This is a genomic window from Brachybacterium sp. AOP43-C2-M15 (assembly GCF_052446295.1).
Classification (GTDB): Bacteria; Actinomycetota; Actinomycetes; order Actinomycetales; family Dermabacteraceae; genus Brachybacterium.
In genome coordinates this window covers 1-57,399 of the sequence record NZ_JBQSWB010000017.1, presented here as the reverse complement: position 1 = coordinate 57,399, position 57,399 = coordinate 1, and the positions used below count along the sequence as shown (strand labels likewise).

Annotated in this window: 45 protein-coding genes, 1 tRNA gene and 2 pseudogenes (1 of these 48 only partly in view); 25 read left to right on the top strand and 23 right to left on the bottom strand. The window is 72.5% G+C overall.

Annotated features, from left to right (window positions below; genetic code table 11):
* Nucleotides 1-402, top strand: partial view of a YdcF family protein gene (locus ACT3SP_RS15985; protein ID WP_444588295.1) — the 3' portion only. 183 nt of this gene lie to the left of the window's left edge; only the last 402 of its 585 coding nucleotides appear in the window; the start codon falls outside the window, past its left edge; its stop codon occupies nt 400-402.
* Nucleotides 403-541: 139 nt separating this feature from the next.
* Here the strand turns inward: ACT3SP_RS15985 and ACT3SP_RS15980 are convergent, their stop codons facing one another.
* Nucleotides 542-1,066 carry an AAA family ATPase gene (locus tag ACT3SP_RS15980; RefSeq protein WP_444588294.1) on the bottom strand — a complete coding sequence of 175 codons (525 nt, stop codon included), beginning with the start codon at nt 1,064-1,066 and terminating at the stop codon, nt 542-544.
* A gap of 110 nt (nt 1,067-1,176) precedes the next feature.
* The gene (locus ACT3SP_RS15975; RefSeq protein WP_444588293.1) at nt 1,177-1,701 is read right to left on the bottom strand and encodes a hypothetical protein; all 525 of its coding nucleotides are present in this window, start codon (nt 1,699-1,701) and stop codon (nt 1,177-1,179) included.
* 156 nt (nt 1,702-1,857) lie between these two features.
* On the opposite strand from ACT3SP_RS15975, the pseudogene ACT3SP_RS15970 reads away from it, so the two are divergent.
* A pseudogene (locus tag ACT3SP_RS15970) lies at nt 1,858-2,574 on the top strand (IS5 family transposase); the annotation flags it as partial.
* 1,345 nt (nt 2,575-3,919) lie between these two features.
* Here the strand turns inward: ACT3SP_RS15970 and ACT3SP_RS15965 are convergent.
* Nucleotides 3,920-5,026: an epoxide hydrolase family protein gene (locus ACT3SP_RS15965; protein ID WP_444588292.1), complete on the bottom strand. Its 1,107-nt coding sequence runs from the start codon at nt 5,024-5,026 to the stop codon at nt 3,920-3,922.
* A gap of 519 nt (nt 5,027-5,545) precedes the next feature.
* Between ACT3SP_RS15965 and ACT3SP_RS15960 the strand changes: the two genes are divergently transcribed.
* The 8 genes from ACT3SP_RS15960 (at nt 5,546) to ACT3SP_RS15925 (ending at nt 13,039) form a co-directional block, all read left to right on the top strand.
* Nucleotides 5,546-7,372 carry a hypothetical protein gene (locus tag ACT3SP_RS15960; protein ID WP_444588291.1) on the top strand — a complete coding sequence of 609 codons (1,827 nt, stop codon included), beginning with the start codon at nt 5,546-5,548 and terminating at the stop codon, nt 7,370-7,372.
* A gap of 303 nt (nt 7,373-7,675) precedes the next feature.
* On the top strand, nt 7,676-8,629 hold the full coding sequence (locus ACT3SP_RS15955) for a phosphotransferase family protein (RefSeq protein ID WP_444588290.1): 954 nt from the start codon (nt 7,676-7,678) through the stop codon (nt 8,627-8,629).
* 57 nt (nt 8,630-8,686) lie between these two features.
* Nucleotides 8,687-9,004, top strand: a complete 318-nt coding sequence (locus ACT3SP_RS15950; RefSeq protein ID WP_444588289.1) for a TfoX/Sxy family protein — start codon at nt 8,687-8,689, stop codon at nt 9,002-9,004.
* Between the two features lie 164 nt (nt 9,005-9,168).
* Nucleotides 9,169-9,381, top strand: coding sequence for a hypothetical protein (locus ACT3SP_RS15945; RefSeq protein WP_444588288.1), 213 nt, complete (start codon nt 9,169-9,171; stop codon nt 9,379-9,381).
* Nucleotides 9,382-9,443: 62 nt separating this feature from the next.
* Nucleotides 9,444-9,641 (top strand): hypothetical protein, encoded by a 198-nt coding sequence (locus tag ACT3SP_RS15940; protein WP_444588287.1) that lies wholly within the window; start codon nt 9,444-9,446, stop codon nt 9,639-9,641.
* A 184-nt stretch (nt 9,642-9,825) separates the two neighbouring features.
* On the top strand, nt 9,826-10,608 hold the full coding sequence (locus tag ACT3SP_RS15935) for an SH3 domain-containing protein (RefSeq protein ID WP_444588286.1): 783 nt from the start codon (nt 9,826-9,828) through the stop codon (nt 10,606-10,608).
* A 126-nt stretch (nt 10,609-10,734) separates the two neighbouring features.
* Nucleotides 10,735-11,664 (top strand): aminoglycoside phosphotransferase family protein, encoded by a 930-nt coding sequence (locus ACT3SP_RS15930; protein WP_444588285.1) that lies wholly within the window; start codon nt 10,735-10,737, stop codon nt 11,662-11,664.
* A gap of 121 nt (nt 11,665-11,785) precedes the next feature.
* Complete coding sequence (locus tag ACT3SP_RS15925) at nt 11,786-13,039, top strand: Mur ligase family protein (protein ID WP_444588284.1); 1,254 nt, start codon at nt 11,786-11,788, stop codon at nt 13,037-13,039.
* Between the two features lie 53 nt (nt 13,040-13,092).
* Here ACT3SP_RS15925 and ACT3SP_RS15920 read toward each other — a convergent pair whose 3' ends face one another.
* Together ACT3SP_RS15920 and ACT3SP_RS15915 are read right to left on the bottom strand one after the other, a co-directional pair.
* Entirely contained in the window at nt 13,093-13,308 is a 216-nt protein-coding gene (locus ACT3SP_RS15920; RefSeq protein WP_444588283.1) for a hypothetical protein, read from the bottom strand.
* A gap of 161 nt (nt 13,309-13,469) precedes the next feature.
* Nucleotides 13,470-13,931 (bottom strand): VOC family protein, encoded by a 462-nt coding sequence (locus ACT3SP_RS15915; protein WP_444588282.1) that lies wholly within the window; start codon nt 13,929-13,931, stop codon nt 13,470-13,472.
* Nucleotides 13,932-14,124: 193 nt separating this feature from the next.
* On the opposite strand from ACT3SP_RS15915, the gene ACT3SP_RS15910 reads away from it, so the two are divergent.
* Nucleotides 14,125-15,711: an FGGY family carbohydrate kinase gene (locus tag ACT3SP_RS15910; RefSeq protein WP_444588281.1), complete on the top strand. Its 1,587-nt coding sequence runs from the start codon at nt 14,125-14,127 to the stop codon at nt 15,709-15,711.
* A 466-nt stretch (nt 15,712-16,177) separates the two neighbouring features.
* A pseudogene (locus tag ACT3SP_RS15905) lies at nt 16,178-17,476 on the top strand (HNH endonuclease); the annotation flags it as partial.
* Nucleotides 17,477-18,054: 578 nt separating this feature from the next.
* On the opposite strand, the gene ACT3SP_RS15900 reads toward ACT3SP_RS15905, so the two are convergent.
* From ACT3SP_RS15900 to ACT3SP_RS15885, 4 genes are all read right to left on the bottom strand, one after another.
* Nucleotides 18,055-19,758 carry a glycoside hydrolase family 13 protein gene (locus ACT3SP_RS15900; protein WP_444588280.1) on the bottom strand — a complete coding sequence of 568 codons (1,704 nt, stop codon included), beginning with the start codon at nt 19,756-19,758 and terminating at the stop codon, nt 18,055-18,057.
* Nucleotides 19,759-19,940: 182 nt separating this feature from the next.
* Complete coding sequence (locus ACT3SP_RS15895) at nt 19,941-20,873, bottom strand: carbohydrate ABC transporter permease (RefSeq protein WP_444588279.1); 933 nt, start codon at nt 20,871-20,873, stop codon at nt 19,941-19,943.
* Entirely contained in the window at nt 20,870-21,808 is a 939-nt protein-coding gene (locus tag ACT3SP_RS15890; protein WP_444588278.1) for a carbohydrate ABC transporter permease, read from the bottom strand. The genes ACT3SP_RS15895 and ACT3SP_RS15890 overlap by 4 nt, the downstream gene beginning before the upstream one ends.
* A 49-nt stretch (nt 21,809-21,857) precedes the next feature.
* The gene (locus ACT3SP_RS15885; protein ID WP_444588277.1) at nt 21,858-23,132 is read right to left on the bottom strand and encodes an ABC transporter substrate-binding protein; all 1,275 of its coding nucleotides are present in this window, start codon (nt 23,130-23,132) and stop codon (nt 21,858-21,860) included.
* 109 nt (nt 23,133-23,241) lie between these two features.
* On the opposite strand from ACT3SP_RS15885, the gene ACT3SP_RS15880 reads away from it, so the two are divergent.
* Together ACT3SP_RS15880 and ACT3SP_RS15875 are read left to right on the top strand one after the other, a co-directional pair.
* Nucleotides 23,242-24,642 carry an ROK family protein gene (locus ACT3SP_RS15880; protein WP_444588276.1) on the top strand — a complete coding sequence of 467 codons (1,401 nt, stop codon included), beginning with the start codon at nt 23,242-23,244 and terminating at the stop codon, nt 24,640-24,642.
* Nucleotides 24,639-25,739 (top strand): Gfo/Idh/MocA family protein, encoded by a 1,101-nt coding sequence (locus ACT3SP_RS15875; protein ID WP_444588275.1) that lies wholly within the window; start codon nt 24,639-24,641, stop codon nt 25,737-25,739. Before ACT3SP_RS15880 ends, ACT3SP_RS15875 begins: the two co-directional genes overlap by 4 nt.
* A 159-nt stretch (nt 25,740-25,898) precedes the next feature.
* Here the strand turns inward: ACT3SP_RS15875 and ACT3SP_RS15870 are convergent, their stop codons facing one another.
* The 7 genes from ACT3SP_RS15870 to ACT3SP_RS15840 form a co-directional block, all read right to left on the bottom strand.
* Nucleotides 25,899-26,867, bottom strand: coding sequence for a glycine betaine ABC transporter substrate-binding protein (locus ACT3SP_RS15870; protein ID WP_444588274.1), 969 nt, complete (start codon nt 26,865-26,867; stop codon nt 25,899-25,901).
* A 59-nt stretch (nt 26,868-26,926) separates the two neighbouring features.
* Nucleotides 26,927-27,838 (bottom strand): ABC transporter permease, encoded by a 912-nt coding sequence (locus ACT3SP_RS15865; RefSeq protein ID WP_444588273.1) that lies wholly within the window; start codon nt 27,836-27,838, stop codon nt 26,927-26,929.
* Complete coding sequence (locus ACT3SP_RS15860; RefSeq protein WP_444588272.1) at nt 27,835-29,133, bottom strand: quaternary amine ABC transporter ATP-binding protein; 1,299 nt, start codon at nt 29,131-29,133, stop codon at nt 27,835-27,837. Before ACT3SP_RS15860 ends, ACT3SP_RS15865 begins: the two co-directional genes overlap by 4 nt.
* A 372-nt stretch (nt 29,134-29,505) precedes the next feature.
* Nucleotides 29,506-30,255 (bottom strand): dienelactone hydrolase family protein, encoded by a 750-nt coding sequence (locus ACT3SP_RS15855; RefSeq protein WP_444588271.1) that lies wholly within the window; start codon nt 30,253-30,255, stop codon nt 29,506-29,508.
* Nucleotides 30,256-30,331: 76 nt separating this feature from the next.
* Nucleotides 30,332-31,525 carry a calcium:proton antiporter gene (locus ACT3SP_RS15850; RefSeq protein ID WP_444588270.1) on the bottom strand — a complete coding sequence of 398 codons (1,194 nt, stop codon included), beginning with the start codon at nt 31,523-31,525 and terminating at the stop codon, nt 30,332-30,334.
* A gap of 179 nt (nt 31,526-31,704) precedes the next feature.
* Nucleotides 31,705-32,658, bottom strand: a complete 954-nt coding sequence (locus ACT3SP_RS15845; RefSeq protein WP_444588269.1) for a hypothetical protein — start codon at nt 32,656-32,658, stop codon at nt 31,705-31,707.
* A 201-nt stretch (nt 32,659-32,859) separates the two neighbouring features.
* The gene (locus ACT3SP_RS15840; RefSeq protein ID WP_444588268.1) at nt 32,860-33,156 is read right to left on the bottom strand and encodes a hypothetical protein; all 297 of its coding nucleotides are present in this window, start codon (nt 33,154-33,156) and stop codon (nt 32,860-32,862) included.
* A gap of 194 nt (nt 33,157-33,350) precedes the next feature.
* On the opposite strand from ACT3SP_RS15840, the gene ACT3SP_RS15835 reads away from it, so the two are divergent.
* Nucleotides 33,351-34,850 carry a SulP family inorganic anion transporter gene (locus tag ACT3SP_RS15835; RefSeq protein ID WP_444588267.1) on the top strand — a complete coding sequence of 500 codons (1,500 nt, stop codon included), beginning with the start codon at nt 33,351-33,353 and terminating at the stop codon, nt 34,848-34,850.
* 4 nt (nt 34,851-34,854) lie between these two features.
* Here the strand turns inward: ACT3SP_RS15835 and ACT3SP_RS15830 are convergent, their stop codons facing one another.
* The 3 genes from ACT3SP_RS15830 to ACT3SP_RS15820 form a co-directional block, all read right to left on the bottom strand.
* The gene (locus ACT3SP_RS15830; RefSeq protein WP_444588266.1) at nt 34,855-36,891 is read right to left on the bottom strand and encodes a prolyl oligopeptidase family serine peptidase; all 2,037 of its coding nucleotides are present in this window, start codon (nt 36,889-36,891) and stop codon (nt 34,855-34,857) included.
* Nucleotides 36,892-36,911: 20 nt separating this feature from the next.
* Entirely contained in the window at nt 36,912-37,829 is a 918-nt protein-coding gene (locus ACT3SP_RS15825; RefSeq protein ID WP_444588265.1) for an NADP-dependent oxidoreductase, read from the bottom strand.
* Nucleotides 37,830-37,993: 164 nt separating this feature from the next.
* Nucleotides 37,994-38,066, bottom strand: a tRNA-Arg gene (locus ACT3SP_RS15820).
* A 74-nt stretch (nt 38,067-38,140) separates the two neighbouring features.
* Here ACT3SP_RS15820 and ACT3SP_RS15815 point away from each other — a divergent pair.
* Together ACT3SP_RS15815 and ACT3SP_RS15810 are read left to right on the top strand one after the other, a co-directional pair.
* Complete coding sequence (locus ACT3SP_RS15815; protein ID WP_444588264.1) at nt 38,141-39,574, top strand: nitrilase-related carbon-nitrogen hydrolase; 1,434 nt, start codon at nt 38,141-38,143, stop codon at nt 39,572-39,574.
* 78 nt (nt 39,575-39,652) lie between these two features.
* Nucleotides 39,653-40,282 carry a copper resistance CopC family protein gene (locus ACT3SP_RS15810; RefSeq protein ID WP_444588263.1) on the top strand — a complete coding sequence of 210 codons (630 nt, stop codon included), beginning with the start codon at nt 39,653-39,655 and terminating at the stop codon, nt 40,280-40,282.
* 78 nt (nt 40,283-40,360) lie between these two features.
* Here ACT3SP_RS15810 and ACT3SP_RS15805 read toward each other — a convergent pair whose 3' ends face one another.
* On the bottom strand, nt 40,361-40,855 hold the full coding sequence (locus ACT3SP_RS15805; protein WP_444588262.1) for an antitoxin: 495 nt from the start codon (nt 40,853-40,855) through the stop codon (nt 40,361-40,363).
* Nucleotides 40,856-41,017: 162 nt separating this feature from the next.
* Here ACT3SP_RS15805 and ACT3SP_RS15800 point away from each other — a divergent pair, with 162 nt between their 5' ends.
* The 5 genes from ACT3SP_RS15800 (at nt 41,018) to proC (ending at nt 49,001) form a co-directional block, all read left to right on the top strand.
* On the top strand, nt 41,018-41,887 hold the full coding sequence (locus tag ACT3SP_RS15800; protein ID WP_444588261.1) for a DeoR/GlpR family DNA-binding transcription regulator: 870 nt from the start codon (nt 41,018-41,020) through the stop codon (nt 41,885-41,887).
* A gap of 150 nt (nt 41,888-42,037) precedes the next feature.
* Nucleotides 42,038-46,732, top strand: coding sequence for a hypothetical protein (locus ACT3SP_RS15795; protein ID WP_444588260.1), 4,695 nt, complete (start codon nt 42,038-42,040; stop codon nt 46,730-46,732).
* A complete protein-coding gene (locus ACT3SP_RS15790; protein ID WP_444588259.1) occupies nt 46,729-46,980 on the top strand; it encodes a hypothetical protein in 252 nt (83 codons plus the stop codon). Before ACT3SP_RS15795 ends, ACT3SP_RS15790 begins: the two co-directional genes overlap by 4 nt.
* Nucleotides 46,981-47,087: 107 nt before the next feature.
* A complete protein-coding gene (locus ACT3SP_RS15785) occupies nt 47,088-48,074 on the top strand; it encodes a DUF368 domain-containing protein (RefSeq protein ID WP_444588258.1) in 987 nt (328 codons plus the stop codon).
* A gap of 42 nt (nt 48,075-48,116) precedes the next feature.
* On the top strand, nt 48,117-49,001 hold the full coding sequence (gene proC / locus ACT3SP_RS15780; RefSeq protein WP_444588257.1) for a pyrroline-5-carboxylate reductase: 885 nt from the start codon (nt 48,117-48,119) through the stop codon (nt 48,999-49,001).
* 105 nt (nt 49,002-49,106) lie between these two features.
* Here the strand turns inward: proC and ACT3SP_RS15775 are convergent, their stop codons facing one another.
* Nucleotides 49,107-49,772, bottom strand: coding sequence for a potassium channel family protein (locus ACT3SP_RS15775; protein ID WP_444588256.1), 666 nt, complete (start codon nt 49,770-49,772; stop codon nt 49,107-49,109).
* An 89-nt stretch (nt 49,773-49,861) separates the two neighbouring features.
* Nucleotides 49,862-51,277 carry a TrkH family potassium uptake protein gene (locus ACT3SP_RS15770; protein ID WP_444588255.1) on the bottom strand — a complete coding sequence of 472 codons (1,416 nt, stop codon included), beginning with the start codon at nt 51,275-51,277 and terminating at the stop codon, nt 49,862-49,864.
* A 180-nt stretch (nt 51,278-51,457) separates the two neighbouring features.
* Between ACT3SP_RS15770 and ACT3SP_RS15765 the strand changes: the two genes are divergently transcribed.
* Complete coding sequence (locus ACT3SP_RS15765; protein WP_444588254.1) at nt 51,458-52,735, top strand: acetoin utilization protein AcuC; 1,278 nt, start codon at nt 51,458-51,460, stop codon at nt 52,733-52,735.
* An 88-nt stretch (nt 52,736-52,823) separates the two neighbouring features.
* On the opposite strand, the gene ACT3SP_RS15760 is transcribed toward ACT3SP_RS15765, so the two are convergent.
* Entirely contained in the window at nt 52,824-53,738 is a 915-nt protein-coding gene (locus tag ACT3SP_RS15760; protein ID WP_444588253.1) for a hypothetical protein, read from the bottom strand.
* Nucleotides 53,739-53,910: 172 nt separating this feature from the next.
* Here ACT3SP_RS15760 and ACT3SP_RS15755 point away from each other — a divergent pair, with 172 nt between their 5' ends.
* Entirely contained in the window at nt 53,911-55,665 is a 1,755-nt protein-coding gene (locus ACT3SP_RS15755) for a dynamin family protein (RefSeq protein WP_444588252.1), read from the top strand.
* The gene (locus tag ACT3SP_RS15750; RefSeq protein WP_444588251.1) at nt 55,662-57,353 is read left to right on the top strand and encodes a GTPase family protein; all 1,692 of its coding nucleotides are present in this window, start codon (nt 55,662-55,664) and stop codon (nt 57,351-57,353) included. The genes ACT3SP_RS15755 and ACT3SP_RS15750 overlap by 4 nt, the downstream gene beginning before the upstream one ends.
* Nucleotides 57,354-57,399: the final 46 nt, after the last annotated feature.

Below are 57,399 nucleotides of genomic sequence, written 5' to 3'. Positions count from 1 at the left end.
CAAGTAGCTCTCCGCTCCATAGATCCCGCTGCAGAGACGCGACTGATCTTCAGCGGGGGGCTCACGACAGCGTCGCTCTCGGAAGCCCGAGTGATGGCCGACTACGCCGTGAACACCCTGGGGTACCAAGGCGCCTATCTGCTTGAGGAGGAGAGCCACACAACCTGGGAGAACATCACCAACATGATCCCGATGGTCGAGGGTGTTGACCGAATTGCAATCGCTTCGCTACCTGCCCACGCTCTCAAAGCGCGGGTATACGTGCGGCGACAGCGGCCCGACCTGGCCTCCAAGCTGCGTGGAGCTGCCGACTACAAGTTCGGCGAGTGGGTCGCGCTCAAGCCGGTTCTCGCCGCCTACGGGCTACGCACGTTGCGGTCGGTGCGAGAAGACCTGCGATGAGTCGGAGGGGAGGTGTCCCCCACGGTCGAGTAGCGCGGGAACAACCGGGAGCGTCGGAATGCGACGCCCCTCGCGCAACTAGCGCCTTAAAGGGTCGGACTAGCGCAGGCGAGCGGGGGCCTCGCTGGGATCCTGCTGTCTACAGCATGCGGTAGGAGCGGATTCGCTGCACGAGCGCGGCAATCTGGGTCGCGTCGGTCGTCTTCTGGGCATCGACCACTAGTGCCTTCTCGCCGATCGGGGGTTCGAAGCCTGTCCGGTGGTCGTGGAGAACAGCATCGGTCACGTCCGGGCGGCCGTGGGACTGCCTGTTGGCGCGCACACGGGCGTGCTGAAGTTCGGGGCTGATCTGGACCCACACGATCACGAACGGGGCGCCGGACTGGTCGGCGATTTCCCGCCAGCCGTCCCTGACGAACCGCGGTGACCCGGTGTCATCAACGACGACATGGCGACCTGCGCGCAGTAGTTCGCGACCACGCTCGTGCGCGACCCGGTTGGTCTCGGCCCATTCCTCCAACGGGATGCCCTGGCCACCGTGCAGGCCGCGTTCCTCGTTGATGAGGTCGAGGCTGACGAGGCTCGCTGGCAGCGCCTCTGCCAGACTGGCCGCAAGGGTGCTCTTGCCAGCGAAGGAGAGTCCGCACATCAGCGCCATGGTCATCCTTGCAACCTACCGCCGCGGTCCTTGGATGTCGCCCGAGTAGTGCAGGTGCCCAGACGCATCGACTGAGCGGTGGCCGTGCCGTAGGCGGTCGGTTGTAGGGTGGCGGATCACGGCTGTCGCAGGTGCATGCGCACGGTTTCCCAGAGGGTATCCGCGCAGCTCTCCGGCGCTTCGTCGGCTCTCGTGCGGACGATGCTCGTTGATGGCAATAGGCCGCGGAGGTTCGTCGCGTCGGAGAGTGCACTGGCCACGAGGGTTTCCGGCTCTCCTCGACTCCGGAGTCGGTTAGCCCTGACGGTGTCGTCGACTTCCCAGCCGACGAGTGTCCTCACGTCCGATGCTGGGACGCTGTCCGGCACCTGCGTGAATAGGACCATGTCGAATCCAGCTCGCGTAGCATATCCGGTGATGCGTTCCCAAAGCCGATCATATGCAGGCCAGATCGGTGCCGCTGACGGGTCGGCGATGCGGACGCCTAGTAGTGAGCCGTCTTCGAGCACCTCGTCGATGTCGGCCACCACGGCCTCGCCCCGGGCGCGCGTGATCAGATGGGGGAGGACGGTCGACTTCCCCGTGCCAGGCGGCGCGGCGATGCACAACAGTGCACCCCGGTGGCGGTGGAAATCGTTCATGACGTCGGCCTCTCAGGAGCTGGTGGCATCGTCGCAATCCAGCGTGCCAAGTCCCACCTCCGTTCGCGAACTGTAAACGGCCCGATGCGACCAGGGCGTGTCTCCCAGGTTCATGAGGGTCTGACCTGCGAATCATGAGTAGATGAGCCGACGGAGCGTGTTGTCTGTAACGCCTGGTGGGAGGCGATCGAGCCCCTGCTCCCCGCTCAACACCCCTGGTCAGGAGGGCCAAGGCGGGATCATCGGCAGGTGATCGAGGGAATCATCGACCGCTATCGGTGCGGGATCGCCTGGCGGGACGTCCCCGCTGGCTCTGGGCCCTGGCAGACGGTCTGGAAGCGCCACCGAGCTGGTCCGCTGACGGCATCTGGGACCGGGGCCCCGACGCGCTGCTGGGCCGTGTCGACGCGAACGGGGAGCTGGACTGGTCAGTCGCGGAGGACCCCACGATTTGCCGCGCTCACCAGCACGGCACCAACCCCGAGCGCGCCACAGGGGGCACTCTGGAACCATAGGAATCGACGCGTCGAGCCGGTTGATCACGAGCTGGGCCGCTCCCACGGCGGGCTCTCCACGAAGATCCACCAGCTCGTCGCCGGGCACGGCCTGCCCCTGGAGATCCTGTGTGGACCCGGCCAGGGCAGAGACTTACCGATGCTCGGCCCACTGCCGGACGCCGAGGTCCACCGCGGCCGCAACGTCATCGACCACGGCTACAGCGAGGTGAAGCAATGGCGAGGCCTGTCCACCCGCCACGACAAACTCGCCCTCACCTATCGCGCCGGAGCTGTCCTCCACGCCATCATCCAATGGCTCAAGCGGCGGGATCCGCTGTCGATTCCGGTGCGTGCACCACGAAGGGCTGATGGTTGAAGAAGCCGTTCCTCGCCTCGACCGCGATGTGTTGGCCCTCCGGGACCTCGATGTGCGACCCCGCAACTCCTAGAATGCTGGCTGTGCCGCGATAGCGCGCGCCGACGCCAACTTCATGTGAGCCCACAGTGGCCTCAACCTGGAGCGGTCGACCCCACCTCGCCTCATGGTCGATACCGTCCAAGCGAACAACAGGGCGTGCGAAGAGCCGCACGAACCACCCGTTGACCCAATGGGTACGAGGCGTGACAGTCACCGACGAAGTCATGACACCACCCTGCCATGCCCGCCGGGCGCGCGATCGCAGGCGGTCAGGAGACACGCCCTAGTCTTGTCGCGCGGAGCGGCCATCTGGAACTATCGACGCCTCTTGAGTATGAGCACCACGACTGCGACCGCGAGAAGCGGTGTCGCGAGCAGGCCCAGCTCTACAGGACTGAGTGCTAGAAAGTTCATGCCCATGTCCTGATAGATGTTCCGTTCCCGCTGATCATGAAGCCTCGGCTTATGCGCTTGCCATTGTGGGCGACGCGCTTCAGCGTCCAATCAGTCTTGCAGGTCAAGAGGCCGCAGCTGAGGGAGTGGTATGAAAATGGCCAGGGGCTGACCGAATCGAGGCGATAAAATTGGAGCTGTGGTTGCTGCAGTAGTTGACCTTGATTGCCGTGGCGCCGTTGTCGTCGAAGTTCGCCTGAGTGGCAATTGGGCCATAGTTGATCCCGAGGATCTTCCATGTCGTCGTTCTGTGTGCGCGATTCCCGGTGGCGCGTGCCGTCAGGTCGCCCACTCCTGACCTGGTGCCGACTGTAAGTTCAGGATGGTCCGGCTCCATCTCATCCCCGCGCTCTGGGTCGCTGAAGCGTGGACCTTCCCTGGGGTCGGGCCCGATCGAGTATTCCCGCACCCCTCGTGTTGCTCAGGACGAGGCTCACTTCAGCATGCACGATCTCGCCAGCGGGTTCCATAACGTGTTGTGCCGCTGCGCCGGAGCCGTGAATCGCAATCCGTGTCGTTCTCGGATGACTCGTTGGCGATGTCATGCCAGCGAGCCTACCCAGTCATCGGGCTTTTATGCCCAGTGAACGACCCGGGTCGGGAGCTGGGAGCGCGGCAACCAGCAAGGTGTCGTAGGCGTAGGGCGACAGGGCTCCGTCGGGGTTGTCATGCCTCCGGGCGACGGATGCTGGGGATTCCGACCGAGACTGAAGAGCTGTGCAGGAAGGGGCTGCTGTGCGGCGATTCACGCTGAACCGCTCACCCCGCTCCACCAGCGTCGCGCTCGCCCCGAAGAGGCCGACGGCAGCAGCGCGCCTGGGCGAACGGGGCAGGACACGACGTTCGCGGGTCAGCGGACGTCGCGCTCGAGATCGATGATGCCGCTCGCGACCTCGGCGGTGTTCTGCCAGGCGGGGAAGTGCCCGCCGTCGGGCAGCTCCTCCCAGGCGCGGAGGTCGAGATAGGTGCGGGCGGCGTAGCTGCGCGGGAACCCTCGCTCTCCGTGCTGCACCTTCACCCGCACGGGCACCTCGATCTGCGGCATATCGGTCTCGTGACGGCCGTCGGAGTAGGCCCGGAACGAGGTGCCGATCGAGCCGGTCAGCCAGTACAGGGTGACCGTGGTGAGCAGGTCGTCGTCGCTCCAGTGCTGCTCGGGGGCATCGCCGCTCCAGGCCAGGAGCTTCTCGGCCACCCAGGCCAGGAGGCCGGTCGGGGAGTCGAGCAGGGCCACCGCGAGCAGATCGGGACGGGAGGTCTGGAGCCGCGCGTAGCCGTCGGCTCCCCGCCATTCGTCCTCCAGCCACGCGAGCCATGCGCTCTCCTCCTCCGAGAGGTCCTGCCTGCGGGAGGCAGGGGCGAACGCGGCATGGGTGGCGAACAGTCCGGCGACGTGGTCCGGATGGCTCGCGGCGAGCCGGTCGCTCACCGACGCGCCGACGTCCTCGCCGTAGGTCAGGTAGCGCTCGTACCCGAGACCCTCGGTCATCAACCGGTTCCACAGGTCCGCGACGTTCCCACTGGTGAACGGCCTGTCCGCGAACGGCGCGCTGAATCCGAAGCCGGGCAGGGACGGGATCACCACGTCGAGGCCGGCCGCGGTGAGCGCGGGCACGATCCTCGTCATCTCCACGAAGCTGTACGGCCAGCCGTGGCTGAGGATGACCGGCAGCCGGCCCGAGCGCACGGCAGCCTCGCCGGGGGCGACCACGGCATGCACCCGCTGCCCGTCGATGGTGGCCATGACCTGTGGCAGCGTGTTCAGACGCGCCACCTGCGCGCGCCAGTCGAAGCCATCGCGCCAATGGGACACGAGGCCGGCGAGTCGCGACATCGACATCCCGCTCACCTCGGCAGCGCCCGGTGAGTCCTCTGGGATCGTGATGCCGGCCAGCTCGTCCCGCAGCACAGCCACGGCGGTGGCGTCCTCGGCCACCTCGAACGGTTCGATCGTCACGCTCACAGCGTTCATCCTATGAGAGCCGTTCTGGCAAAGAGAAGCGTCGTGGCATGTCGGACGTGCACGCGGTGAGCGACGGCGGGAGCCGCGGAACGGCAGCGCGGCCTGAGGTCGCGGTCACGCGAGAGAGCAGCGAGAGCATCGGCTCGATGGGCCCGCTCCTCGACCTCTGATGCCGCCAGGCCATGCTCTTTCCCTCCTCGCCCCGACCGACGTGAGGACGGCGAAAGGAAGCCAGGGCGCGTCGTGCACGAGGAGCCGGCGGCGTGGGCAAGGAGCCGGCGGCGTGCGCGAGGAGCCGGCGGCTGTCACCTCGACACGCGCGCCCATTCCCCCGATCCGGCCCAGCACTGCGCGAGATCGGGGGAACGGGCTCGTCGACGAAGCGTGTCGAGGGCGATGCGAGGGGCGGCACCCTCGTGGCCGCAGGCGGCTCGGCCCTGCCCCGCCCGCTAAGCTCGTCCGCGGGGGAGATACCGCCGCGCCCACGAGGGCCGGGCTTGCGAGAGGGCACACATGACTGACACGAGCCATCCGTACGGCGACGGGGGAGGCCAGGGCCAATCCGGCAGCGGAGACCCAGGCCACGGCCAGGACGGCCGCGCACCGTACGGCTACGACGAGGTCCCGCCGACGTCGGAGCCCTCCGCAGACCCCTTCGGCTCCGCTCCTGCGGCCCCGTCCCCGGCCTTCGGCTCCGCTCCGGCGGCCCCTATTCCGGCCCCGGCCTTCGGCTCTGCACCCGAGGCCAGGACCTCCGGCGCCCCCGCCGACTCGGCAGCACCGCCCACGTCGGCCTCCTCCGCCGCGCCGGCTCCCTGGGGTGCCGCGCCCGCGCCCGCTCCCTGGGATGCCTCGGCCGCGCCCGCTCCGTGGGCATCGTCCGCCCCCTCCGCCCCGGCGGCACCCGCCGGCACGCCGGGCACGCAGCCGCTTTCCGCCTCGCAGCTCGGCTCCGTCCTGGGACGGCTCGGCATCGGCAACCCCCTCCTCACCTTCGCGGGCGGAGCGCTGGCCTATGTCGTGGCCCTCGGCGCCGCGCTGGTGGTGATCCTCTCGGCCGTCCTGGCGATGTTCACCCTCGACACGGGTGACCTGGCCGGAGGCGCCCCCGACCCGACCGGCGGATCGGCCTCACCCTCGGGAGGCGACGGGTGGCGGGTGATCGTGGGCCTGGTGGGCATCCCGTTCCAGCTGGTCTCCCTCGCGACCTTCGGCTCCTACGACGTCGAGCTGAACCTCGGCTTCCTCGGCAGCGCCACCATGGGATGGCGCGGACTGCCGCTGCTGATCACCGTCGCGATGGTGACGACCGCCTTCGTCGGAGCCCGATTCGCCCAGCGTCGCTGGGGCTCGGGGCGCTGGGGCTCGAACGGTGTGCTCGGTGCCTTCCTGTGGTCGGGGATCTCGGGGCTCGCGGTGGCGATCTTCGCCGTGATCGCCACGCGCGTCACCGCGTTCGCGGTCGAGGACGCCTCGGTGGGGATGTCGATCTCGATGCACGCCGCCGGGGTCGACATGTTCGTCGGCACCTGGGCGCTCATCGGCCTCCCGCTGTTCCTGGGACACGCTGCCGGGATGGAGAAGCCGGCCTGGTGGCCGCTGGTGGCGGACCTCGCCGCCGCCCCTCGGCTCGCTCTCGTCCACGCCCTGGCCTTCGCCGTCCCGGTGGGTGCCCTCCTCGCGGTGGGCGGTGCGATCGCGCTGGCCCTCGAGGGGGAGGCGTCCTCCGTGCTCACCCTGCTCCTCGCGCTGCCGCACTGGGGCCTGAGCGGCCTCGCGCTGCTCCCCGGCCTGGGGATGCTGTCCGTGCCTGTGCACGTGAACCTGCAGGGCAGCGTCGAGGAGCTCGGGCTGGAGCGCACCAACGAGTTCCTGTGGTTCTTCGACCTCCCGTGGTACGGGTGGATCCCCCTGGTGCTGATCGCGCTGCTGATGCCGGCGGTGGTCGCCCTGCTGTGGAACCGGGATCGCGAGATCGTGACGGGGAACGTCCTCGCGCTCGTCGCCTCGTGGCTCGCGCTCCCGCTCGCCTACGCCGCGTGCTCGGTGGTCCTGCTCGCGCTGGTCTGGACCAGCATGGAAGCGCAGATGGGGATGCTGGGGAGCATCGTGGTCAACGGCGGCCTCGCCCTCTGGATGCCGGTGGTCGCATTCTTCCTCGGGGTGCTGGTGGAGGTGCTCGCACGCTTCGGTGCGCCGTTCGTGGATCGCTTCGTCCCCGGTCTCCTCGTGAACTGGTTCCGACGGTCGGCCCGGGCGCGCCGCGCCGCGGGGGCCCGGGGCCCGGGCGCGACGCCCCCGGGACAGGCGCCGGCATCGCCGTCCTTCCCCGGGGCCTGAACGCGCGGCTGTCACGCTGTCCTGCTGTCCCGCCGGCCTGCTGTCCGAGGAGGACTCAGAGCACGAGCAGCAGGATGATGATGATCAGGAGAAGGGAGGAGAGGCTGATCGGAAGAATGGCCTTGCGCATGTCGGGTTCCTTCGGTCGGGTGTCCCGTGGGGCTCTCCGACGGGGGTCCGTCAGCGTAGGGGGCGGTGTCCCATGACACCGTCAAGAGGACGTGCGGACCGGCATCGGTGCAGGTCAGGTTCGGCAGACCGTCCGGTCGAGAGGTCCAGCGGGAGGAGTCGGCGATCGATTCGGTGCTGAAGAAGACGCTGGCCGCCGCCGGCCTGCCGGCGACAGGGCGCTTCGTCCCGAAGGCCGGCTGGGTCAGCCGCGCGTGGATCGGTGAGGACGTCGTGGTGCGAGGCAGCAGCGACGGACAGGTCCTCGACGCGTACCGCCATGAGGCCGCCGTCGCCGATCTGCTCGCCGGCAGCGCCGTCCCGCACGCCCGGCACATCGCCCACGGCGACGGACCGGACGGGCCGTGGTGCGTCACCGAACGTCTGCCCGGCCGCTCCCTGCACGAGGTCTGGCCGGCGGCGGACCGTCGCACCCGGCGCACGATCATCGAGAGCCTCGGCACTGCCCTGCGCGCCCTCCACCGCGTCCCCGTCCCGGCCGAGCTGCTGCCGCCCTGGCTGTCCGGCGCCCTCGCGGGCGGTGAATGGCCCGCGTACCACCCGCCCGTCGTGAGCAGGACCCTCCAGCGGGTCGAGGCCGCTCGACGACGGCCCGGCCATGACCCGCGCCTGCTCGCCGACGTCGCGGCATGGGTCCAGGAGCGACTGGTGCTCTTCGAGGGAGACGCGCTCGTCCTCGTGCACGGCGATCTCCACGGGTCCAACGTGATCGTCGACGGCGGACGCGTCACCGGCCTCGTCGACTTCGCGGAGGCGCTGGCCCAGCCGGCGGACGCCGAGCTCGACACCCTCCTGCGCTGGTGCGCGCGACCGGCGGAGTTCCCTCCCACGCCCGAGGCCCGCGGGCTCGACGCCCCCGCCCTCGCCGAGGTGCCGCGGTGGCTGCACGATGCGTACCCCGAGCTGTTCGAGCGCGAGCACCTGCGGGAGCGGCTGGACGTCTACGACATGCACATGGAGCTCGCCATCCATGCGCACCACCCGCACGAGGATGTCCGTGCGACGGCACGGGGCCGCATCGCTCGCCTGCTCAGGGGCCACAGCCATCGGGACGGGCTGTCCTGGTAGGTCGTCGCGGCGCGAGGCGCCTGTGCTGTCGGGGCGCGCTCGCCGTAGGCTGGAGGAATGGCCGCAGATCCCGACCTCACCGAGCGGGTGCGCTCGCTCCTCGCCGACCAGTCCCCGCAGGAGAAGCCGATGTTCGGGGGCCTGGCGTTCCTGGTCGCGGGTCACATGGCGGTCGCCGTGGGGGAGGACGGCCTGCTCGTGCGCGTCGATCCCGAGGCGGAGCGGGTCGCCGCCGACCCGCGGGCGGGCGAGGCCATGCCCGGCCGGCCGATGCGCGCCTGGCGCTCCTTCGACGTCGACGCGGACACCGAGGATCTGCCCGAGCTCGTCGCCCACGCCCTGGAGCAGGTCCGTGCCCTGCCGCCGAAGGCGTGACCGCTCAGCACCGGCGATGCACGGACCGACCGCTCGACGAGCGTCCCGGAGCGGACCATCGCAGACTCCGTCGCGAGATCACGACGTCGGGCATGCGGGGTCATCGCTGCGCGGAGCGAGGGTCCGCGCAGAAGCGCAGGAGGAATCGACACGCAGGAGGATTCATGGAGGCCGCCGAGTTCGCGGTGGAGACCCCGGACGGGGAGATCGAGTTCGCGTCGACCGGGCCCGCCGCCGAATACCTGCTCGAGAACGGGTTCGCCGATGCTGAGCGCGAGCCGCACTGGCACCTTCGCTGGTGCCTCGACCGCATGGAGGTCGGCGAGTCGATGGACGTCGGGCCGGCCAGGGTGCTGCGCCTCGCCGCTCGAGGCTGAGGGGACCGTGATGACGATGCGCTAGAGTCGCAGATGTCATTAGCCGATCTAAGGAGTTCGCCGTGGAGCACCGCGCCGTCGTCGAAGTCATCCGCAACGTCATCGAGAACCGCGAGGGCTCCGAGATGTCGCGCAGCATCGAGGACTACGACCTCGAGGCGATCGCCGTCGAGATCGACCAGCGGACCGGCGCCGCGGACGCCGAGGGGCTCGACCCGCAGCAGTACTGGCAGATCATCGAGATGCACGCCAGGTCCTGACGGCGACGGTCGCGCCCGCGCGGAGCGTACTGCCGGGCACCCGGGGGATCAACGGGGAGTTCTCCCCATGGGGGAAGGGTGTGACCCACGTCAAATCCCCTCTAGGGTCGAAGTCGCCGACGCGGCGTTCGCCGTGGCGGAATCGCCGAACAGCGAACCCGACGTGAAGAGGGGACGACGAACGATGAACTCCAGGACCATCTCGCACCGACTGCTGGGCGGTGCCGCGGCTGCGGCCCTCGCCGCCGCCGGCCTCACCATGATCCCTCAGGCCGCCCATGCCGCCGCGCCCGGCACCACCACCGCTGACCTGACCATCCGGTCCGGCACCACCACCGGCTCGAGCGCGCTCGGGCAGATCCCGGCCGACACCACGGTCGACCTCGAGTGCCAGACCGAGGGAGAGACCGTCCAGGGCACCTACACCAGCGAGTTCTGGGCGAAGGTCAGCTATGACGGGGCGGAGGGCTACGTGTCCCGCGCCTACGTCACCGTGCCCGACGCCTCGGGGCTGGGTGCCTGCGACGACGCGGAGGAGCCCGATCCGGGGATCTCCGAGGACCGTCAGGAGGTGCTCGACCGCGGCCAGACCTGGGTGGATCGCGGCGTCCCGTACTCCATGGAGGACTACACGCACGGTCCGGACGGGCGCCAGTACCGCACCGACTGCTCCGGCTTCGTCTCCATGGCGTACGGCCTGGACACCAGCTACTCCACCGTGACCCTGCCCGAGCACTTCACCGAGATCTCCAAGGGCGACCTCCAGCCGGGCGACATCATCGGCAATCTCGGGCCGGGATCCGGGGGCGCCGCCGGGCACGTCGTGATCTTCACCGGCTGGACGGACGACTCCCAGACCACCTTCGGCGTCATCGAGCAGGCCGGCGGCGTGGGTGCCGTGGCGCGCACGCACACCTGGGGTGACGCCTTCTGGAGCAACAACGCCTACCGCTACGACGGCTTCTGAGCCGACGGTCTCTGAGCCGACAGCTTCTGAGGCGACGCGCCGCGAGCGGCGGGGTCTCCGGGTCCGCCCGGGGCCCCGCCGCTCGGGCGTCGGGGACATTTCGGGCGCACCTGCGATGATGCGGGGATGACGCGCCCGCTGCAGATCCCCGGTGCCTTCCGTCGACGGCTGCTCCACCAGGACCGCTCCACGGCCCGGTGGCTCGACGCGGCCCCGGAGCACGCCGCGGGCCTGTGTCGGCGCTGGGGGCTCGAGGCCGACGGGGATCCGCGCTTCGGCGGCACCAGCATCGTGCTCCCGGTGCGCACGGACTCCGGTGAGCCGGCGGCGCTGAAGCTCGTCTCCCCGCTCGCGGACGCCTCGCTCGAGGCCACCGCGCTCACCGCCCTGGCCGGTCACGGGGTGGTCGACCTGCTGCGGGCCGACGGCGACGAGGGTGCTCTGCTGCTCGAGCGCCTCGCGGCCCGGACCCTCATCGAGCACCCGGATCCGGTCGAGGCCGCCCGGATCGCCGGGGAGGTGGCGGGGCGGATCGCCGCAGTGCCCGCCCCGCCTCTCACCCCGCGCCTGGCCGAGACCTCCCGGTCCTGGGGCGAGGCGTTCCAGGCGCAGCACGTCCGCGCCGTCGCGGCAGGGCTGCCGATCCCGTCGGGCGCCGGGGAGCGGACAGCGGAGATCATCGACGACCTCGCGGAGGACTCCTCGACCACCCTGACCCACGCCGACCTCAGCCTCGAGAACGTGCTGCGCCGCACGGACGGCGAGTGGGTCGCCATCGACCCCGGCTCCCTCTGCGGACCGGTCGAGTTCGAGGCCCACACCGTCGTGCGCAGCGTGCTCGGCGCCGTGCTGGAGGCGCCCCGGCCGCGGGAGGCGATCCGTGCCGTCGTCGACGCGTTCTGCGACGCCGCGGGCGCGGATCCGGACCGGGCCGAGACGATCTCCTTCGCCCGGTTCGTCGCCTCCTGGTTCTGGGAGTCCCAGCACTCCGGCCGGGCCGACGACATCCAGCGGCTGCTGCGCGTCATCGAGCTCACCGTCGACGAGTCGGACTGACGCGCAGCGGGCCCCTCGGCGCCCGCGCTCGGCCCTCCAGCTCCGCCTCGGCATCACCCGCGGTGTGATGGGATGGGAGCAGACGCGGCCCGGGGGCGGCCGCAGTGCGCAGGGGAGTCACATGGTCCATCCCGTCAGCCCGCCCGTCGGCCGGCCGCTCACCACGGCGGTCACCGGCACCAACGGCAAGACCTCGGTCGCGACCGCGACCCTGCAGCTGCTGCGGGCCGCGGGCCTGCCCGCGGCCGGCTACGACTCCACCGGGATCCACGACGTCCACGGCACGCTGCACGAGGCGCGGCCGCGACGCTCCCCGGACTACCTCCCCGAGATGATCGCGCGGCAGGTGCGCGAGGGCGCCGAGGCGATCTCGCTCGAGGCGTTCGTGGGGATCCTCAAGGACGGTCTGTTCGAGCGGGTGCCGGTGGACGTCGCCGTCTGCACGGGCCTCGAGCGCGACCATCTCGACGTCCACGGCAGCCTCGAGTCGTACTGGGGCGCGAAGCTCTCGCTCTTCGGACGCCACCTCCGGGCCGACGGGGTGGCGGTGATGGCCGTGGACTGCGCCCGCGGTGACCTGGTCCGCGCGGAGGTCGCGCGGCGAGGGGCGCGGCTGGTGACGGTCGGGGAGGGCGGCGACGTCCGCTTCGTCGCGGCCGACGGGGGAGCAGTCGACAGGGGAGCAGCCGACAGGGGAGCAGCCGACAGGGGAGCGGTCCTCGGCGGGGTGCCGGGACGGCTGTTCGTCGGCGCGCAGTCCTTCGAGGTCGTGCTGCCCGTGCGCCATGCCGTCGCCGTCACGAATCTCCTGCTGGCCGCGACCGCGGTGATCGCCCTCGGCATGGCACCGGGCACCGTGGCCGCGGCCCTCGCCCGCGTGAGCCCGCCCCCGGGGCGGCTCGAGACGATCGGCCGCCGGGGCGGCGTCACCGCCGTGGTGGACACGGCCCACAACCCCGCGGCGCTGCGCACGGCCCTCGCGGCGATGCGCGCCGAGACCGGTGGTCGGCTGCTGGTGGTGTTCGGCGCGGGCGGGGAGCGCGACCGGGCGAAGCGCCCCGAGATGGGGCAGATCGCCGCAGAGCTCGCGGACGTGGTGGTGCTGACCGACGACAACCCGCGCCGGGAGCCGCCGCAGCGGATCCGCGCCGAGGTGCGTTCCGGCTGCCCGGACTGCCTGGAGATCCCGAACCGGGCCGACGCCGTCCGCGCCGCGCTGCTGATCGCGGGGCCGGGCGACACCGTGCTGGTCGCCGGGAAGGGGGACGAGACGGTGCAGCTGGTGGGGACCGAGCGCGTGCCGTACGACGACCGGGAGGTGATCCGGGCGGCGCTGGGGGAGGGCGCCGGGCCGGCAGAGGCCGCAGAGGCCTGAGACATGACGAGGCGCCGCACCCGATCGGATCAGGTGCGGCGCCGCGAGGTCACTCAGACGTACCCGCCGTCGGGGTCGTATCCCCCGTCGGGGTCGTACCCGCCGTCGGGGTCGTATCCGCCGTCGGGGTCGTATCCGCCGTCGGGGTCGTAGCCCCCGTCCGGGTCGTATCCGCCATCCGGGTCGTAGCCCCCGTCCGGATCGTATCCGCCATCGGGGTCGTATCCCCCGTCAGGGTCATACCCCTGGCTTCTCGGGTCGACAGTCATGCGATCCCCCCCTTGTGATCATGTGAGCACTGCCACAGTGATTCAACGCGTCCCGAGCGATCCCCGCAAGGGGTGCGGACGATTTTCTGCACAGGTGCTGGTGGGATCGCGATGTCGTGTCCGCGCGACGGAGGCCGCGGCACGGATCGCCTTCCTCGCAGTCAGTCCAGGCAGAACTCGTTGCCCTCGGGATCCGCCATCACGAGGAAGCCGATGCTCGTCGGCGCCTCCGGCTCGTGCCGCTCGAGCTGCCGCGCCCCGAGGGCGACCAGCTGCGCGCTGCGCTCCTCGAGCGCCGCCATGCGCTCCTCGTCCCGCAGCTCCGAGGCGGTGCGAACATCCAGGTGCAGCCGGTTCTTGGCGACCTTGTCCTCGGGGACCTGCTGGAAGAAGAGGCGCGGCCCCTCGCCGTCGGGGTCCACGAGGGCGGAGGCGCTGTTGCGCCGCTCCTCGGGCACGCCGCTCGCGGCCAGGAACTCGTCCCACGCCGCGAGAGGATCGTCGCCGGGCTCGAGCTCGACGCCGGGCGGTCCGGGATGCACGTAGCCGAGCACCTCCTTCCAGAACAGCGAGAGCGTGCGCGGGTCGTGCGCGTCGAAGGTGATCTGGATCGTGGCGCTCATGGGGTCCTCCGTCGGTCGTGGCTGTCGTGGCTGTCGTGGCTGTCGTGGCTGTCGTGGCTGTCTGCGGCGTCCGTGCCTCGATGATGCTCTTCCCTGCGGACAGGACGTGTCCGCGGAGATGGGTGGTGCTCGGGGCCCGTCGGCGGATCGGGCCGCCGGATCGGAGCCTGTCCTGCCCGTTTATCCTGATCCCATGCCCTCCCTGCTGTGCCTCGACCTCGGGACCTCCGCCGCGAAAGGCGCGCTCATCAGCACGGACGGCACCGCGATCGCCGAGGCCAGCTGCGACTACCCCACCAGGCTCCTCGACGGCGGGGGTGCAGAGCAGGAACCGCAGGACTGGATGCGCGCCGCCCGGGCCGTGATCACCCGGCTGCTGGGCGCCCATCCCGCGCACGGCCGCCCCCTCGCCCTCGGTCTCACCGGCCAGATGCAGGACCTCGTGCTCGAGACCGAGGGCGGTGCCGACCTCCCCGCCGTCCTCTACAGCGACACCCGCGCCGGGTACGAGGCCGAGGAGCTGCATGCCCACCTCGAGCGCGCGGGGACTCCATGGGACGAGGTGAGCGGCAACCAGCAGGACGCGACCAGCTGCGCGGCGATGTTCCTGCGCCGCACGCGGACCGATCCCCAGCTCGCCCGGCGGGTGCGCAGGCTCCTCTTCGGCCCCGCCGGCCATCTCGTGCACCGCCTCGGCCTCGGCGCCTGGTGCGATTCCACCACGGCCGCCGCCACCGGCCTGCTCGACGCCCGCACCCGGGAGTGGTCGCTCCCGGTCGCGGAGGCGGCGGGGATCGAGCCCGCCCTGCTTCCCGCGCTGACCCGCCGTGCGGGCCAGGTCGTCGGGCGCACCGATGACGCCGCCGACGAGCTGCTCGGACTGCCCGCCGGGATCCCGGTCGTTCTCGCGCCGGGGGACGCGGGGGCCACGACCCTCGGGATCGTGGGGCTGGACCCGGGTGACGCCTACCTCTCCCTCGGCACCAGCGGATGGCACGCCTCCGTGCTGGCGGGGACGGAGACGGAGCGGCACAGCGCGTCCCACCACCTCGCACTGGCCGCACGAGGGCGTCGAGCCGGGGATGCGGACGGCGCCCCCGCCCCGCCGACGCTGAGGATCTCCGCCCTGCTGGCCGCCGGTGCAGCAGCGGCCTGGGCGCGCGCGTCCCTGCTCGACGGCGCGAGCCCGGAGGAGGCCGACGCTCTCCTCGAGGAGCGTGAACGCCTCCACGGCCGGGGCCCGACCGGACTGCTCGCCCTGCCCTCCCTGTTCGGGGAGCGCTACCCCGTGCGTGACGCCGACCTGCGTGGCGCCCTGGTCGGCATGGGTCCGCGGACCCGCGGGATCGACATGTACGCGGCAGTCCTCGAGGGCGTCGCGCACGCCCTCGCCCATGCCGACATCTCCGGGCGGGTCGATGGCGGGCGGGTTGATGGCGGGCGGGACGGAGAGGGACGGGACGGAGGCGGGCGCTCCGGCCCTCTGGCGCTGACCGGCGGCGGCGCGGCCTCCGCGCCCTGGCTGCGCATCGTCGCCGACGTCATCGGGCGGCCCGTGCGGGCGGTCGACGGGGCCGACGCGGCACTGGTCGGCTGTGCGATCGCCGCGGCCGACGCCCTGGACCTGCCCTCCTCGATCCTCCCGCTCGCCGCACGGGGAGAGGGCCGCGTCGTCGCGCCCGACCCGTCGGCCGCCGCCGCCCACGCCGCGCTGCGACCCGCCCACCGCGCCCTGTACACCGCCGTCGCCGAGGTGCAGGCGCTGAGTCGCGAGTGCTGAGGTTCAGGCGCTGGGGTGAGGGCGCTGCAGTGCGGGCGCTGAGGCGCAGGCGCTGAGGCGCGGGCGCTGGGGGAGCCCGGGCCCGGGGTCGGGCCGCGGTCCCGAGCTCGAGCGCACGGCGCCGACCATCGGACGCCCGAGTGCGTCCCGCAGCGCCATGCGAGCCTCCCGCACTGTCGTGCACGCGTCCCGCAACGTCATGCGCGCGTCCGCCATCGCCTCGCGGTTGCCCGGCGCCGTGCCGCGAGGGCCGCCGCCGTTCCTCCACCGAACGAGTCATCCACATTCTTCGACCGCAATTGTTGTGGAGGAGAGATCCTCTCGAGCGCATTCTGCAGGTCAGGAGCAGGACCTGTTCGGAGGTACTATTGCGTGTTTGTGGAGGAGAGGTCGTCGGGAGCGACGGAGTTATCCACAGTCTTCGCAAGGGCTTTCGAAATGATGGTCAGCCGGGGAGGATGGAGCCATGTTGATGCCGACGCCCCGGACCTCCTCGCAGGAGCCGCCTGCTCCCGAGGAGCTCCTCGCCGCGCTCTACGCGGCCGGCCCGGCCGCGCTCGCGGAGCTGATCGGGGACGTCGGCTTCCAGCTCGCCGCGATCGCCACCTCGCCGAAGTCGATGTTCGAGGTGAGCACGCGTCCGCGGAGCGAGTACAAGAACCTGCTCGACATGATCCACGGCGCTCGCAGCTCGCTCGACGCGCTCGAGGCGCGAGCCGTGGTGTCGTTGGCCGAAGCGACGCGGCGGGATCACATCCATGCCGTATGGGACGAGACGGCGCACGAGGACGACTTCCTCCCGCCTCTCGAGCGCATCATCCGGCAGGCCGATCGGAAGACGTCCAGGGACATCTCTCTGGTCACCCGACGTGCCCCGTCCGCCGCCGATACCAGCCTCGCGGCGGCGCGTCGCCTGGTCGGCTCGATGCCTCGCATGCTCAGCGCTCTCGCCGGGGGAAAGGTGACAGCGCAGATCGCCTACGCGACGGCCTCCACCATGGCTCCGCTCGACGGACTGCAGCGCCGCCAGGTCGACGAGATGCTCCACGAGATCCTCCCGCGGATGGATGGGGCGGGCGTCAAGAAGTGGAAGGGCGCCGCCGCCCAGGCCATCGGGCAGCTCGATCCCGGCGGTGCCGCCCGCCGGCATCGGACTGCGCGGACGTCGCGGAACGTCACTCTTACCCCGGGGGAGCACGGCATGGCGACCCTCAGTGCGCATCTGCCCGCACTCGACGCCAAGCTCGCGCACAAGCGGCTCTCGCTCGAGGCGGAGCGTCGACGGGCCGAGGGCGCGCGGGAAGGACACAGCGCGCTGATGGCCGATTCCCTCATCGACACCGTGCTCGGCCGCGACGGCGGGATGGAGCCGGTGACCCTCGATCTCGGCGTGATGATCACGGACCGCGCGCTGCTCTCCCCAGGATTCGGGGATCCGGCGCAGATCGAGGGCTACGGCCCGATCCCGGCCGAGGCCGTGCGGGAGGAGCTGCGCGATGCGCTCGCGGAGCCGACGGACCCGGAGCAGGATCCGTACGGCCCCGACGGGCCGCAGATGCGCGTCGTGATGCGCCGGATCTTCACCCACCCCAGCGCGAGCGAGCTCGTCGCCGTCGAGTCCCGCGCGCGGGAGTTCCCGCCCGCCATGCGTCGCTTCCTGATCTGGCGGGACGGCATCTGCCGCGCGCCCCACTGCAATGCGCCGGTGCGGCAGATGGACCACATCGTCCCGTACTCCCGAGGCGGACCCACCAGCATCGACAACGGGCAGGGTCTGTGCGCCCGCTGCAACGCGGCGAAGGAGGACGACTTCGCCCGGGTCGAGCGGATCGAGGACCCGGACATCCCGGGCCATCTGATCGCGTGGACCGGACATGGCGGCACCACCGTGGTGACCGCCCCGCCGAGCCTCGGACCTGTCGCGCCTCCGCCCACGGAGCCCGAGCTCACCTCTGAGCCTGAGCCCGCCACGGAGTCCGCGCCCGCCACGGAGTCCGCGCCCGCCGCCTCCGCTGCCACCGACGCCGCGACCTCCGCTGACGTCGACGTTCCCGCCACCGACACCGCCACCGCCGAGGTCGATCTCGATCGAGCCGCCGGTAGCGATGTCGTCGGCAGCACCGACGTCGAGGCCTGCGGGGCCGATGCACCGTGGAGCACCTGGGTCAGCATCCGGCTACCCGAGGACCAGAGCGGTGCCGCATCGAGCGGAGTGCACCTCCACCGAAGACCCCCGACGGCGAGCGCCCCGAGGGTGAAGCGCTCTGACGGTGATCCGCTCCGACGGCGAACGCCCCGGCCCTGCCGTCGGGGGCAGTTCCGGGGCGTTCGCTCACTGCGCGATCAGGCCGAGCGCTGCACCCACGCCGTCGTCGCGCCCGGCAGAAGCAGACCGCCGTCGTCGGCCGACTCGAGAGGGCTGCTCGCCAGCAGCACCTCGCCTTCCGGCAGGGCGACCGGCTCCGCACCGAAGTTCGTGACGCTCAGCCAGCCGCCGGGTCGCGCGAAGGCGAGCACGTCGCCGCCCGAGAGCTCCTCGTCCCACTCGAGCGTCTCCGCGCCCTGCAGCTCGGAGCGCAGTCGCAGCGCGGACCGGTACAGCTCGAGCGTCGACCCGGCCGCGCCGTCCTCCGCCTCGACGGAGAAGTCGGCGAACCAGGCCGGCTGCGGCAGGTGGGCACCGCCCTCGCCGAAACCGAAGGAGGACCCGGAGCGGGTCCACGGAAGCGGCACGCGGCAGCCGTCGCGGCCCAGTCCATCGAAGCCGCGGTCCTCGGCCGTGGTGCGCCAGAACGCCGGGTCCTGCCGCTGCTCGTCAGGGATCTCGGCGACCTCGTGCAGTCCCAGCTCCTCGCCCTGGTACAGGTAGGCGCTGCCCGGCAGCGCGAGCTCGAACAGGGTCGCCGCCCGTGCGCGGCGCAGACCGAGCTCGCGGTCGATCCCGTCCTCCGGGCCCCCGGCCGCCACCCACGCCGCGCCCTGCTTCACCGGGCGGCCCTCCCGCGGCGGCAGGCCGTAGCGGGTGGCATGGCGGATGCCGTCGTGGTTCGAGAACACCCAGGTGGTCGAGGACCCGGTGACCGCGGACTGCGCGAGATTGTCGGTGACGATGTCGCGGAAGTGCTCCGCCGCGAAGTCCGCCTCCATGAGGTCGAAGTTGAACGCCTGCCCGAGCCCTTCGGGGCTCGCGTACTTCGCCCGCCGCTCCGGGGTCTCCACCCAGGCCTCCGCCACCGCGATCCGCGGCGGGTCGTAGCGGTTGAACAGCTCGCGCCACTCGGCGTAGATCTCGTGCACGTCGTCGCGGTCCCACAGCGGATGGGAGCCGTCCTTCGGCATCTCCTTCAGCTCCGCCGTCGAGGGCAGCTCGGCCGGCAGGTCCTTCGCCAGGCCGTGGGCCACGTCGATGCGGAACCCGTCCACCCCGCGGTCCGACCAGAACGCCAGGGTGCGCAGGAAGTCCTCGTGCACCTCCGGATGCTTCCAGTTGAAGTCGGGCTGCTCGGTGGCGAAGGAGTGCAGGTACCACTGGCCGTCCGGGACCCGGGTCCAGGCCGGTCCGGAGAAGATCGAGGTCCAGTCCGCCGGCGGCAGCTCGCCGTTCTCGCCCCGCCCGTCGCGGAAGATGTACCGCTCGCGGGCGTTCGAGCCCTTCGGCGAGGCCAGCGCCTCCTGGAACCACTCGTGACGGTCCGAGGAATGGTTCGGCACCACGTCGACGATCAGGCGGATCCCCGCGCCGTGCAGCGCGGCGACCATCTCGTCGAACTCCGCGAGGGTGCCGATCTTCGGATCCACGTCGCGGTAGTCGTCCACGTCGTAGCCGCCGTCGGCCAGCGCCGAGGGATAGAACGGGCTCAGCCACACCGCATCGACCCCCAGCTGCTGCAGATAGGGGACACGGGAGATGATGCCGCGCAGATCGCCGATGCCGTCGCCGTTGCCGTCCGCGAAGGAGCGCGGGTAGATCTGGTAGACGGCGGCCTGTCGCCACCAGTCGGCGTCTGCCTGCAGGGCGGCGGGAGCGGTCAGGGAAGCAGTGGTCACGGTCGAGGAACCTCCGGGTTCTCGGTAGCGGGATGGTCGTGCGGATTCGGCGCGACCGCCGAGGGGCGGCGGCCGACCGGATGGCGACCGCCGAGGGGCGGCGGCCGACGGGATGGCGACCGCCGAGCGGCCGCCGGCGGGGTGGCGACCGCGTCGCGAGAGGGGCGACGGCGGGCCGGACTCTACTTGATCGCGCCCTGGGTCAGGCCGGACATCACCCAGCGCTGTGCGAACAGGTACACGATGATCGCCGGGGCCATCGCCATCAGGTACGAGGCGAAGGCGATGTTGTAGCTGTTGCTGAACTGGGTCTGGAACATGCTCTGCAGCACCGGGATGGTCTGCAGCGTCGGATCGGAGATGATCAGCGAGGGCATCATGAAGTCGTTCCAGGTCGAGATGAAGGCGAAGATGCCCACGGTCGCGCACATCGGACCCAGCAGCGGCAGGATCAGCCGCCAGAACACGCCCCAGGTGCCCGCCCCGTCCATGCGCATGGACTCCTCGAGCTCGAGGGGGATGGTGCGCAGGAAGGCCGTGAACAGCATCGTGTTGAAGGCGAGCGCGAAGGCGATGTGCAGGATCGCGACCCCGAGCGGGTTGTCGAGTCCGAGCATGCCGGTCAGCTGGATCTGCGGCAGGGCCACCACCGGGAACGGGATGAACATCGCGGCGAGCAGGTAGAAGAACGACCAGCGGAAGAGCCGCCTGTCCCAGTTGCGCACGATCGCGAAGGCCGCGAGGGCGGAGATGATGATCTCGCCCGTCACCGCGATGACGGTGATGAAGATCGAGATCGCGAAGCCGCGCGGGAAGTTCGTGAGGTTCCAGGCCTCGACGAACCCCTCGATGGTCACCGGCGAGGGGAGCGCGAAGGCGTTGCCGTCGACCGCCTGGGAGGTGGTCTTCAGCGACATGTTCACGGTGACGAACAGGGGCACCAGCACGGTGAGCGCGCCGATCACGAGCAGCACGGTCGCGGGCACGTTGATGCGTTCACGGCCCACCTTCGCGCGGCGGCGCCGACGGGTCGGGGTCGCCGCAGCGGCGGTGGGGCGGCCGGCGCCGGACGGTTCGGTGGTGGACGGGGTGGGGGCGGTGGATGAGGTGCTCATGATCCGAACGACGTCCTTCCTCGGGTCACGCGGAGCTGGAGGAGTGCGATGAGGATCGAGATCAGGAAGAAGATCATCGCGTTGGCCATCTGATAGGCGTAGTCGCCGCCCTCGAAGCCGCGGAAGATCGACATCGCCACGGAGCGGGTCGCCACACCCGGACCGCCGTCGGTCAGGCCGACGATGATGTCGTAGGCGTTGAGGTAGTTCTTGAACCCCAGGATCGTGTTGATGACCACGAACCCGGAGACCAGCGGAAGGGTGATGTGGAGCAGGCTCTGCCACCCCGTGGCGCCGTCGATCTCCCCGGCCTCGTACACGTCCCCGGGGATCGTGACCAGGCCGGCGATGTAGATGAGCATCGTGCCCGGGATCGACTGCCAGGCCGTGACGAACACGATCGACAGCCAGGCCCAGTCCGGATCGGCGAGGATCGAGGAGGACAGCACGTCCGAGCCGAGCGCCTGCCCCATTCCGGGCACGGTGTTCGCGAACAGGTACTGGAACACGAAGGCGATGACGATGCCGGAGATGACCATCGGGATGACGTAGATCGTGCGCAGCGCCGTGGTGAAGCGGATCCGCGAGGTCAGTCCGAGGGCGAGCGCGAAGGCGATCACGTTCACGACCAGCACGGTGACCAGGGAGAACCCGAGCGTGAAGCCGTAGGAGCCGAGGATCCCTTCGTCCTGGAACATCGCGACGTAGTTGCGCAGCCCGATGAACTCCCAGTCGCCGAAGCCGATGGAGTTGGTGAAGCTGTACGCGAAGCCCAGCAGCGCGGGGACGGTGACCGCCGCGGTGAACAGCGTCAGGGAGGGGAAGAGGAACAGGTAGTAGAGGGGATCGGTGCGGTGCTGGCGGGAGACCGGGTGGGTCGCTTCTCCTGCCGCGGCACTGCCCGACGGCGGTCGGGTCGGTGTCGTCGTCGACATCGTCACTCCTTGTCCGTGGGGGTGGGGGTCCGTCGTTCCATGGGGCTGCTCATTCCCGGTAGGCGAGTCGCGCCCAGTCCGCGTCCATGCGGGCAAGGAGCTGCTCGGGATCGGAGCCGCCCACGATCGCCTGCAGGTAGTTCTGCGCCGGGATCGAGTTGGGGATGAACTGCGAGGCGCCCATGTAGAAGCGGCCCTCGTCGTAGTAGCCCTGCATCTCCGCGATGCGGTCGTCGCTCACCGGCGGGGCGTCGTCGGTGGTGCCGAAGGCCAGGAACTCCTCGTTGTAGGCGTTCTGGATCTCGGGCCGCATGAGGAACTGCGCGAACTCGCGCGCCCCCTCCTGCTCGTTCGCGGCCTCGGGCACCCACAGGGACAGGTCGATGTTGACGCGCACCTTGAGGTCGGCGGGGTCGTCGGTCATCGGCAGGGGGAAGGTGCCCAGGTCCAGGTCCGTCCCGGCCTTCGCGATCTCCCCGAAGGCCCAGGGGCCCTGGAAGTACATCGCGGCCTGCTCCTGGGCGAAGGCGGTGTTGCCGTCGCCGTAGGCGCGGTTGTGCGCATCGCGGTTGACGAAGGGCACCAGCTCGAGCATGCGCTGGACGGGCTCGAGCAGGGTGCCGCGGAAGGAGACCTCCGAGTCGGGGCCGACGTCCTCGCCGATCTCGTTCATCTTCTGGTAGAAGTCGCGGACGTCCACCAGGCCGCCCACGGTGTAGTCGAAGAGTCCCTGCGCGATGGTCCACGGGTCCAGGAAGGTCCCGTAGATCGGGGTGACGTCCGCGCCCTGCAGCGTCTCGCACACGGCCAGGAACTCGTCCCAGGTGGTGGGGACCTCGAGCCCGTGCTCCTCGAAGATCCGCCGGTTGTAGATCACCGACGCCGCGGTGACGGAGTAGGGCAGCACGCTGGTGCGGCCCTCGTAGGTCGGGTACCAGTCGGCCAGCTCGGCGACGTCGTCGCGGATGCGGCCGGCCTCGGGGAGGTCGGAGAGGTCCGCGAGCGCGCCCCGCTCCATGAAGCGCCCCATCTCGAGGTTGTAGTTCAGGCAGCCGAGATCCGGCGGATTGTTGCGCACGAAGCTTGCCGAGAGGTTCGTGGCGATGTCGTGCTGGACCGAGAAGCGGTCCTGGGAGAGGGCGAACTCCGCCGACAGCTGCGAGAAGTAGGGGATCGCCTCGGGCTTGGACTGGTAGAGGGTCAGCTGGGAGGCCCCGCTCGCCGCGGAGCAGGCGGGCAGGGCGGCGGCCGCCAGGGCCGAACCGGCTCCGACCAGCAGGCCGCGGCGGCTGGGCCGGGCGTGACGGACGGTCGAGGATGACATCGTCGTCTCCTTCGCGAAGGGGATGCAAGCACGCGGGATAGATGCGACCATAGATACATCAGGCGTTATATTTACGGTCTATCGGAAGTATGGAGGGGGTGTGCCCGGCATGTCAACAGCCCAGGACCGCGGCGCCAGCTCGCCCCAGCTGATGCGCCGCGCCAATCGGCAGGCGGTCATGCAGCACGCGCTGCGCGCGGAGAGCTTCACAGCGGCCGACGCGATGGCCGCCACCGGGCTGACCCGTGCCACCGTGCTCGGCGTGTGCACCGAGCTCGAGCAGGTCGGATGGCTCCACGAGGTCACTGCCGGCCGGGACGGCGCCCCGTCACGGGGACGCCCCGCCCGGCACTTCGCCCTGCGCGCCGACGCCGCCGTGCTGGTCGGTGTCGACGCCGGCCAGCACACCCTCACCGCCCGCGCGGCGGACCTGCGCGGCCACGAGCTGGCCGCCGCCCGCAGCGCCGCGGGCGGCGAGCTCGACGGGGTCGACGTGGAGGCCGGTGCCGCGGCCGCGGAGGAGAGGGTCGAGGCGGTGCGGGCCCTGATCGACGAGGTCCTCGACCACGCCGGGGCGCTCGACCGCCCGCGGCTGCTCACCGTCGTGGGCGTCCCCGCCCCGGTCGACGCCGCCGGCCGCTCGCCGATCGGTGACAAGGGCTACTGGCCCGCCATGAACCCCGGCCTCGTCGACGCCCTCGAGGGCACGGTCCTCGTCGAGAACGACGCGAACCTCGCCGTCCTCGCCGAGCGCGCCCACGCGGAGGCGGCGGCAGGACGAGCGCACGGACCTGCGGGCGGCCCCGCAGATGCCTCCGCGCACGGACCTGCGGGCGGCCCCGCAGATGCCTCCGCGCACGGACCTGCGGAGCAGGCGGCGGGAGCCGATCACCTCGCGACCCTCCTGATGGGCGAGCGCTTCGGCGCCGGGCTCGTCGTGGACGGCCACCTGCTGCGCGGCGCCGACGGCGGCGCGGGCGAGATGCGCTTCCTCGACGGCATGCTCGCCGATTCGCGGGGCGCCGACGGCGTCGCCGCCCTCGCCCGCCGCTGGACCCTCGAGGCGCTCGCGGCGGGGGAGTCCTCGCCCGCCCTCGCCGACATTCCCTCCGGGGAGCTCACCGCGATCGACGTGTTCGCCGCCGCCCGGGAGGGCGACCCGCTCGCGCGATCGGTGCTCGAGCGCATCGGGGAGCGCCTGGCGCGCATCGCCGCGATCCTCTCCAGCCTGCTCGGTGTCGAGGCGGTGGTCGTCGCGGGCGCGATCGCGGACGCCATCGAGCCGGTCCTCGCGCACTCCCGCACCGTGCTGAGGCAGATCATCTCCCCGCCTCATCCGCAGCTGCGCGCCAGCGCGCTCGGCCGTGACGTGGTGGTGCAGGGAGCGCTCGAGCTCGCCCTGACCCGTCTGCGCGAGGACCCGCTGGGGCTGCTGGCCCCGGCTCCGAGAACCGATCCCCACCCACCGAACGACCCCCACCCACTGAACGAAGGGACGTACGCATCATGACCTCAGCAGCACCGGAGGGCGGGCAGCGCAGGCTGCGCGCCGGCGTGATCGGCCTGGGCTGGGCCGGCCAGCAGCACGTGGCCGCCTACGCCGCCGATCCCGCCGTCGACCTGGTCGCGATCTCCGCGATGGAGGAGCACCTGCTGGCACGGTTCGGCGACGAGCACGAGGTGCCCGGCCGCTACCGGGACTGGCAGCAGATGCTCGACGAGGCCGAGCTCGACCTCGTCTCCATCGCCACGCCCACCTTCCTGCACGCGCCGATGGCGACCGCCGCCCTCGAGGCGGGGCTGCACGTGCTCACCGAGAAGCCGATGGCCGAGACCGGCGAGGCCGCGGCCGGGATGGTCGATGCCGCCCGACGGGCCGGTCGCGTGCTGGACGTGTCCTTCAACCACCGACAGCGCGGCGACGTGACGGCCCTGCGGGCCGTGGTCGACTCCGGTGTGCTCGGGAAGCTGTACTACGCCAAGGCCGGCTGGATCCGCCGACAGGGCATCCCCGGCCTCGGCACCTGGTTCACCAAGGCGGCGAGCTCGGGCGGCGGCGCGATGATGGACATCGGCATCCACATGCTCGACATGGCCCTGCACCTGCTGGACGAGCCCGAGGTCACCGCCGCCTCCGCCTCCACCCACGCCGAGTTCGGCCCCCTGGGCCGCGGCGGCTCCGGCTTCGGCATCTCCCAGGTCGAGGAGGGGGTGCCCTTCGAGGTCGAGGACCTCGCCACCGCCTTCCTGCGGCTCGACGGCGGCGGCACGCTGCTGCTCGAGTCCAGCTGGGCGCAGTGGATCCCGCACGACCTCTGCTACGTCACCCTCTACGGGGCCGACGGCGGCGCCACCATCGAGTGGGGCGGTGCCCCGGGCAGCGACAGGATCACCGTGTGGACCGAGGTCGCCGGGATCCCGGCCGAGCTGCAGCCGGAGGTCGGCGAGGACGGCCGTCACGCCGGGGCCGTGGCCCAGTTCCTGCAGAAGGTCCGCTCCGAGGACTGGACCCCGCACGACGGCTCCCTCGCGCTGCGCCGCGCACGGGTCCTCGACGCCTGCTACGCCTCGGCGAGGACCGGCGGAGAGGTGCGGGTCGGGAGCTGAGCCCCGGCGCCGGCCGGAGCGCCGGCGGGAGCACCGGCAAGAGCAGAGGGCGGGCCGGCCGCGACACTGTCGCGACCGGCCCGCCCTCCGTACCTGCTCAGGACCCGGGGGCGGTGATTCGCCCTCGCGTCACTGGCCTTCGAGTCACAGGCCCTCGAGTCACTCGCCCTCGACGGGCGGCAGCACGTCGGGGTTCTCCTCGAGCCAGGCCTCGACGGCCTCGGCCTCCTGGCCCTCCCCGAACTCGTTGACGACCATGTCCTCGAGCGAGCCGAACTCCTCGTCGGTCAGGGTCGCGCCGGCGAGCCACTCGGCCGCGTCGGGGAAGTCCTCCGCGAAGCCCTGGCGTCCCAGGTGGTGCAGGGACTCGGGCTCGCCGAAGTGGCCCTCGGGGTCCTCGAGCGCCTTCATCGAGTAGGCGGGCATGGCCCAGAACGGGGTCCACAGCGTGACGACGATGTCCTCCTCGGCGTCGATCGCGTTCTCCAGCTCCGTGATCATCGCCGGGGTGGAGGAGGTGATCAGCTCGTAGTCGTCGAGCCCGTACCCGGGGATGACGCTGTCCTGGGTGGCCTCGGTCAGGCCGGCGCCCGGCTCGATGCCGACGATGCGGCCGCCGAAGCGGTCGGCCTGGCCCACCAGGTCCTCGATCGAGGTGATGTCGACGTACTCGGGGACGGCGAGGTTCAGCACCGCGCCCTCGTAGTAGGCGACGAGGTCCTCGATGGAGTCGCCGTACTGCTCCATGTAGGAGGCGTGGGTGACCTCGGGCCAGGCCGAGGGGAAGATGTCCACGTCGCCCTGGGCGAGGCCCGCGTACAGCACGCCGGCCTCGGTGATGGTCTCGTGCTCGACCGAGTAGCCCATGGCGGTGAGGCGGTTGTCGAGCAGGTAGGCGGTCGACAGGCCGTCGGTCCACGACGGGATGTAGCCGAGGGTGATGGTCTCGCCGCCGCCCTCGCCGCCGTCGTCGCCGCCGCCCTCGCCGCCGTCGGACCCGCAGGCGGCCAGGCCCATGCCCATCAGGCCGGCTCCGCCCAGCAGGGCGGTGCGACGGGAGACCGGGCGGCGGGCCGCGGGGCGGGCGCCGAAGGGTCGGGGTGCGAAGGGATCTCGTCGTGTCGTCATGATCAGTGTTCCTTTCGTGGGGTGATCATCGGGCGGTCGGTCGTGCTGGTGCTGCCGGATCAGACCGTCGTGGTGGCGCGCTGGGCGATCGCTCGCTGACCCAGGGCGATCAGCGAGGTCCGGTATTCGCCGGGGTTGCCGAGGGCCGCGGTGAGGCGGTCGAGGAAGACGGCCAGCACGACCACGCTGAGCCCGGCCTCGACGCCGAGCGCCAGGTTCTGGGTCGAGATCGCCTGCACGACCTCCTTGCCCAGGCCGTCGGCGCCCACCATGCCGGCGACCACGGCCATGGACAGGGCGAGCATGATGACCTGGTTGACGCCCGCCATGATGGTCGGGACGGCCAGCGGCAGCTGGATGCCGCGGAGGATCTGCCAGGGGGTCGCGCCGAAGGCCTCGCCGGCCTCGACGGTCTCGGAGTCCACCTGGCGGATGCCCAGCTCGGTCATCCGTACGCCCGGGGGGAGCGCGAAGATGATGGTCGCGAAGATGCCGGGGACCACGCCGATGGAGAAGAAGGTGACCGCCGGGATCAGGTAGACGAAGGCGGGCATCGTCTGCATGAAGTCCATGACGGGTTTGACGATCGCGCTCACCGTGCTGTTGACGGAGGCGAGGACGCCCAGCGGCACTGCGATGAGCACGGCGAAGGCGGTGGCGACCAGCACCAGCGCCATCGTCTGCATCATGGTCTCCCACTGGTCCATGGAGAGCACGAGGACGAAGCTGATCACCGTGCCCACGGCGAGCTTCCAGGAGCGCAGCGTCAGCGCGATCAGGGCGAGGATCGGGATCGCGACCAGCGCGGGCACGATCAGCAGCAGATCCGTGAGGTTGTCGACCAGGAAGTTCATCACCGTGCGGAAGGCGTCGAACAGCCAGGAGAGGTTCGCCTTCAGCCAGTCGATGGCGCCGTCGGCCCACTCGCCGACCGGGATGCGGGGGATGAGGGACTCGTCCTGCGGGGTCATCGGTCACCTCCCAGGACGTCGGTGGAGCGGAGATCTGCGGAGTCGGGGCCGGGGTCGGGATGGTCCGGGAGCCCGGGATCCGGACTGCCCGACGGGGCGTCGGGCTCGTGCTCGCCGAGGCCCACCCCGGCGGCGGTGAGGAGCGTGACCCGGGGGACCACGCCGGCGAAGCGACCGTCCTCGTCGACCACCACCAGCGGGCTGAGATGCTGCGCCGAGAGGGTGAAGAGCTCCGCGATCGGGGTGTCGTGCGCGACGACGGGCATCTCGTGGACGGCGGACCAGGGCAGGTCGTCGCGGCCCGCGCTCACGGCCTCCGCGACGTCGTCCTCCCACAGCACGCCCATCGGGGTGCGGTCGCGCTTGAGCACGATGAGCCAGGGGTTCTGCGTCTCGCGCAGCAGCTTGTGCGCGGTGCGGGGCCCCTGCTCGCCGCCGAGGGTCTGCGACGGGTGCTCCATGACCGAGCTCGCGGTGAGCACGCGGGAGCGGTCCACGTCCTTGATGAAGCTGGCCACGTAGTCGTTGGCCGGCTCGTTGAGGATCTCGTCCGAGGTCCCGATCTGCACGATCCGCCCGTCGCGCATCATCGCGATACGGTCGCCGAGGCGCATCGCCTCGTTGAGGTCGTGGGTGATGAACAGGATCGTCTTGTCCAGGTGCTGCTGGAGGTCCACCAGCTGATCCTGCATGTCGCGGCGGATCAGCGGGTCCAGGGCGCTGAAGGCCTCGTCCATCAGCAGCACGTCGGTGTCCGCGGCGAGCGCGCGGGCCAGGCCCACGCGCTGCTGCATGCCGCCCGAGAGGTCGCCCGGACGGTACCCGCCCCAGCCCTCGAGCCCCACCATCTTCAGCGCCTCGGCGGCCCGGGCCTCGCGATCGCTGCGGTTCATGCCGCTGATCGTGAGGCCGTAGGCGGCGTTCTCGCCGACGGTGCGGTGGGGGAGCAGGGCGAAGTGCTGGAAGACCATCGAGATCCGCCGCCGGCGCACCTCGCGCACCTTGGCCGGCCCCATGGCGGACAGCACGTCCTCGCCGATCCGCAGCTCACCGTCGGTCGCGGGCAGCAGGCCGTTGACCATGCGGATCAGAGTCGACTTGCCGGAGCCGGAGAGCCCCATCACCACGAAGATCTCGCCGGCCTCGACGCTGAATCCGGCATCGATGACGGCGGCGGTGAGTCCCTCGTCGCGCAGCTCTTCTCTGGTGCGACCCTGACGGAGTGCTTCCACTCCTCGTTCGGGACGCTTCCCGAAGACCTTGTACAGGCCTTCCGCGCTGATCACTGGCGGCACTCGGGCTCCTTCGACGACGGACGGATGGCGTGCGGATGACGAGTCGTCGGTGCTCGGAGGTCCCCGGTCCGAGGCGCCGATCCGAGACGGCATCTCTCCGAATCGTAGGCGCGAACGGCTGGTGATTGTGCCCGCGAGCACCGGCTTCAGGCCGTCCGGAGAGGCGCCGAGGAGGGGAGGAGGGGCCGACGCAGGCCGACCGAGAGGCTCGGAATTCGAGGAGTGGCCTGCAGTGATGCCGGACGTCGGGGTCCTGCGCGCACGGTCGTCCCGGCTGTCCGACAATCCGGACGTAACATTTCGATGACGTGTGTGTTCCCGGGTGCGGCGGCCTGCTGCGAGCCGTCCGTCGCCCTGAGGACCGGGGCCGGCTCAGCTCCGCGGGAACAGCGTCTCGGCGAGGAATCCGGCGGTCAGACGCCAGGCCGCCTCCGAGGCCGCGGCATGGTGCAGGGCGGGATGCGGATTGTCGAAGGCATGCCCCGCGCCCTCGTGGAGCTCGAAGCGCACCTGCTCGCGGGTCCCGCCCGCGGTGACGGCCTCCCGGATCTCCTCGACCGTCTGCGAGGGGATGAAGGCGTCGGCGGTGCCGAAATGGTGCAGGCTCGGCACCTCCACCCGCGCGGCGCGCTCCAGCAGCGTCGGGAGCGCGGAGCCGTAGTAGCTGATCAGGGCCGACGGCGGGCGGTCCTCCTCCTCGGCGGAGGCGGCCGCCGCGACGGCGAGCCCGCCCCCGTAGCAGAACCCCAGCAGACCCACCCGCTCCTGGTCGACCGCTCCGTGCGCCCGCAGCGCGCCGAGCGCCGCGATCGCGTCGGCCTCCGCCCTCTCCCAGGGCAGGCGAGAGGTCAGCTCCATGCCCTCGGCGAGCCAGGCCTCGACGTCGTCGCCGTCCTCGATCCCCGCCACCGGCGGGTCCAGGCGGGCGAACAGCTGCGGGGCGAGCACCGCGCAGCCGAGCGCGGCGAGATCCGCGCAGCGCTGCTGCACGTACTCGGAGAGGCCGAAGATCTCCTGCAGCACCACGAGACCGGGAACGGGCTCGTCGCGGTCCTCGGGCAGCCACAGCAGCCCGGGCAGGTCGCCGGCGTCGGTCGGGATCGGAAGCGTCGTCGCACTCACGCCGCGACCCTACCGCGAGCGGGGCCCGCGCCGTCGCGGTCCGGCCGAGGGCCCGTGGGATCGCTCGGGAGAGCGCTCAGGAGAACAGGACCAGCGCGTACACCCCGAACAGCAGCAGATGCACGGCGCCGTGGATCGCGGTGGCCCGCGGCGCGGACGCCGAGACGGCGGAGACCGCGAGGGTCGCGCCCAGCAGCACGAGGTTCGCCGGGGACTCGGCGAGCACCACCGTGCGTCCCGTGAGCAGGCCGATCACCAGCACCGTCGGGATGGTCAGGGCGAACGTCGAGACCAGCGCCCCGTGGCACAGGTTCACCACCCGCTGGATCTCCCCGCCGCGCGCCGCCCGCAGCGCGGTCAGCGACTCGGGCGTGAAGACGATCATCGCGATCAGCACGCCGCCCAGCGCGACCGGGGCACCGAGACGGGCCAGGCCGTCGTCGAGCAGATCGGCCATGTCGTGGGACAGCAGCACGATCGGCAGCACCGTCGCGATGAGCAGCCCCGTGCGCAGCAGCAGCTCGGCGCGGTGGACGGCGAGGGTGACCCGCAGCGGGGCGCTCTCGGCCGGGGCGGCGGCGGTCCGTGCGGTGGGAGCCGGGGAGCCTGCGAGCTCCTGGAAGTCCGCGGCCTGGGCGCCGGTCTGGCGCCAGAGGAAGAACGCGTAGAGCAGCACCGTCATGCCGCCCACCACGAGGGCCTGGACCGCGGTGTAGCCGCCGCCCTCGCCGATCAGCGCCGGCATCGCGACGGCGAGGGCCCCGAGCACGGCCAGCATCACCAGATAGGCCGAGGTCCCGGTCCGGTTGGCGGCGAGACCGCCGTGCCGCAGCCCGCCCACCAGCAGGCAGAGGCCGAGGGCGAGGTTCATGATGATCATCGACACCGCCATCACGGAGTCCCGGGCGATGGTGGCGTGCTCGCCCGGCCCCAGCATCACCGCGGCGATCAGCACCACCTCGATCACCACGATCGAGAGGGTCAGCACGAGGGTGCCGTAGGGGTCGCCCAGGCGCCGGGCGAGCGCTTCGGCCTGCTGGACCACGCCGCCCGCCGCCACCACGATCACCGCGACGATCGCGGCCAGCACGAGAGCAAGGACGGGCGCGGGCAGCGGAGCCTGGAGCAGGGGAGCCGCGAGCAGGAGCGCGAGGACCGAGCTCCAGCCCAGCACGAGTCGTCCGACCACGCCTCGGGTCAGGACGGTGCGGGCCAGATCGCGACCGGTGAGGGCGCTGTCGGTGGGGGTGGTGGGGGAGTGCGACGACATGGGGTCCTCCGTCGAGGCCGTCCTCGTCGCGGTCCCGTCGGCCGGGTCGTCCCGGCCGCGGCGCCCGGGCTCGTCCACCCGGCGCGGTTCCACCGTAACGTCGGCGCCCGCGGTCAGGAAGCTCCTGGTGAGCAAACTGACCGCGGGCGCCGGTGGGATCCCTCGGCGGTGCGGGAGCCTCAGCCGTCCCGGGGGACCTCGATGCCCACCAGCAGGCCCTGGTCGTTCTCGGCGAAGGTGCCCGGCGCGACGCGCAGCGTCCAGGTGTCGCCGTCCTCGGTCCCCGCCTCGCAGCCGACGGTGCCGAACTGCGCGAAGTCCATGCCGTCCTCGCACGTGACCTCCGACCAGTCCGCCATCCCGGCGACCGGCACGTAGGCGTTCTCGGAGGTGAGGGTCTGCAGCGTCGCGTCCTCGAGCTCCTGGGCGCTCAGCGGCTCGGCGCCGAACATCGTCCCCATGCCCACGCCGGTCAGCGCCACCTCCTCGTCCAGCAGATCGGCCGCGGCCTCCGGGAGCTCGTCACCGGTCGAGAACAGCACCGCGAGGCGGGACCCGTTCTGGAAGCCCTCCTCGGAGGGCACGGACACGGTGTTCGCGACCCATGCCTGGGTGGGGTCGGTGCTGTCCCAGCTCTGCGGGCCCATGCAGTCCACGCTGTCTCCGCCCGGTGCGAGCTCGAGCTCGTCCTCGCACTCGGCGACGCCGTCGAAGGGGTCGGCGAGCAGCGCGGCGAGCTCCTCCGCGGGGAGGACGGGCGCGCCGTCGCCGCCGGTCTCGTCGACCCCGGGCTCGGTGACGAGCAGGATCCGGGTGCGGTCCCCGGCCGCCCCCGGATCCTCGGCGCCCGTCTGCCCGTCCTCCGACCCCTCTCCCGCACCGTCGTCCTCTCCCGCACCCTCGTCGGCCCCTGTGCCGTCCTGCTCCTCGTCCCCGTCCTGCTCCTCGTCCTGCTCCTCGGCCCCGTCCCCGCCGCCGTCGGAGGCCTCGATCGGCGCGTCCGGTGCCGGTGCCGCGCCGTCGTCCCCTCCCTCGGCGGCGCACCCCGTCAGCCCCAGCAGCGCCGCCCCCGCGGCGAGTGCCAGGGCGGAGCGGGCTCGGCCGGCGATGCCCGTGGTGATCGTAGTGGTCATGGTGGTCATCCCCCTCGTCCGCCGCTCGGGAGGCCCGGTGCCTCGAATCCGCGAGCCGTGCGGTCCGGATCACACGGTGCCAAAAGGTCAAGGGAGGGTCAAGGAATCCCCATGGAAGTGCGGTGGCGGGGCTGTGAACGTTCTGTGCCCGGCATCACAGGAGGTCGGCATGCCGCCGTCGTCGGAGGGTGACGTGGCTGCTCAGGGCCGTTGGTGCGGAGGTCGGCGCGAGTCCCCGCCCTGCGGGCCCGGGTCGCCGTGGAGGCGGCGGTTGTAGTCGTCCTCGGCGTCCTCGTCGGTCAGTCCTCGTCCGCCCCGTCGGCCGGCGCGGAACCCGAGGAGGATGCCGAACCCGGCCCCCACGCCGAAGCCGACCAGCGCGCCGAGGAAGAGGTTGTCGATCACTGCGAGCCCGAAGCCGATGCCCACCGTGAAGCCGAGCATCATCCCGAACGGGAGCCAGGTGGCGTCGAAGCGGCGGGGGGCGGATGGGGTCATGGATCCTCTCTCCGGTGGGGCCGTGGCGTCGGGCGCGGGGCTCAGGGGCCGAGGCTCAGGGGCCGGGGACGCGGCTCGCGGCGGCGGTGCGGTCCCTCCAGCGTAGCCCTCCCGGGGAGCGCGACCGCCGGGACGCCCGTTCGAGGGCGCGGACCGGCGGCCGCCGGTGTCCTGTGCGCGGATAGCATCCCGGGGTGACCGCGACCCCCACCACGACATCTGCCACGGCATCCGCCGCGAATCCCACCACGCTGCAGGCGCTGCGCCGCCCGCGGCTGCTGACCACCGAGGTGCTCGCCGGCGTCGTGACCACCCTCGCGCTCATCCCCGAGGTCATCTCCTTCTCGGTGATCGCGGGCGTGGACCCGACGGTGAGCCTCATGGCCTCGGTGGTGCTCGCGATCTCGATGTCCTTCCTCGGCGGCAGGCCCGCGATGATCACCGCGGCGGCGGGCACGGTCGCGCTCGTGGTGGCGCCCCTGGTGCACACCCACGGGGTCCAGTACCTGCTGCCCACGATCGTCCTCGCCGGCCTCGTCCAGATCGTCTTCGGCGTCACTGGCCTCGCGCGGCTGATGCGCTTCATCCCCCGCTCGGTGATGATCGGGTTCGTCAACGCCCTCGGGATCCTGATCTTCACCGCGCAGCTGCAGCACGTGCTCGGGGTGCCGGCGGCCGTCTACCCCCTGTTCGCGCTCACCCTCGTGATCGTGCTGGTGCTGCCGCGCATCACGAAGGCGGTGCCCGCCCCGCTGGTCGCGATCATCGTGGTCACCGCGATCGCGACGATCGCGCACCTGGCCGTCCCCACCGTCGGCGACGAGGGCGACACCGGCGGGGGACTGCCCGGCCTCACCGCGCTGCAGGTCCCGCTGGACCTCGAGACGCTGCGCCTCATCGCGCCCACCGCGCTCAGCGTGGCCTTCGTGGGGCTGCTGGAGACGCTGCTGACCGCGAAGCTCGTCGACGACCTCACCGACAGCCGCTCGGACAAGTCCCGGGAGTCCTGGGGGCTCGGGATCGCGAACATCCTCGCCGGGCTGTGGGGCGGCATCGGCGGCTGCGCCATGATCGGGCAGACCGTCGTGAACGTGAAACTGGGCCGGGCCCGCACCCGGATCTCCACCCTCGTCGCCGGGGTGCTTCTGCTGGTGCTGGTCACCGTGCTCTCGGATCTCATGGAGCAGATCCCGATGGCCGCCCTCGCGGCCGTGATGATGGTCGTGGCGATCTCCACCGTGGACCTGCACAGCGTGCGCCCCGCGACGCTGCGGCGGATGCCGCTGTCCGAGACCTGCGTGATGCTCGTGACCGTCGCGGTGGTCGTCGCGACCAGCAACCTCGCCCTCGGCGTCGCCGCCGGGGTGCTGCTCGCGATGGTGCTGTTCGCGCGCCGGGTCGCGCATGTGACCACGGTGGAGAGGGTGGTGGGCGAGGGGATCGCCGAGTACGCGGTGCGCGGCCCGCTGTTCTTCGGCAGCAGCAACGACCTCGTCGAGCAGTTCGCCTATGCGCAGGACCCGCCGCTGGTGAGCGTCGACTTCTCCGCCGCCCAGATCTGGGACGCCTCGACCGTGGCCGTGCTCGACTCCCTGCAGAGCAAGTACGCCGACCACGGCAAGGACGTGCGCTTCACCGGGCTCGACGAGCGCTCCACCCGGTTCCACGGGCGGCTCACCGGCACGTTGAACTGACCGCTCACCAGGGCAGGACGTCCGGCACCGGCTCCGCGCCGAGCACGTGCTGATCGCAGAAGGCCAGCACCGCCTGGTTCCAGGCCAGGGCGTTCGACGGGGTCAGCACCCAGTGGTTCTCGCTGGTCAGCTGCAGGAAGCGGTGAGGCATGTCCTCCGGGTCGCCCTCCCAGGCCGAGACCAGGTCCCACCACAGACGGAGCGCCTCGCTGACCGGCACCCGGTAGTCGCGGTTGCCGTGGGTGACGAGCATCGGGGTGGTGATGGCGTCGATCTCGTGGTGCGGCGAGTTGGTCCGGTACCAGTCCGGGTCCGCGTCCTCGTGCAGGTGCACCCGCATCTTCGAGGCGGCGGCGTCGGTGGTGCGGTGCTGCTGGGGCAGCGCCCACAGCCCGGCGTGGGTGACGATCGCGTCGAAGCGGTCGCTGTGCCCTGCGATCCAGTTCGCCAGGAACCCGCCGAAGGAGGCGCCCAGCATCGCGGTGCGCGAGCCGTCGAGGTCCGCGCGCTGCAGCACCTGGTCGAAGAGGGTCTCGCACTCGCGGAACACCACCTCCGCCCGGCGCGGCCAGCCGCGGTTGAGCCCTTCGTCCCCGTAGCCGGTGGACATCGCCGGATCGGGCATCAGCACCGCGTAGCCCCGCTCGACCGACAGCCACGGGCACCAGCGCCAGCTCCAGGCGTTGTAGGAGGCGTGGGGCCCGCCGTGGATCCACAGCATCACCGGTGCGGGCTCCGCGGCCGAGGCCGAGGCCGGCACGCACAGCCAGCCGGTCACGGTGACCCCGTCGACCTCCGTCTCCACCCGCTCCAGGGTGCCGGGCAGCGCGCCGACCTCGCCCGGCGCGGGAAGCTCCGTCACCGCCCCGTCGGCCGCGATCCGCACCGGCCGGGCCGGGGTGCCGACGTCGCTGCGCAGCGCGAGCACCGCGCCGTCGGAGGCGGCTGCGAGGGAGGAGTAGACCCCGTCGGAGGCGAGGGTCCGCGCCTCGCCGGTGGCGGCGTCCACGGTGAGGACCGCCCCGGAGGAGTGCAGATCGCCGGCGACCAGCAGGGTGGTCGCGTCGGCCCAGTCGAGGTCGGAGAGGGTGAGGTCGCCGAGCGGGACGGTGACCGTCGCGCCGTCGGCGAGGGTGCGGATCTCGAGCCGGGAGTAGCTGGTGTCGCTCGGTGTGGACAGGGTCGAGCGGACCAGGGCGAGGCGCGCGCCGTCCGGGGAGAAGGAGGGGCTGGAGTACTGGGACTCGTCGTCGGCCTCGAGCAGGGTGGTGCGCTGGTGGGTCGCGGTGTCCAGGAGCACCAGGTCGCTGCGGGTCTCGCCGCCGCGCACGCGGCGGGTCCAGGAGGTCGCGACGGTGGTGCCGTCGGGGGAGAGGTCCGCGGCGGCGGAGTTCAGCGGCACCGTGCCGACGCCGGGGGTGAGGTCGGTGATCTCGCCGTCCGGGGAGACCAGCACCAGGTGGCGCTCGGCGTCGCCGAGCTCGTGGTCCCACTGCCGGATCGGCATGCCGGTGTGCCAGATGGTGGTCTGCTTCGCGTCCTTGCGGGTGCTGCGGCGCTCGGCGTCGTCCTCGAGGGAGCCGCCGGGCAGCACGCTGGTGGCGGCGAGCACGGTGCCGTCCTCCGCCACGGCGAGCAGGCTGATCCCGCCCGGGGTCGCGGCGAGCAGCTGCGCCTCGCCGGTCGCGGGCAGGCGCCAGATCGCGGGCTTGTCCTCCACGCTCTCGCCCTGCGGATCGGGCCGGGAGGAGCTGAACAGGATCGACCCGTCGGGGGCGGGCACGGGGGCGCTCTCGCCCTTCTCGGAGAAGGTCAGCCGACGGGCGGGCTTCTCGCCCGCGGGGTCGAGCTCCCACAGCGAGGAGACCAGCTTCGAGCCCGGTTCGTCGGCCTCCTGGATCGCGGCGATCACGCGGCCGTCCGGGCCGGCGGCCACGGAGGCGAGGCGGGGGATGCGCAGGAAGCCGTCGATGTCGGAGAAGTCGGTGAAGCTCTCGGACGGAGTGGGGCTGGTGGTGGGGATGGCGTCGTCGGAAGTCACCCGCGTCACGCTACCGGCGGTCACGGCTCGATGACGAGCTTCCCGCCGAGGTGACCCCTCTCGAGACGCGCGATCGCCTGGGCGGCACGGACCAGCGGGAAGGTCTCCAGCACGCACGGGGTCACCTGCCCGGAGGCGGCCAGCTCGGTGATCCCCGCCAGCGCCGCCTCCGAGCGGGCGCGGCCGGTGCCGCCCAGCGCCGTCGCGGTGTCCTCGTCGGCCGCCGAGACCAGGCGGGACGGATCGTCGACGAGCGGTGCCAGAGCGCGCAGCGCCGCCCCGCCGACGAGGTCGACCAGCAGCGACGCCCCCTCCGGCGCCAGGTCGCGCACCGCGTCCGCGGCGCCGTCGCCGGAGGGGACGTGCCGCGCGCCCGTCTCCTCGATCAGGGAGCACTTGCCCTCCGACGCGACCCCGATCGCCCGGAGTCCGCGGGCCCGTGCGATCTGCAGGACCGATCGGCCCACGCCGCCGCCGGCTCCGAGCACCAGCACCGTGTCGCCGGCCTCGAGGGGGACCTGGTGGAGGAGGTCGTACGCAGTGGTGCCCGCGACGGGCAGCGTCGCCGCGACGGCGAAGGACAGCGCGGCGGGCTTCCGCACGGAGTCGGCGGCTCGCAGCACCGTGCGCTCCGCGAAGGAGCCCTGGCCCCGGGCGGGAGCGCCGAGCACCTCGTCGCCGACGGCGACGTCCTCCACCCCGTCCCCGAGGGCCGTGACCACGCCCGCGGCTTCGAGGCCCATGGCCAGGGGCAGCGGGCCGGAGGTGCCGAACAGGCCCTCACGGCGCTTGACGTCGGCCGGGTTCACGCCGGCGGCGCGCACCGCGATCGCGATCTCGCCCGCCCGGGGCGAGGGAGCATCGCGCTCGATCAGCTGCAGATGCTCGGGGCCGCCGTAGGCGGTGGCGACCAGGACGAGGGACCGGGCGGCGGACATGGCAGCGATCCTCGGCGATCGGCGACGCCCGGTCAAGACGCCGTCCGGAGTGGCCTGCTGCGCTCCTGCGGCACCGGAGGGCCTCGTCGCCGCACGGCGAGCGTTCGCCGCGCGGGGAGCGTTCGCCGCCGGCGAGGAACTCCATGTCCGCACGATCCGTCCAGTGCCCCCGGCGCGATTCGAACGCGCGACACCCGCTTTAGGAGAGCGGTGCTCTATCCCCTGAGCTACGGGGGCGAAGCGGCCTCGACGCGATCTGCACCGCGAACCGGGGCCTGGGACATCGTAGCGCTCCGTGGGAGAATCCCTGCATGTCCCGCGATCTGCACGAGACCTCCGCCACCGTCGCCGCCGTGATCCTGGCCGGCGGGGCCTCCTCGCGCCTGGGCGGCACGGACAAGACCCGCCTGCCCATCGCCGGGGCGACTGCGCTGGAGCGGGTGCTGCGCGCCGCCCCCGTCGGCCGCCGCATCGTGGTGGGTCCCAGCGGCGAGGACGGCGACGTGCTCGCCGAGCGCCACGGAGCCCGCTTCGTGCTCGAGGACCCGCCGCGCTCCGGGCCGCTGGCCGCCCTCGCCCGCGGCGTCGCGGAGTTCTCCGAGGGGCCCGACGAGGCGACCGTGCTCGTGCTCGGCGGTGACATGCCGATGCTGCGCCCGGAGACCCTCCGCGCCCTCGCCGAGCGCAGCGCCGAGACGACCTCCGTCGCCGCGCTCGAGGCCGAGGACGGGACCGTGCAGTTCCTGGGCGCCGCCTGGCCGCTGGGGCGGCTGCGCGCCGCCCTCGCCGAGGTCGAGAACCCCGACGGCGGCTGGGCGGGGCTCAGCCTGCGTCGCCTCTACGGTCGGCTCGGCGAGGAGGAGCTCGCGACCGTGCCCGTCACCGGTGCCGAAGGGTCCGACATCGACACCCCCGACGCCCTCGCCCAGGTGCGCCGCGCCGCCGGCCCCCGCATCGCCCTCGCCCAGATCGAGGTCTCCGAGCAGTTCGAGGAGACCGTCGCGACGGTGCGGTTCGCGGTCGCCGAGGCCGCTGAGCAGGGCGCCCATCTGGTGCTGCTGCCCGAGGCCACGCTCAGCCCCTTCGGCACGGACCTGCGCGGGGCCGCCGAGGCGCACCATGAGCGCTTCGCCCAGATCGTCCAGGAGCTCGCCGAGCAGCACGCGATCGTGGTGGTCGCCGGATCGTTCACCGCCACCGACGACGGTCGTGTCCACAACACCGTCATCGTGCGCGGCCCGAACTGGGACCCGCATCTCGAGTACCGCAAGATCCACCTCTTCGACGCCTTCGGGGCCGACGAGTCCAGGACGGTCGCTCCCGGCGACGAGCTGGTCATCTTCGAGCTCGCCGGCACCCATGTCGGGATCGCCACCTGCTACGACGTGCGTTTCCCGGAGCAGTTCACGGCGCTCGCCCAGCTCGGTGCGCAGGCGATCCTGCTGCCGCTGGCCTGGAAGGAGGGGCCGGGCAAGCGCGAGCAGCTGCAGCTGCTGCTGCGCGCCCGCGCCCTCGACGCCACCACCGTGGTCCTCGCCGCGGACCAGTCCCCGCCTGCGGAGTACACGGGCAAGGATGCTCGCGGCATCGGCCGCAGCGCCGTCGTCGGGCCCCTCGGCGCCGTCCAGCAGGAGCTGGGGCGCGAGCCCGGCCTGCTGCTGGTGGACCTCGACCTCGAGGAGATCGCGGCCGCCCGCGCGGCCCTGCCGGTACTCGAGCACCATGTGGAGCTGCCCCGCGCCTGAGGCGAGGCCGTCGCAGGACCGGCGCGGGGTGGCCGGGGCCATAGTCCCGCCTCGCCTGCGCTGTCGTAGCCTGGAGGCATGACCACTTCCCTGATCGGCCGCCCTGCTGTCGCGCGTCCCACGACGCTGCTCGCGCTGTGCGGCGCCCTGCTGCTCGCTGCGCTGATCTTCCTGCCCGCGCCCGCGATGGCGCACGACACGCTCCTCGAGTCGGACCCCGCCGACGGCGAGAGCCTGGAGACCTCGCCCGAGGAGATCGCTCTGACCTTCTCCGCGGACATCCTCGAGGTGAGCCCGTTGGTGCGGATCTCCGACGAGTCCGGGACCGAGGTCGCCGAGATCACCCCGACGATCGACGGTCCCGTCGCCACCGCGGCGCTGCCCGAGCAGCTCCCGGCCGGGGAGTACAGCGTGCAGTGGCGCGTGGTCTCGAGCGACGGCCATCCCATCGAGGGGACCTTCGCGATCACCGTCGAGCAGGGCCCGGACGCGGCGACCGGCTCGAGCGATGCCGGCGGCGCCGAGGAGCCCGCCGCGAGCGACGCCGGCGGCGCCGAGGAGCCCGCCGAGGACTCCGCGGCCGAGGACCCCGAGCCGGCGACCGCCGTGGAGGACGGGTTCGGGATGACTGCGCTGATCGCGGTCATCGCCGTGGTCGTCGTCGGCGCTGTCGTGACCGGTGTCGTCATCGTGCGTCGGCGGGACTGACGGGACCGCAGCGCACGCGAGAAACCCCCGACGCCATCGGCGCCGGGGGTTTCTCGCTGTGCGGTCGGACGACCGGGATCAGATGCCCCGCTGGCCGCCGCCCTGCTGCTGGCCGCCCTGCTGCTGGCCGCCGCCCTGCTGGCCGCCCTGCTGCTGCTGGCCGCCACCCTGCTGCTGGCCGCCCTGCTGCTGGCCGCCGCCCTGCTGCTGGCCGCCCTGCTGCTGGCCGCCGCCCTGCTGCTGGCCGCCCTGCTGCTGGCCGCCGCCCTGCTGCTGGCCGCCCTGCTGCTGGCCGCCGCCCTGCTGGCCGCCCTGCTGCTGGCCGCCCTGCTGGCCACCCTGCTGCTGGCCGCCGCCCTGCTGGCCGCCCTGCTGCTGGCCCCCCTGGTTGCTGTCGCCGCCGATCCCGAGGTGATCGCGGGCCGCGTCAGCACCGGTGTCGACATGGCTGTCGATGCTGTCGGGCGTGCGCTCCTTGATCTTGTCGGTCGCGCCGCTGAGGCCCTGATCGACCTTGTCGGAGTTGTTTCCTGCGAAGTCCTTGGCCTTGTTGAGCGCGTCGTCGAAGCCCATGTCTGTCCTTTCGTTCGCGTGTTCGCCCCGTGTCCGGAGCGATGTCGTCAACATATGCCGGGCTGGTCCCGTGACTCAAACGTGACCTGAGATCTCGCTCGAATATGAGCGGTTCTGCGCGAAGGTGCGGCCAGTCGTCGTCAAGCGCGCAATACTGGGCGCGTGAATCTGCGCAACTCTGACACGGACGAGACACGAGAGACGGCGTCGACAGCTCCCGCCGCGGGGGAGCGGACCCCGGTCAAGGATCGCAGCGCGCGCTGGGACCATGTGCTCACGCTGCTGGCGTCGACCAAGCGGCTCAGCGTCGCCGAGGTGGCGCGGGAGCTCGGTGTCAGCGAGTCCACCGTGCGACGGGACTTCATGGAGATGGAGCGCGCCCAGCTCGCACGGCGCACGCACGGCGGGATCGTCGCCGTGGACGTCGCCTACTCCCTGGCGACGGTTCCTCGCAGCGCCGACGAGAGCTCCTCGCAGCGCGAGCGGGTGGCGGACAAGGCGGCGGCGATGGTCGAGCCCGGACAGATCATCGGCTTCAACGGCGGGCGCACCACCACGGCGACTGCGCGTCGTGCCGTGGCCCGTCCCGATATCGACTCCCGTGACGGGTCCCCGGGGCTGACGGTCGTCTGCGCGGCGTTGAACATCGCGACCGAGGCGGTGCTGCGCCCGTCGGTGCGCACGGTGGTCCTCGGCGGGGTGGCCGAGCCGTACTCCTTCGAGCTCACCGGGCCGCTGGCGACCGCCACCATGCGCGACCTGTGGCTGGACACGATGTTCGTGGGCACCGTCGGCCTGGACCTGAGCGCGGGCCTGACCTGCAACTCCGATGCCGAGGCCGGGGTCACCCGCATCATGATCGGCCATTCGCGGCGGGTGGTGGGCGTGGCCACTGCGGACAAGCTCGGGCACCGCGCGCTCGCCGGGATCTGCCCCGTCTCCGTGCTCACCGATCTGGTGATCGCCGGCCCCGTGCCCGAGGATCTGCGGGCCCATCTCGAGGAGACCTCGGTCCGGCTGCATGAAGTGTGAGCGACGTGCTGCGAGGGACGAGCGGTAGGAGCTCGCACGGATGGTGCGGTGTGAGCGACGTGCTGCGGGACAGAATGTGAGCAGGCCGGAGCGTGGACGCGCGGCACGCCTGCACGGGGTGGCGGTGCCGCCCCGGTAGCGTGGGCGACCATGTGGAGTTTCCTGCGCGGGAAGAAGCGGTCGGAGCGTTCGGGCGAGGACGCGGTCCCCCGTGACGACGCCCTGTCGGCCCTGGCCCGCGAGCGTCGCGGCGCATCGACCGCCGCCGCCCCGGACGGCGATCCGTCGGTCACGGAGTCCTCCGCCGCGCCGGACGGCGAGGCGACCGGTGCGGAGCCCGCGCACGAGCACCCGACGGGCGGGTACGAGGTCGTCGTGGACCGTCGCCTGGACGAGGTCGGCGCGGGCATCGCCCCTGAGCAGGACGAGGACGATCTCCCTCCTGCACCGCACGAGCATCGCCCGCTGAGCCGCGAGGAGCGGGTCGCCGACGCGCTGGACCACTGGTCCCAGCAGATCACCGGCGGCGTGCACGCACCGTCCTTCCTCACCCAGATCCGGGCCGGCGGAACGGTCCTGGACCTGACGCACTCGCATCCCTCCGGCCTCGCTCAGCTGCTGGCCGGGCGCGGCCCCACCCGACTGTCCTCGCTGGTGCGCGAGGTGGGCGCCCTGGCCGATGCCCGCGCCCATGCCCGCTCCATCCGCGAGATCGCCGAGCGCCATGCGGAGGAGGTGGGCCTGACCACCTGCCACCTCGGCATCGGGGAGGCCATCTGGTACCCGGAGGACGGCTCCGAGCCGATCCACGCCCCGGTGCTGGTCCGTCCCATCACGCTGCGCCTGCGCGGCAACGCGCGCGAGGACGTCGACCTCGAGGTCGATGCCACCGCGGACCTCAACCCGGTGCTGCTGCGCTCCCTGCGCGAGGCCGGGGTCGCCGTCGACGCCCGGGCACTGCTGGCCACCACCGACGGCTCGCACGGCTTCGACCCCAATCCCGTGCTCGACGCCTTCCGCGCCCTCGGCCAGCCGCTGCCGGGCTTCCGCGTGATGCACGCCCTGGTGGTCGGGAACCTCATGGACGCTGCGGGCTCCGTCGCCGAGGACCTCGCGGCCGATCGCGCCGACTGGTCGTCGTCCCCGCTGGTCGCGGCGCTCGCCGGTGACGAGGAGGCGCGCGGTGTGGTCCGCGGCCAGGAGGCGCAGCGGGAGGTCCCCGAGGTGGCCGAGAGCGATCTGGTCGCCGCCGTCGACCCCGGCCACCGCGCGGTGCTGGGCCGCGTGCTCGCGGGGCAGGACCTGGCCGTCACGACTCCCCCCGGCACCACCAGCCTGGGTCTGGTGGTCGACCTCGCCGAGGAGCTCAACGCCCGCGGCCGCTCGGTGCTGATCGTCTCCCAGCGCCGTCGCAACCTCTCCCAGCTGGTCGAGATCGCGCGTGGCCGAGGCCTCGAGGAGCTCGTCTTCGACCTCTCCCCGGACCCGTCCCTGCAGCGCAATGCCTCCGCGGCCCTGCTGCGCAGCCTGCGCCGCGCCGGCACCCACGGGCTCGGACCCGATGACGAGGCGCCGGCGGAGCTCGCCGAGAGCCGCGATCTGCTGGTCGGTCACGTCGAGGCGATGCACCGCGTGCAGGAGCCCTGGGACGCGTCGGCGCACGACGCGATCTCCGCTCTGGCCGCCCTGACCCGACTCACCCCGGCGCCGCGCACGCAGGTGCGGCTGCGGGCCGACGTCGCCGCGCAGATGATCGGCGAGGACCGGGACCGCTTCGCCGAGGCGCTGCGCGAGGCCGCCGAGGTCGGGGTGCTCACCACGGGGCCGGAGATGACCGCCTGGTACGGCGCCCCCATCAGCAGTGACACCCAGGCCGCGCGGGCCGAGGAGCTCATCGACGAGCTGCGCGAGGTGATCCTGCCGCAGCTGCGCCGGGCCGCATCGCGCAGCGGCGGCGAACTGGGCCTGCAGGAGCCCACCAGCCTCGACGGCCTGGTCGACCGGATCGCCCTGCTGGACCGGGTGCGCGTGCTGCTGGGCACGTTCCAGTCGGCGGTGTTCTCGGCACCGCTCGCGGATCTGGTCACCGCCACCGCGGACAAGAAGTGGCGCGAGGAGCGCGGGGTGACGATGGGATTCGGCCTGCGGCGTCGGCTGCGCAAGGACGCCGCCGCCCTGCAGCGCCCGGCCTCCTTCTCCCCGGACCTCCACCACGAGCTCGGGCAGGCCCGCGCGGTCGTCGAGGACTGGCGACGCGAGGCGGCGGGCGACGGGACGGCCGACGGAACGGCCGATGGGACGACAGCCGGGACGGCTGACGGGGCCGAGGGCGCCGCGACGGCGATCTCGCGGCCCCGGCTGCCCGACGACCTCGACAGCGTGCGCCAGGCCGCCGGACGGGCCGAGAAGGTCCTCGACGAGCTCGCCGTGCTGCTGGACGGCACCGACGCCGGCGCGGACCTCGCCCGCACGGACTTCGACGAGCTCGAGCGTCGGGCCCGGGCGCTCCATGACGACCGGGCGGACCTCGAGACCCTTCCGCGCCGCACCGAGCTGCTGCGTCGACTCGGCTTCGACGGCCTCGGCGAGCTGGTCGAGGACCTCCGCACCCGACGGGTCCCGATCGACCAGGTCGGCGCCGAGCTCGACCTGGCCTGGTGGCGCAGCGTGCTCGAGCTGATCGCGGGCGCCGAGCCCACCATCTCCACCTACGACGGGACCTCGCTGTCCCAGGTCGCCGAGCGCTTCCGCCGCCTGGACGCGGAGCACCTCGCCCGCGCCTCCGCCCGGGTGCACGCCGCGGCCGACGAGACCCGCGTGGCGACGATGAAGTCCTACCCGGACACCTCCCGCTCCGCGATCGCGGAGCTGGCCCGCTCCTCGACCGTCTCCATCCGGGACCTGGCCGCCAAGTACGAGGACATCCTGTTCGCCGCCCGCCCGGCCTGGCTCGCCTCGCCGTACCTGGTGCCGCAGGTGATCCCGCGCGGCCGCCACTTCGACGTGGTGATCGTGGCCGACGGCGGACGGCTGCCCACCGCCGCCGCGCTGCCCTCGATCGTCCGTGCCGAGCAGACCGTCGTGGTCGGCGATCCGCTGGAGTACGGCGGCGACGCGGCCCCCAGCCTGCTGGACGACATGCTGCGGATCGCCCCGCATCTCGAGATCCTGCGCGATCCGCACCCGGCCACCGAGGGGCTGCGCGGCTTCGCCCAGCGCCGTGCCCTGGTGGGCGAGGTGGTCGCCGTGCCCAGCCCGATCGCGCCGGAGCGGGACCGTCTGGTGAGCGTCGAGAACGGCCGCGGCCCGGTCACCGAGGGCATGGAGTACGTCGAGAGCACCGAGGCGGAGCTGCGCCGGGTCACCGATCTGGTCATCGAGCACGCCCGGTCCCGCCCCGAGCGCTCGCTCGCGGTGCTGACCTTCACCGCCGAGCACGCGCGGCGGCTGATGGAGCGGATCATGAACACCGTCTCGGTGATCCCCGCCCTGCGCGACTACTTCGACCCCGGCGCCGAGGAGGTCTTCACCGTCCTGCCCGCCGATCAGGCCACCGCCGTGGTGCGCGACGACATCATCGTCTCGGTCGGTTTCGGGAAGACTCCGCACGGCCGCCTCCTGCACCGCTTCGGCCCCCTCTCCGAGGCGAGCGGTCGCAAGGCCCTGGCCACCGTGATCACCCGTGCCCGAGGCCGCACCACGGTCGTCTCCTCGCTCGGGGTGCAGGACCTCGACCATGCCCGCCTGCGCAGCGACGGTGCCCGCGACCTGCGCGCCATGCTGTGGGTCCTGCAGGGCGGGCCCGACGTCCCGGTCGTGCCGCACGTCGCCTCCCTGGTCGGCAGCGAGCAGGAGATCGCCCCGCCGGCTCCGCAGGAGCCGCCGCTGGTGCCTGCGGCTCCGGCCCAGCAGGGCGCCGCGGCCCCCGGCGCGGCCGCGAGCGGTGAGCGATCGGCAGCCGGTGACGCGGACGCGGCCGAGGAGCTGTCCGACGACGATCTGGACGCGGCGATCGAGGCCGCGCTGGCCCGCAAGTCGGCCGGGACCGAGGCGAGCGAGCAGTCCGACGGGACGTCGGCCGACGAGGAGAGCTCGGTCGACGGGTCGCCGGTCGACGGCCCGACGGTCGCGGACGGCGCCGGAGAGAGCGACCCCGGCACCGCCGCCGAGGAGGATCCCTCCGAGCCCGAGCCCGAGCCCGAGCCCGAGCCCGAGCCCGAGCAGGCGCCGCGCCCCCCGCGGGCGCTCGAGACCGATGCGCTGGTCCAGGACCTCGCCGATCGTCTCCATCGCCTGGGCCTGCTGGTCGAGCGCGACTTCGGCCTCTCCGCCGACCGGATCGAGCTGGCGCTGGGCCATCCGGACATGCCCGGCCGTCTGCTGCTGGCCGTGGACACCGACGGCGCCCACTACGTCGACACCCCGAGCCAGCGCGAGCGCGACCGGCTGCGGGCCGAACGCCTCGAACAGGCCGGCTGGGCCACCGAGCGCGTCTGGTCCTGGGCGCTGTTCATCGACCCCGATGGCGAGGCCGAGCGGATCCGTCGGGCCGTGGACCGGGCGCTGCGCCTGGTCCAGGCCGAGGAGCGCTCGGACTCCCCGTCGGGCGTGGGCACCATCCGCCACCGCCTGCCGCGCCCGCAGATCCCCGCGGGCCACCCGCTGTCCTTCTACTCGAGCGACGACTTCGACGCGGTGGTCGAGTACATCTGCTCCGACGGCCGAGCCCGTCTCGAGGAGCACCTGGCCACCGAGGTGCGCAGCTTCCTCGGCTTCGAACAGCGGTCCGTGCTGCTGGACGTGTCCGTCTCCAGCGCGATCCGCCGCTACCAGGAACGGCAGTGAGCACCTCGGGGACCGACGGGCGGGGCGGGGCCGCGGCTCGCCCGCCGCGCAGGGTCGTCATCTCCTCGGTGACCGGGAAGCCGATCCCCTGGGACGAGACGGAGACCGTGCAGGAGCGGCCGTCCGCGGAGCGCCGACCGATCCTCCCGGACCGCGTCGACGAGGATGCTCCCGAGCCCGGTGCCGACGAGTCCAACGACGCCCGCATCGCCGGGGACGTGCCCCCGCACTGGGGCCGCGGCCGCTGAGCCGCGCCCGCAGGAGCGTCCCCGGCACGGGGCCGTGAGGGGTGAGGGCGACCACTCCTGGGCGCGGCCCCGGTGGTGCTCGGGGCCGCGCTCCGTACTCTGGGGACATGACGGATGCCGCCTCTCCTGCCGCCTCGCGGCGCGCGACCTCCGCGGGGGACCCCGCGCCCGGTCCCGGCGCGCCCCCGGTGCTGCCCCAGCACCGCAACCCGCTGGGCAACCTGCTGCGCGGCGCCCTGATCGGGGTGGTCGAGACGGTGCCCGGCGTCAGCGGCGGCACCGTCGCCCTGGTCACCGGGATCTATGACGAGCTGATCGACGCCGGACACCACATGACCGCGGCGGCCCGTCGCCTCCTCACCGGCCCGGACCGTCTCGCGGGGACGAAGGAGCACCTGCGGGCCGTGTCCTGGGTGCTGGTGATCCCGCTCCTGATCGGGATGGCGACGGCGGTGCTCACCGTCGCCGGGCCCGTCTCCCGCCTGGTCGAGGACCACCCGCAGACGATGCGCTCCCTGTTCCTCGGTCTCGTGGCCGGCTCGGTGCTGGTGCCGGTCCGCCTCTCGGGCGGCAGATGGAGGCTCCCGGAGCTGCTGCGCTTCGGGCTCGGCGTCCTCGCCGGGCTGCTGCTGACCTCCCTGCCCACCGCCTCCCTCGACCCGAGCCCCTGGATCGTCGCCCCCGCGGCGGCGATCGCGGTGTGCGCGCTCGTGCTGCCCGGCCTGTCGGGCTCGTTCCTCCTGCTCAGCCTCGGGCTGTACCAGCCGACCCTGCAAGCGGTCGACGAGCGCGACCTCGGCTACATCGCCTGGTTCGGGCTCTGGGCCTGCGTGGGCCTGGTCGTCGTGGTCAAGCTGATGCGTCACCTGCTCACCCGCCACCACCGCGCGACCATGGTGGTGCTCTCCGGCGTGATGATCGGCGCGCTGCGCAGCCTGTGGCCGTGGCAGGGGGCCGACGGGTCCCTGCAGGCGCCCGGCGCCGACTGGCCGCTGCTGCTGGGCATCGCGGTGGCCGGGGTGCTGGTCGTGCAGCTGCTGGTCCTCGTCGAGGCCCGCGCGGCCGCCCGCGCGGCGGCCGGCACGGGGGACTGAGCGACGGGCCGAGCGCGGCGCCACCCGCGTACCCTGGGGCCCATGGACGACCCCGCCGCGATCACCGCAGACCCGACCACCCCCGCCGCCTCCGCCGACCGTGCCGCGCCCGTCGATCCCTCCGCGGTGCGGATCGTGCTGATCGGGGCGGGCAACATGGGCGGGGCCGTGGCCCGCACCGTCCTCGCCGCGGGCGCCGCACCGGAGCACGTGCAGATCGTGAACTCCTCGGCCGCCAGCAGCGAGCGCGCCGCCGAGGAGCTGGGCGCGACCGCCGCCCCCTCCCGCCGGGACGCGGTGCGGGAGGCGGATGTCGTGGTGCTCGGGGTGAAGCCGTACCAGATCCTCGATCTCCTCGCCGAGCTCCGTGAGGACCTGCCCGCCGACGCCCTGGTGATCTCCCTGGCCGCCGGGATCACCCTCGCCCAGATCCAGGAGGCGCTGTCGGAGGGGGCCGCGGTGGAGCGCGCGATGCCCAACACCCCCATCTCCGTGGGCGAGGGCGCGGTGGGGCTCATGCGCGGCGCGGCCGTCACCGAGGAGCAGCACGCCCTGGTGCACGCCCTGTTCTCCCGCGCCGGCGTGGCCGTGGACATCACCGAGGAGCAGGTGCACGCCTTCATCGGCGCCGCGGGGTCGCTGTCCGCCTTCGTGTTCGCGATCATCGAGGCGATGACCGACGAGGCCGTCCGCCTGGGCCTCCGGCGCGACCTCGCGGCCGCGCTCGTGCAGCAGACGGTGCGCGGAGCGGCGACCATGCTCAGCGAGAGCGGCGTGCACCCGGCGGTCGCGAAGAACGGCGTCTCCAGCCCCGGCGGCACCACCGTCGAGGGGCTCGCCGCGCTCGAGCGCGCCGGGATGCGGGCCGGGGTCGCGGGCGCCATGGCCGCCGCGGCCCAGAAGTCCCGGGACATGACCCGCGACTGAGGGCCCGGGCGCGACAGCGCCCGACCGCGCGACACTGCGACGGCGCGACCCTCCGACGGCGCGACCCTCCGACCGGGCGGTCGCGCGAGGCGGGCGGATCGCCGGTCAGGGGCGCTGGGAGAACTTCTCGATCAGCTCGGTGCGGCCGGAGACGATCAGCAGGTCGTGGGCGGCCACCATGGTCTCGGGCACCGCGTAGGTGAAGTCCTTGCCCGGCGACTTCACACCCACCACGGTGACCCCGTGGCGCTGGCGGATGTCGGAGTCGGCCAGCGTCATGCCCTGCACCTCGCGCGGCGGGCGCATCTTCACGATCGCGAAGTCGTCGTCGAACTCGATGAAGTCCATCAGCCGCCCGTTGACCAGGTGCGCGACCCGCTTGCCGGCGTCCGCCTCCGGGTAGACCACGTGGTGGCAGCCGATGCGCTGCAGGATCCGGCCGTGCGCGACGGAGATCGCCTTCGCCCAGATCACCGGTCTGCCCAGGTCCACCAGGTTCGCGGCGATCAGCACGCTGGACTCGATCGAGGTGCCCACGCCGACCACCGCGATCGAGAAGTCCCCGGCACCGACCTGCTCGAGCACCTCGGGCTGGGTGGCGTCGGCCCGCACCACGTGCGTGAGCTGACCGGAGTGCTTCTGCACCAGCTCCTCGTTGCTGTCGATCGCGAGCACCTGGGTGCCGAGCTTCTCGAGGGTGAGGGCGATCGAGGCGCCGAAGCGGCCCAGTCCGATGACGAGCACTCCGTCATCGCGTGCGCTGCGGGGCATGGCTGCTCCTTCGGGACGGGGGCTCGCGAGGTCGGCGAGCAGAGCGGGCACAGTCTAAGCCGGGCGGCGCCCGCCGGGACCGCAGGGGCTCAGCCGACGATCGGTCGCTCCTGGGGGAGCTGGATCATGCGCACGCGGGAACGGATGGCGAGCGCCGCGCCGAGGGTCATCGGGCCCAGCCGCCCCACGTACATGCACACGATCAGCACCCACTTCGCCTCGGTGGGGAGAGATGCGGTGATCCCGGTGGAGAGCCCCACCGTGCCGAAGGCCGAGAGTGACTCGAACAGCGTCTGGTCCAGCGAGTACGGGGTCATCCGCAGCAGCAGGAAGGTCGCCAGGAACACCACGGTCGCGCTCATGACGAGCACGCCGATGGCCTGCCGGATGGTCTCGTGGGGGATGCGGCGGCCGAACACCTCCACGTCGGGGTTGCCGCGCACCTCCGCCCAGATCGAGAGCATCAGCAGCGCGAAGGTGGTCACCCGGATCCCGCCGGCGGTCGAGCCCGACCCGCCGCCGATGAACATCAGCAGGTCCGTGAGCAGGCGCGACTCCGCGGTCATCGCTCCCACGTCCACCGTCGAGAAGCCGCCCGAGCGCGGCATCACGGAGGCGAAGCCCGCCCCCAGCAGCTTGGACCCGAGGCCCTGGCCGCCCAGGGTCTGGGGATTCGACCACTCCATCACCAGGTAGCCGACCGCGCCCAGCACCAGCAGCAGCGCGGTCGTGGTCAGCGTGAGCTTCGCGTGCAGGCTCCATCGGCGGGGCGTGCGCAGCTTCTTCACCACCACCAGGATCACCGGGAAGCCCAGCGACCCGACCAGCACCGCGAGTCCGATGGGGACCGTGAAGAAGGGATCGCCCAGGTACTGCGCGGTGCCCGCGGCCTCGGGCACGAAGCCTGCGTTGTTGAAGGCGCTGATCGCGTAGAACAGGCCCAGGAACAGCGACTGCCCGATCCCGTGGTCGGTGATCACCATGTACGGGGTCAGGGCCACGAAGGTCACCACCTCGAAGGCGGTCGAGGTGAGGAGGATGATCCGCAGCACCCCGCCCACCTCCGCCAGGCGCTCGGCCCGCGTCTCCTGGGCGGTGATCACCCGCTGGGCGAGCCCCAGCCGGTGCATCACCGACAGGCTCAGCAGGGAGGCGACCGTCATCAGCCCCAGGCCGCCGAGCTTCATCGCGATCATGAGGACGGTGAGACCGAAGGCGGACCAGTGGGTGCCGGTGTCGACGGTGACCAGTCCCGTCACGCAGATCGCGGAGACCGCGGTGAACAGGGCATCGGTCAGGGAGGTGCGCTCGGGGCCGGTCGTCGCCGCGGGCAGCGAGAGCAGGATCGTGAACACCCCGATCAGCAGGGTGAACACCCCCAGGGCGATCCGCGCCGGCGTGGCCTTGAGCAGCGACCGGGCATGATCGCGCCAGCCCGGGGCGCGGCGCCGCGCCCAGACCGGCGCCGTGCGCCTCCGCGCGCCTCGCGCACCGCCAGCACTCATCTGTTCCCGTCCTCGTCACGGCGACCCGCGGTCGCATCCGCGGCAGTCTACGACCGCTCGAGGGCGGGCGCGGCCACCGGTGGGCCCCGGGCGCTCCGGGGCCGTGCCGGGCGTCGTCCGTCCGGCCCGGGGAGCGGCCCGGGCGGGCGTCGGGCCGCCGCTCTGGGTACGCTTCCCCGCATGCCCGACGATGCGCCCCTCCCGGATCCCGACCCGCCGACCTTCGACGCCTGCGCGCACGTCGGCACCGGGATCGTCTGGGACGACGCGCTGTGCGAGTACGACTTCGGCCCCTTCCACCCGATGGCCCCGATCCGACTGACCCTCACCCGTGAGCTCGCCCGCGGCGCCGGCCTGCTCGAGCGCCCGGGCGTGACGGACATCGAGGCCCCCGTCGCGAGCGACGAGCAGCTCGCCCGCATCCACGATCCGCAGTACATCGACGCGGTCCGGCGCGCGTCGGTCCCGCAGGAGGAGCTGAGCGCGGAGGATCTCGACGAGCTGCTCCGCTTCGGCCTCGGCGGCGACGACGTCCCGACCTTCGCGGGCATGCACACCGCCTCCGCCCGCATCGCCGGCGGCTCCCTGGCCGCGGTCGACGCGATCCGTGAGGGCCGGGTGCGTCGGGCCGTGAACTTCGCCGGCGGCCTCCACCACGCCAAGCCGGCCTCCGCCTCCGGCTTCTGCGTCTACAACGACGCCGCCCTCGCGATCCGCCGCGCCCTGGACACCGGCGAGGAGCGGGTGATGTACGTCGACGTCGACGTGCACCACGGCGACGGGGTCGAGCGGGCGCTGTGGGACGAGCCGCGCGCGATCACCCTCTCGGTCCACGAGACCGGGGAGCGGCTGTTCCCGGGCACCGGCTTCGTGCAGGACACCGGCGGCGCCGACGCCCAGGGCACCGCGATCAACCTGCCGCTGCCGCCGCGCACCACGGCCGACGGGTGGGTGCGCGCCATCCGCGCGACCGTGCCCGCCCTGGTGCGCGCGGTGCGGCCGACGCTGCTGGTCACCCAGCACGGCGCCGACACCCATCGACTGGACCCGCTGGCCGACTTCTCGGTCTCCCTCGAGGCCCAGCGCGAGGTGATGCTGCTGATGCGGGAGCTGGCCGACGAGGTGTGCGAGGGCCGCTGGCTCGCCCTGGGCGGCGGTGGGTACGCGGTGATCGACGTGGTCCCGCGCTCCTGGGCGCATCTCGTGGCGATCGCGACCGGGGAGGCGCTGGACCCGTCGGCCCCGCTGCCGGCGGGCTACGTCGAGGCCGCCGAGGAGGCCCGTGCCGCCCACGGGCTCTCCCCGGAGCCGGGCATCCTCGCCTTCGGCGAGTCCCGTCCCCTGCAGGTGCGGGACTGGGAGAGGGGCTTCGACCCCGAGGACGCCCTCGACCGGGCGGTCCAGGCCGCGCGCCGCTCCGCCTTCCCCGACTGGGGGCTGGACCCGTTCCTGGACTGAGGCGCGGCTCTTCGAGGACGGGTCTCTGCGACACAGAAGAGGGTCACAGCGGTGCTTGATCAGCGGTGGTCTCGCGCGCGTCCTGCAGTCATGATCGCGCGGACTGGACGAGCTGGCCGACCGTCGGGTGGTTGCGCAGGCCTTCGGCTCCCAGACGTGCATGAATCGCAAGAACGCAGGCGGCGGGTACCAGTCTGCTGGTGAGGAGCAGCGGCGCACCCTGCTCGAACTCGAGAATGACGGTTCTCTGCGCCAGGTCCGGGTAGATCGCGGAGATGCCCTCGAAGTCGAAGTTCAACCAACCGTGGGCCGCGGTGCGACACCTGATCCTCTGATTCGACACGACGATCTCCAACATCTGGTCCTCGCGCCACTGGGCGCGCGCCATCGCGTGAGCACGCGATCGAGCGGAGGCGTTCGATGCCGCTGAGGCCACGAGGGCGGCTGCGACAAAGGTCGGGCGCCCGAATGCCATCGTGCTGGACGTCGAGTACGAGACGTCCTGGCCGTAATAGCGCTGGTATCGCGCATCTCCTCGGAGGTGGAAGGTTTCACCTCGTGCGGGAAGGACATCGTGCACAGGCAGGGCCGCAGGGGATGCCCCGGCCAGGAGCTCCTCGCGCAGTGCGAGTGCGCCGCGGAGCGCTCGACGGTCCGCGTCCTGCTCGGCCTCGGCCGCGCGCCTGCGCGCGATCCAGCGTTGATCACCTTTCGTGAAGCGCCCTCTGCTCCGCCGCCAGCTTCGCCAGATCCCGTGTGCACCGACAGCGGCGAGGACGAGGCAGACCGCTGGACCCACGAAGGCGAGGCCGAAGAGTGCGAGGACCCCCAGAGCGTGCAACGCGCCGACTTCCTCATCGCCGTCGGGCGTGAGAGCGGTGACTGCCGCCAAGGCACCCAGATAGATCGCGGCCGAGAGGGCCAGGGGAACGAACCATCGGGAGTGTCCGCGCCAGCTGCGGTGACGACGATCATTCCACGGTGTGATCGGGTCCGACGGCATGACTGCTCCCGGAATCGGCGACTGGTCTCTGCACGATAGCAAGATGGATGCGGACCGAATTGCGGTTCTGGAAGGTGAGGGCTCAGCTTCGTAGCTGGTTCTCGGACTCCTGACACAATGTGATCCGGATGCCCCGTCTCCGGGGCTTTCACCTTGACGGAGCGGGGGACCCATGACGACTCGGACCACCCAGGTGCTCGACGCCTTCGCCGAGCATCTGCGCACTCTCGAGCTGCCGCTCCCGGTGGAGGGGGCCGAGCAGGCCCGCACCGAGACCGGGGCCGCGCTCTCCCAGCTCGGCGACCACGTGATCCCGCGGCTCGAATCGCTCGACGCCCCGCTGCTGGTGGTCATCGGCGGCTCCACCGGAGCCGGCAAGTCGACCCTGGTCAACGCGCTGGTGGGAAAGGCGGTCAGCCGCTCCGGCGCGATCCGCCCCACCACCCGTCGGCCGGTGCTGCTGCACCACCCGGACGACGAGCCCTGGTTCACCGGCTCCCGGATCCTGCCGGGCCTGGCCCGGGTCCACGCGGGGCTGCGGAGCGACGCCGAGGCGCCCGGCACCGGGGACACCACCGGGGACGTCGCCCCCGCGACCTCCCTCGAGCTGCACGGCGAGGAGCGGATCCCGCAGGGGCTCGCGCTGCTGGACGCCCCGGACATCGACTCGGTCGCGGCCGGCAACCGCGAGCTCGCCCGGCAGCTGCTGCGCGCGGCGGACCTGTGGCTGTTCGTCACCACCGCCAACCGCTACGCCGACGCCGTGCCCTGGGAGGTGCTGCGCACCGCCGCCGAGCGCGACGTCACGGTCGACGTGGTCATGAACCGCATTCCGGACCGCGAGGGCGTGGCCGGGGAGCTCGCCGAGGACCTGCGCGCCATGCTCGAGCGCAACGGGATCGAGGTGCACCGGCTCTTCCTGGTCCCGGAGACGGAGATCGACGCCGAGGGCATGCTCCCGCCCGCCGCGATCGGCGAGCTGCACGAGCACTTCACCCGCCTCGCCGCCGACGGCGCCGGGCGCAGCCGCATCGCCCGTCGCACCCTGGCCGGGGCGATCGACGGCCTCGCCGGCTCCGCCCGCAGCATCGCCGAGCACGCCGCCGAGCAGGACGCTCAGCGCCGGCAGCTGCACGAGCAGGCCGTCACCGCCTTCTCCGGCGCCCGGGAGCGGATCGACGACGCCCTCGGGGACGGCTCCCTGCTGCGCGGCGAGGTGCTGGCCCGCTGGCAGGACGTCGTCGGCACCGGCGAGTTCTTCCGCGGCGTCGAGGGGATCGTGACCCGGATGCGCGACCGCCTCGGCGCGACCCTGAGCGGTCGGCCCGCGCCCGCGATCGCCGCCGAGCAGGCGCTCGGCACCGGGCTCGTCCACGTGGTGATCGACGAGACCGCCCGGGGGGCCGAGCGGGCGGAGACCGCATGGCGCACGACCCCGGCCGGACGGCACCTCGTGGAGGGCCGCGACCTCGCTCGCATCCCCGACGGCTACGCCGAGGAGGTCTCCGCCGCGATCCGCGCCTGGCAGGGGGACGTGCTCGAGCTGGTGCGCGCGGAGGGCGCGGACCGGCGCACGAAGGCGCGCCTGCTCTCGCTCGGCGTGAACGCCGTCGGCGTGGCCCTGATGGTCGTGGTCTTCGCCTCCACCGCCTTCATCCCCACCGGACTCGAGGTCGGGGCCGGCGCCGCCACCGCCGTGGTGGGCCAGAAGCTGCTGGAGACGATCTTCGGCGACGAGGCCGTGCGCCGCATGGCCCGCGTGGCCCGGGAGTCGCTCACCACCCGTCTGGACGCCCTCGTCGCCGAGCGCTCCGGGCCCTTCCTGGAGCGTCTCGAGGACCTCGGGGAACCGGGCTCCGCCGAGCGGCTCGCGCAGGACGCCGAGGAGCTCGCCCAGCTCGCCGGCGAGATCCGGGAGGACTCATGAGCCCGCTGCTGAGACGTTCCCCGGACGAGCCCGCACCGCTGATCGAACGGATCGACGCCCTCGACCGCGCCGCCGAGTCCCTCGAGGGCGTCGCCCCGAGCAGCGAGCTCACGGCGGTGCACGAGGTGCTGGACCGCATCGACCGCCGTCGCGCCCTCTCCGCCGAGCACACCGTCATCGGACTCTTCGGCGCCACCGGATCCGGGAAGTCATCGCTGGTCAACTCCCTGGTCGGGAAGGACATCTCCCGTGCGGCGGTGCGCCGTCCCACCACCGCGACGCCCGTCGCCGCGGTGCTCGGCGGCAGCGGCAGCGATGCGCTGCTGGACTGGCTCGAGGTGGAGGACCGCCACCACCTCGACGGCACCGACGCCGCCCTCGCCGTGGCCGCGGCCCGCCCCGCCAAGGGCCGACGCTCCCGCCGCGAGCAGCCCTCCGGCCCTCCGGGGGTCGTGCTGCTGGACCTGCCGGACCTCGACTCCGTCGAGTCCGCCAACCGTGCCGTCGCCGAGCGGATGACCGGTCTGGTCGACGTGATCGTCTGGGTCACCGATCCGCAGAAGTACGCCGACGCCGTCCTCCATCAGGAGTTCGTGCGGCCCTTCGCCGGGCACGACGCCGTCACCGTGCTGGTGCTCAACCAGATCGACCGGATCCGCGAGCACGAGCGGGACGAGGTGCTCGCCTCCCTCGCCGGCATCGCCCGCGCCGACGGCCTGGACCGGGCCCCCGTGCTCGGGACCTCGGCGAGCACGGGGGAGGGGATCGAGCAGCTGCGCTCGCACCTGCTCATGATCGCCCGCGGCCGGGAGGCGATCGCCTCCCGTCAGCGCGCCGACGTGCGCGGCGCCGCCGAGGCGCTGCAGGCGACCGCCGACCCCGCAGGTCTCGTCGAGCGCGCCGCCCCCGCCGACGTCGACGCCCTGGTCGCGGACCTCGCCTCCGCGGCGCGGGTCGAGCCCGTCGCCCGGGCAGCCGGCGCCTCCTACCGCTACCGCGCGGCCGGGAAGGTGGGCTGGCCGCCCCTGCGCTGGCTGCGCACCGCCCGACCGGACCCGCTGCGACGGCTCGGCATCGGCCGCGAGCGCGACGGGGAGGGCCTCGAGCGCACCTCGCTGCCTGCCCCGGACGCCGCCGCACGAGCCCGCGCCGCCGGCGGGGTGCGCCGCTTCGCCGACGCCGCCTCCGAGGGCGGCAGCGATCCCTGGCGCGCCGCGATCCGGGGCGCGGCCCGCTCCCGCGAGGAGCAGCTGCCCGATGCGCTGGACCAGGCGGTCGCGGAGGCGGACCTGCGCTCCGGGACCACCTCCTGGTGGTGGCCCGTTCTCGACGTGCTGCAGTGGCTCGCCCTGCTCACCTGGGTGGTGGGACTGGGCTGGCTGGGCCTGAACGCGCTGCTGGCCTTCCTCGGGATCCCGCCGCCGCCGATGCCCATGGTCGAGGAGCTGTGGATCCCGATCCCGCTGCCCACCGTGATGGTGGTGCTCGGCATCGCCGCGGGCATCCTCCTCGGGGTGGCCGGGGGAGCCGTGGCCGCGCTGACCGCCACCCGGCACCGCCGTCGGGCTCGCCGCGTTCTCACCGCCCGGGTGCGGGACGTCGCCCATGAGCAGGTGGTCGGCGAGGTCGAGCAGGAGCTCGCGCGGGCCCGGGCGGCTGCGAGGGATCTCGCACTGGCGCACGGCTGAGCATCCAGGGGTGCCGTGTAGAATGGCTGGTCGACCGTGGCGTCGG

Bases quoted from the DNA above. Each gene is read 5' to 3' on its own strand.
- ACT3SP_RS15980 (WP_444588294.1), bottom strand. From the start codon at position 1,066: ATGACCATGGCGCTGATGTGCGGACTCTCCTTCGCTGGCAAGAGCACC.
- ACT3SP_RS15975 (WP_444588293.1), bottom strand. From the start codon at position 1,701: ATGAACGATTTCCACCGCCACCGGGGTGCACTGTTGTGCATCGCCGCG.
- ACT3SP_RS15960 (WP_444588291.1), top strand. From the start codon at position 5,546: ATGACTGACACGAGCCATCCGTACGGCGACGGGGGAGGCCAGGGCCAA.
- ACT3SP_RS15950 (WP_444588289.1), top strand. From the start codon at position 8,687: ATGGCCGCAGATCCCGACCTCACCGAGCGGGTGCGCTCGCTCCTCGCC.
- ACT3SP_RS15945 (WP_444588288.1), top strand. From the start codon at position 9,169: ATGGAGGCCGCCGAGTTCGCGGTGGAGACCCCGGACGGGGAGATCGAG.
- ACT3SP_RS15935 (WP_444588286.1), top strand. From the start codon at position 9,826: ATGAACTCCAGGACCATCTCGCACCGACTGCTGGGCGGTGCCGCGGCT.
- ACT3SP_RS15930 (WP_444588285.1), top strand. From the start codon at position 10,735: ATGACGCGCCCGCTGCAGATCCCCGGTGCCTTCCGTCGACGGCTGCTC.
- ACT3SP_RS15925 (WP_444588284.1), top strand. From the start codon at position 11,786: ATGGTCCATCCCGTCAGCCCGCCCGTCGGCCGGCCGCTCACCACGGCG.
- ACT3SP_RS15920 (WP_444588283.1), bottom strand. From the start codon at position 13,308: ATGACTGTCGACCCGAGAAGCCAGGGGTATGACCCTGACGGGGGATAC.
- ACT3SP_RS15915 (WP_444588282.1), bottom strand. From the start codon at position 13,931: ATGAGCGCCACGATCCAGATCACCTTCGACGCGCACGACCCGCGCACG.
- ACT3SP_RS15910 (WP_444588281.1), top strand. From the start codon at position 14,125: ATGCCCTCCCTGCTGTGCCTCGACCTCGGGACCTCCGCCGCGAAAGGC.
- ACT3SP_RS15895 (WP_444588279.1), bottom strand. From the start codon at position 20,873: ATGAGCACCTCATCCACCGCCCCCACCCCGTCCACCACCGAACCGTCC.
- ACT3SP_RS15890 (WP_444588278.1), bottom strand. From the start codon at position 21,808: ATGTCGACGACGACACCGACCCGACCGCCGTCGGGCAGTGCCGCGGCA.
- ACT3SP_RS15885 (WP_444588277.1), bottom strand. From the start codon at position 23,132: ATGTCATCCTCGACCGTCCGTCACGCCCGGCCCAGCCGCCGCGGCCTG.
- ACT3SP_RS15880 (WP_444588276.1), top strand. From the start codon at position 23,242: ATGTCAACAGCCCAGGACCGCGGCGCCAGCTCGCCCCAGCTGATGCGC.
- ACT3SP_RS15875 (WP_444588275.1), top strand. From the start codon at position 24,639: ATGACCTCAGCAGCACCGGAGGGCGGGCAGCGCAGGCTGCGCGCCGGC.
- ACT3SP_RS15870 (WP_444588274.1), bottom strand. From the start codon at position 26,867: ATGACGACACGACGAGATCCCTTCGCACCCCGACCCTTCGGCGCCCGC.
- ACT3SP_RS15865 (WP_444588273.1), bottom strand. From the start codon at position 27,838: ATGACCCCGCAGGACGAGTCCCTCATCCCCCGCATCCCGGTCGGCGAG.
- ACT3SP_RS15850 (WP_444588270.1), bottom strand. From the start codon at position 31,525: ATGTCGTCGCACTCCCCCACCACCCCCACCGACAGCGCCCTCACCGGT.
- ACT3SP_RS15845 (WP_444588269.1), bottom strand. From the start codon at position 32,658: ATGACCACTACGATCACCACGGGCATCGCCGGCCGAGCCCGCTCCGCC.
- ACT3SP_RS15840 (WP_444588268.1), bottom strand. From the start codon at position 33,156: ATGACCCCATCCGCCCCCCGCCGCTTCGACGCCACCTGGCTCCCGTTC.
- ACT3SP_RS15825 (WP_444588265.1), bottom strand. From the start codon at position 37,829: ATGTCCGCCGCCCGGTCCCTCGTCCTGGTCGCCACCGCCTACGGCGGC.
- ACT3SP_RS15815 (WP_444588264.1), top strand. From the start codon at position 38,141: ATGTCCCGCGATCTGCACGAGACCTCCGCCACCGTCGCCGCCGTGATC.
- ACT3SP_RS15810 (WP_444588263.1), top strand. From the start codon at position 39,653: ATGACCACTTCCCTGATCGGCCGCCCTGCTGTCGCGCGTCCCACGACG.
- ACT3SP_RS15805 (WP_444588262.1), bottom strand. From the start codon at position 40,855: ATGGGCTTCGACGACGCGCTCAACAAGGCCAAGGACTTCGCAGGAAAC.
- ACT3SP_RS15795 (WP_444588260.1), top strand. From the start codon at position 42,038: ATGTGGAGTTTCCTGCGCGGGAAGAAGCGGTCGGAGCGTTCGGGCGAG.
- ACT3SP_RS15785 (WP_444588258.1), top strand. From the start codon at position 47,088: ATGACGGATGCCGCCTCTCCTGCCGCCTCGCGGCGCGCGACCTCCGCG.
- proC (WP_444588257.1), top strand. From the start codon at position 48,117: ATGGACGACCCCGCCGCGATCACCGCAGACCCGACCACCCCCGCCGCC.
- ACT3SP_RS15775 (WP_444588256.1), bottom strand. From the start codon at position 49,772: ATGCCCCGCAGCGCACGCGATGACGGAGTGCTCGTCATCGGACTGGGC.
- ACT3SP_RS15770 (WP_444588255.1), bottom strand. From the start codon at position 51,277: ATGAGTGCTGGCGGTGCGCGAGGCGCGCGGAGGCGCACGGCGCCGGTC.
- ACT3SP_RS15765 (WP_444588254.1), top strand. From the start codon at position 51,458: ATGCCCGACGATGCGCCCCTCCCGGATCCCGACCCGCCGACCTTCGAC.
- ACT3SP_RS15760 (WP_444588253.1), bottom strand. From the start codon at position 53,738: ATGCCGTCGGACCCGATCACACCGTGGAATGATCGTCGTCACCGCAGC.
- ACT3SP_RS15755 (WP_444588252.1), top strand. From the start codon at position 53,911: ATGACGACTCGGACCACCCAGGTGCTCGACGCCTTCGCCGAGCATCTG.
- ACT3SP_RS15750 (WP_444588251.1), top strand. From the start codon at position 55,662: ATGAGCCCGCTGCTGAGACGTTCCCCGGACGAGCCCGCACCGCTGATC.